We start from the raw sequence: 57,671 nt of genomic DNA, 5'->3' as shown, positions 1-57,671 counted from the left end.
GCTGCGGCATCGGCAGCTTCGGCATCTTCGCCTGGGAGGATTGGGCGGGCTGCTTATACTGGCTCGGTCGGGTGGAGGCGGTGGTGTCGGCGGGGCCGATCAGTTGCAGCTCGTCGGCGGCAAGCTCCTGGCCGGGCGCCAGATTGGTGACGATCTTGTATTTCTTCGGCGGCTGCGTCGTCGCCTGCTCCACCGGCTTCGGCGCCACCTTCTTCGGGGCCACAGGCTTCGGTTTTTCCACGGCCGTGTCCGGCTTCTTGGCGACTTCCTGTTTGATCACCGGCTTCGGCTTCGGCGCAACCGGCGGCTTGGCCGCCTGTTCGATCGGTTTTGTGGCGGGAGCGGCTGCAACCGGCGGGGCTGCGGCGGGCGGCAGGGCCGCCGGGCTGTCGACCGTCGTCAGCATCAGCGTCTTGCTGCTGATCTTGGTGCCGAGGCTGCGGGCCTCTTCCAGGCTGCGGGACACGGCATCCATGCCGCCGTCGATCGAGCGGAACATGCCGCTGCCGCTGCCGCCGAGATCGGCGAAGATGGTCAGCGGCTTGGAGGAATAGAAGACCTTGATCTGCTCCTGGCCCACCGGGCCGGAGACCTGCAGCCGGGCGCCGCTGGCCGGATCCGGCACCTGCACGCGCTTGCCGGGGCCGACGAGGGCATCGGTCTGATATTTGTTCGGGAAAAGTTTGACGACGGAGCCGTTCGGCGAGACGTTGATCACCGTGACGTAGCTGTTCTCGGTCGACTGGATGAACAGGCCGACGACTTCGCCGATGGCGTATTTGGCCTCGGCGCGATCGAAGGTGATGCTGACGGGTCCGGTCTGGGCCGGCGCTTCGGTCAGTGTGCGTTCGTTCTGCGCCTCGACGGCGGGAACCACCGCAAAGAACGAGAGAAAGGTGGCTGCGGCTAGGATGGCTTTGCGGTTCGACATGGGAAAACCTCCTCTTCGAACAATCTCACACTGTGTTGAAGATGAGAATAGCACTGACCGGCGAAATTGGGATGGCTTTGCCTGTCTTGCTTGAGGGAGGGTTACAAATTATTTGGAACCGGCAAGAAACCGTCCCGGAAAAGACGTGCGCAAGACTCGGGATCGGCATTACCCGCCGTTCGATGTCGTCTTTTTGACTTTGGAATGGAGCTTAGTTCTTGGGTTTCTGCCCGGCTGATTTCAAAATCGAGATCAGGTCGCTCATGCCCTCGGGCGAGGAATTGTAGAGCCAGAGAATATCCGGATTGTCGACCGTGAATTCCTTACCAAGGCCCGATCCCATGTCGCGGCCGGGCGAAGTTGCATCGGGCAGCTTGTCTTTCCCCGGCGTCAGCCCCTTGGCTTGTTCGTGTTCGGCGATGATCGCAGTCGCCGCGGCAAAGGCCTTTTCGTCATGCTGGCGGAGCGCCGCCAGCGAGGGGTTGCGGGCCGCCAGCGCGTCTTCCATCGGGCCGGCATGAGCAAGCTGAGACACCTGCAGCGCCAGCAGCAGGCTGATCGACAGGGGTATGAGCCGGGATTTCGTCATCGTCGTCACATCCGTCCTATGGGGCGCCATTCGCGCGACATGCTTACCGACAATAGGGAGAGGCCGGAAGGATGGCAACGGCGCTCGATGCCCATCGATTGGGAGGGGTGAAAACGGCTGGCCGCGCAGCGCCCGACATCGGGTCGCGGCACTTGCTCAGAGGATCTTCAGTTGCTGCAGGCTAAGGCGGAGATCGCGCAGCATCTCGCCGAAGATCTCCTCGATCTTGCCCGTCGACCAGACGACCATGGTGCCATAGGGCGAGCGCTTGCGCTGCATGAAGCCCGCCGTCTCGAAATCGATCAGCGTCTTGCGGCAGGTCTCGCTCGACATCACCGCCACGAGGAAGCGGGCGAGATTGGACTGGTCGATGGCGCCTGATTTCTCCGCCCAGTTCTGGATCAGCCGAGGCTTGGTGTCGGCGGTGAACATCGAGGCGAGTGCCCGATCCTGCGACAGCCCGAGGCGCTGCAGCTTGGCCGGGTCGCGGGTCAGCGACACCACGTAATCATTGTGCAGATCGGCGAAGCGCTCGATATCCTCGGCCGCGCTGATGCCGAACACCTTCATCGAATAGAGGAACTCGGCCATCAGATAGGTCGGCTCGGAGCGCAGCTGCGCCAGATGCTTGTCGTCGGCGCTTTGCGAGGCGGCGCAGACGCGATCGGAGAAGCCGATCCTTGCGGCGCGCACCTGCTCCAGCAGGCTGATGTCGAGCGCCAGTTCGTCACCGTTCCATTCCAGCATAAGCATTCCCTGCCCGCAAATCTTGGAGACCATGATCTTGTACTATTCCAGGCGCAGATCTCCAAATCGTTTGGAAAGCAACGGCTTGCTGACAAGGCGCATCTATCTTACCATTTCCAAGACTTGACGGTCATAGAGGGCCGAGCCGGCCTGACATCGTCCTGTTCGGGGGTCGAGGACATGCGTAGTCTTGGGTCGCATATTCTGATTGCCGCGGCACTTGCGGTCGCTTCGCCGGTTTTTGCCAAGGACACGACGATTATCGAGCTTCGTAGCGGCGATGGCGGCCGCTCGGTCGGCATTATTTCCGCCAGCGAGGAAGTCGAGGCATCGGGACCTGCGGCGATCACCGTCGGCGACGACGGCACCATCTATATTCTCGACCAGAACAACGGCCGCGTGCTCGCCATCGACGCCGAGCGCTCGCAGGCCGAGCCCCAAATCCTGCCTCTGCCGGAAAATGCGACCCCGGAAGATCTCGCCGTCGTCCACAACGAACTCTACCTCTGGTCTGATGGTGTCGTGCCGCTCGAGCGTGCCACGGAAGCCGATGGAAGGTCGCAGACGCTGCGCGCCGTCGACGGCGGCGATGCCGACGATTACACCCGCTCGGTCTTCGCCTCGATGGGCTCGGTGCCGCCGGGGCCGCTGAACAGCATCGTCGACGAGATCGGCCGCAGCACCAGCCGGCCGGCGGCCCGCCCGCCGGTCGTTCAATATGTGCCGAGCCGCGGGCTCGGCGATATCGTCGCCGAGGTTTCGGCTGTAAATGACAAGGCCGAGATCCTGCTGCGGCGCAGCAGCTCGGAGGAGAATTTCCTGTCGCTGCAGCTCGCCGCCGAGGGCCGCATCGGCACCGTCGAACTTCTCGACATCGACACCACGGGCCGGCCCTATGCGCTGGTCGAGCTGGTGCCCGCCGATCAGCCGGAGCGCACCGGCATGCTGGTGGCGCGCTTCACGCCGAACGGAGCGGTGGACCGGGTCTACGACCTGCCGATCGACCCCGGCACGGTCTTTTCCCGGCGTTTCGTGGCGATCGGCCCGCGCGGCGACGTGCTCTATCTCAAATCGCAGGAAAGCCGGGCGCAGGTGCTGCGGCTCGACGGCCGCGACCCCGGCCGAAAGCTCGCCGTCGCGCGGCCCGCAAAACCGCTCAATGCCGGCAAGCCCGGCAAGGCGCCGAAACTGGCGATCGTGCCGAAGTCGCGCAGCGACGTCATCGAGCGGGCGATCGGCTTCGAAACGCTGAACTGGCTGGTGACGTCATCAGCCTATGGCAAGGACCCCGGCCCCGGCTGCATCAACATGAACCGGCTGCGCCGGCCGATCTACCTGATCGGCAAGCGCGGCCAGACGGTGAAGGGCGTTCCCTATTGCTGGGGCTGCAAGACCCGGCTCGAGGATTTCATGGACGGCGTCGAAAAGGGCCAGACCGCCGGCAATGTCTGCACCAAGAGCGCGCCGCAAACCAACATCCTCGGCGTCGACTGCTCCGGCTTCGTCAGCGACGCCTGGGGCCTGAAGATGCATGTCTCGACACGCGCCATCCCTGATATCACCAAACGCGTCTCCGACCCCTGGTCGATGCGGCCGGGCGACGCGCTGAACAAGCCGGGTTCGCATGTGCTCTTGTTCATGCGCTTCACCGACGACCGCAAGGTCGAGGTGATGGAGGCCTCGCCCAACGCCTGCAAGGGCCGCGTCTGCCGCAACACCTATTCACTCGGCAGCCTGCTGATGCGCGGCTATCAGCCGGTGCGTTTCAAGGGGCTGGATGGGTGAAGGCGGAAGCGTCAGTCTGTTGCATAGGTTCGTACCGCCAAGTTGCCCCCTCACCCTAACCTCTCCCCGCTCGCGGGGAGAGGGGACGTGTCACACGAGGCGCTTGCAGGGGACCGAGAGGGTGCGGCATATCCCCTTCTCCCCGCGTGCGGGGAGAAGGTGCCGGCAGGCGGATGAGGGGCTGACCTCGCCAATCTCCTGGGCCTGGATGTCGCGTGATGCTGAATTCCCGCTTGTTTTGAAATCCAGAGACTTCCTATCCAAGGAGTCTCATCGAGTCAGCCGTCCATCGCTTTGATCATACTGTCGACAGTGCGATGCCTTTCGAAGATATGGATTGTGACCGTGGGCGGTCGCTTGCAGCGTTCACAGAGAGTGCTACCGCCATTTCGCTGGCTGCCGGTGTAGCCAGTGAAATACGTTCGCTTATGGATACCATATCGATGTCGAGCGCGGAGTAGTTCACCATATAATACCCAGACGCAGTCTGCATAACCGCATCAGGCCTGATCAAAAGCAGATCCTGAGCCACCGTACCGACAAAAAGTGGGCCGCCCCATATATAGCGAAATACATAGACTGGAATTCCCGAGGGCGACGTACCGATGCGACGAATTTGCGTTTTCAAGCGGCGGTCTGAATTCCAGCCGCCGCCTGTGTTGCCGCCGCCTGTGTTGCCGCCGCCGTTGCTGCTAGAGCTGCTACTGCTGGAACCGCCGCCCATACCGCCGCCAGAGCTGGAATTCCCGCCAGATCCGTTGTCAGAGCGAGCAAAAGCTGGTTGACTGCTCGTTGCCGCTACCTTTTTGACGGTCGGCGTTCGTTTTGTCGTTGGCTGGTTATTGACCGTCGGCTCTTCGCTGGCGAACAGTGTCCTCGCGCCGGGGTCGAAGATGCAACTCTGCAGGATTGCGCCTGAGCCCGCGATGAAAGTCGAGCACATGAGCACACGGATGATTAGCTTGCTGTTCATGTAGGGCGCCCCCAGACCGCCATTTAGAAGAGATCATACCTCGGATTTCGCTTTACCCATGTCGCCTTGGCGAGCTTAACAAGTCTGTCGTCGATCGACTTGGACTTGGAAATTGCCTTCAGTTCTTGGGCACTTAGCTCGGTGGCAAAGCTTGCCTCCGCTTTCTTTTTCGCGGCGCTAGGCAGTGTCTTGAGTTCCGCTAGCGCTTGATTCTTCGGATCGCCTGTCGTCGTCATGTTGACAGCGGTAGCAAGCGCAAAATAACGCGCCGCAATTGTCATGCTCTCCGGATCTGCGACCTCGTCCCTCGCCAGTCGGGCGCGGTCTAACGCCCCCCAGTAGTCACCGCGCTCCGCACCCATCTCCAGCCACTTCACCGCGGCCGACTTGTCGGCTGCAACCCCGATGCCATCCCTGTACATGCGTCCGAGGTTGGTCGGGGCATAGGGCTGACCGCCCTCTGCCGCCCGAGTGAAAAGCTCAAGTGCTTTCGGGAGATCTTCCGGCGCGCCTTTTCCAAAACGGTAGACGAGCGCAAGATTGTTCATCGAATAGATATCATTGCGTGCGAGGCCCGCCTCATAGAAGCGGATTCCGCGTTCCGGATCGGCGGGGACATTGACTCCATTGAGAAAGATGTAACCAAGCTCGTTCATCGCGAAGGTATGCCCGAGGTCTGCCGATTGCAGCATGAGCTTGAGACCCTGCTGGGTGTCAGCCTTCACACCTCGACCGTAATAAAGGCTTTTGCCGTACGTGTATAAGGCATAGGGGTCGTTCTTCTTGGCCCCTGCTTGGACAATTTCATTCGCTTTTGCGGGATTAGCTGGCACGGAGGCGCCGACGATATACAGGCTGGAAAGTTGGTCGATCGCCCGGATATGCCCGGCATCCATCGCCTTCTTGATCGTCGCAAAGGCCGTCTTGGTGTCGCGATTGGCAAGTTGGGCGCGGCCGAGCTGGTAGACGAAGCGCGCCACCTCGGGATAGGCCTTTATTGCTTCGGTGCAGGCCGGCAGCGCCACGTTCGGGTCGATCTCGTTCGGGAGCTTGCCTGCGGTGACGCCCTGCAGGTCGAGGGGGGCGGCGGCGGATGTGTCGCAGGCGTCGAGCGTCGGCTTGAAGGTGACGGTCGCCGGCGCCAGGTCGTCATTGGCGGCTTGCAGCGTCAGGGCGAAAGGCTGGTTTTCGGTGCCGATCTGCGGCTCGTAGGAAAGGCCCGGAAGATCGGCGGCTTCAAGCACATGGCCGAGCCCGATCACCCGGTCTCCGGCGCGCAGCGTGCCCTTGTCGGGCAGGGCCGCGACCTTGAAGGTCATTTCGGCGGCCGATGCCGGAACGATTGGCAGGCTGGCCGCGACGGGGCCGACGCCGATCGTCGTGCCGACATCGCGCGGCAGCGTTTTCAGATAGGCATCGGCATCGGCAAGCCGCACTTGCTTTTGCTGTTCGAGCTGGGCGAGCTTGGCACCGGCATCCGCCGAGACGGTGATGGCGACGACGCCCTGTGTCGCCTGACCATAGGGATCGCTGACGGTATAACCGATCAGGCCGACGGTGCCGGCGGTGACACCCGATGAATCATAGGTGAGCGCCGTCAGCGCCGCGGCCGGCATCTTGGCGCCCCGCTCGACCGGCTTGCCGTCGAAGCTGAGCTTGCCGGCCTGGGGAAGCTGGTTGAGGGTGACGAGCAGCGCCGAGCCGGTCTCGTCATGCGGCGGGGCGATCGTCAGCTTTGTGGCGGCAGCCCCTTCCGGCACGCTCAACTGCTGCATCGCCTCGACGCTCGGCGGCGGCGGCGCCGGAATGAAATAGAAGCTGTCCATCAGCGAGGAGTTTTCCCAGGGGACCTGCTTGCCGTTGGTCATGGCGATCACGTCGCGGCGCACATCAGTCAGCACCTGGCGGATTTCCTTGTTGGGTTCGCTGGCGCGTTTGATGAAGGATTCGGAATAGGGGCTGAGCGCACCGGTACCATCGAGCGCCACCTGGCCCGGTTCGGTGGAAAAGGCGATCAGGCTGCCGAGATCGCTGTCGATGCGGGCAAGGCCGCGGGTGGCGCCGACCGGCTCCAGTTTTTCCGCCATCCAGAATTTCTGGGCGTTGAAGGGATTGTTGCGGCAGGCATCGAGGAAGATCAGCTGCACCCGCGAATTCTGCTTGAGATGGTTGAGGATGAGGTCGAGGGGCATGGTCTGCGTCTCGACGTCATAGGGCGTCTCCAATGTCGCATCGACCGGCACCAGGAAATTCTGCCCGCCCACCTGGATGCCGTGGCCCGAATAATAGATCAGGCCGGCCTCGGCATTGCTGGTCGAACGCAGGAACCGGCGCACCGTATCCTCGAGCCCGATGCGGTCGACATTGACGCCGATCGTCACGTCGAAACCCGCCGCGCGCAGCGTCGTCGCCACCTCTTCGACATCATTGGCGGGATTGGGAAGCGAGGGCAGCGTCTTATAGACCGAGTTGCCGATGACCAGCGCGACGCGGCGGCCGTTTTCACCTTCCGTGACGGCGGCATATGCGGTGGCCGTCGACAGCAGTATTGCTGCGATGGTCAGCAGATAGGCGCAGAGTCTCCGGATGTGATGAAACTTCGGCATGGCTCGATCGCAAACATTCTATTGTTTAAGTTCAATAAAATTTGCTGGCCTGCTGGTGCTGGGCCCCCTCCGCATTCACCGTTTGAAAATATTCCTCACTGCTAAAAAAAGCAAGCTTCGCCCGCCTCCAAGTGAATTGGAGCAGTCCCGTCAGATTGGAAGCCCGTCGGCTGCGGGAAAGACTGTCGGCGTCAGGAAATCATCCTGCGGCCGGCAGCCGATACGTCGGCCCTGGCGAAGTTTTCTTAAGCAGGAAACGTATAGTTGCTAATCGATGCCGGTTTCATCTCGATCGAGAAGCCCGGCAGGGTGGGCGGCATGTAGGCGGCGTTCTCGATCCGGCAGGGGTCGAGGAAGTGTTCGTGCAGATGATCGACATATTCGATGACGCGGCCTTCCTTGGTGCCCGACACCGCGACGTAGTCGATCATCGACAGATGCTGCACATATTCGCAGAGGCCGACCCCGCCGGCATGCGGCCAGACCGGCAGGCCGAACTTGGCGGCGATCAGCAGCACGGAGAGAACCTCGTTCAGCCCGCCCATGCGGCAGGAATCGATCTGCACGATGTCGATCGCGCCCTCGGCGATGAACTGCTTGAACATGATGCGGTTCTGGCACATCTCGCCCGTCGCGACCTTCACCGGCGCGATCGCCTGGCGGATCTTACGGTGGCCGGCGACGTCGTCGGGGCTTGTCGGTTCCTCGATGAAGAAGGGCTTTGCCGGGGCAAGCGCCTTGACCCAGTCGATCGCCTGGCCGACGTCCCAGACCTGGTTGGCGTCGATCATCAGATAACGGTCGGGGCCGATCACCTCGCGGGCGATGCGGAGGCGGCGGATATCGTCTTCCAGGTCGCGGCCGACCTTCATCTTGATATGGTTGAAGCCGGCATCGATCGCCTCCTTGCAGAGGCGGCGCAGTTTCTCGTCCTCATAACCGAGCCATCCGGCCGAGGTGGTGTAGCAGGCATAACCTTCCTTTTCGAGGATGGCGATGCGTTCGGCCTTGCCCGTTTCAGCGCGCTTGAGGATCTCGACTGCCTCCTCACGGGTCAGCACGTCGGTGAGATAGCGGTAGTCGACGATATCGGCAATCTCTTCAGGCGACATATCGGCGACCAGCCGCCAGACCGGCTTTCCCGCCTGTTTGGCGAGCAAATCCCAGACGGCGTTGACGACGGCGCCGGTCGCCAGATGGATGGCGCCCTTTTCCGGGCCGATCCAGCGCAGCTGGCTGTCGCTGGTCAGATGCCGCCAGAATTTGCCGGGATGGGCGAGCACCTCGGCAAGCTCGGTGCCGACGACGAGATGGCGCATCGCCTCGATCGCCATGCAGCAGATGTCGTTGCCGCGGCCGATGGTGAAGGTCAGGCCGTGGCCGGCAAGGCCGGGCGCATCGGTATCCAGAATGACATAGGCGGCCGAATAATCCGGATCGGGGTTCATCGCATCCGATCCATCCAGGCTTTGCGAGGTGGGAAAGCGGAGATCGAAGACACGAAGGTCGGTGATGCGGGTCATGGTAGTTCTCCCAATTGCAAGAGCCGGATGGCCGGCAGGGCTGCCGGCCGGCTTCCTTGGCTGAAGTCAGATCGTCCAGCCGCCGTCGATGGCGATCGCCTGGCCGGAGGTATAGGTGGCGCCGGCGAGATAGACGGCGAGATCGGCGATCTCTTCCGGCGAGCCGAGCCGGCCCATCGGCTGGCGGGCGATGAAGGCGGCGCGGGCCGCGTCATAATCGCCCTGGGCGCGCATGCGGTCCTGCAGCGACGGGCTTTCCACCGTGCCGGGGCAGATGGCGTTGCAGCGGATGCCGTCAGCGACATAATCGGCGGCGACGGATTTGGTCAGTCCGATGACGGCCGCCTTGGTGACGCCATAGGCGAAGCGGTTCGGAACGCCCTTGATGCTGGAGGCGACCGAGGCCATGTTGATGATCGACCCGTCCTTGCGCTCCAGCATGCCGGGCAGCACGGCGCGGATGGTGCGGATCATCGCCTTGACGTTGAGGTCGAGGGCAAATTCGAAATCGGCATCCTTCATCTCCAGGATCGAGCCGGCATGAACGAAGCCGGCGCAGTTGAACAGCACGTCGACAGCGCCGATCTCGGCGACGAGAGCCTTGACCGCATCCTCTTCGAGCACATTCAGCTGATGGGTGGAAACGCCGGTTTCCGCTGCAAGCGTTGCCAGCGCGCCGGTATTGATGTCGGTCGCGTGGACCTTGGCGCCGACCGCGGCAAAGGCGATCGCCGTCGCCCGGCCAATGCCCTGGCCGGCGGCGGTGATAAGAACGGTCTTGCCGGAAAGTCTGTTTGTCATGTCACGGGCCTCTTCTGGAATTGTCTGTGCCGAACGATCGAATGCAGTTCATGTCTTAATGCAGTTCATGTCTTGGCGAAGGCTCGGGCATTCACCCGCTTCTAGTTTGCGCGCTGGGACCGCCCTCCGGCAAGATGGCGCTGGCAGCCGGCCGGGTTTCCGCGTGCTATATCTCACCCAACGTAAACTGCATCTTCAGTGATGATTTGTCTGTTTATAGACAAACAGACGATCCGCCAAGGGGCAAGCGCAAACTTTTCCTTTTCGGGCCGCCGTTCTGCGTATATGCAGAATGATATTCACAGGAGGAAGGAATGGAGACCGATGAGTCAGACCGCTACCGCGCTCCTGCGCTCGACAAGGGCCTCGATATCCTGGAATTGCTCGCCGGCGTCGACAGCGGCCTCACCCAGGCCGAGATCGCCAAGCGGCTCGACCGCAGCCCCAACGAATTCTACCGCATGCTCGACCGCCTGGTGCGCCGCGGTTACGTCACCCGGCTCGATGGCGACCGCTATTCGCTGACGCTGAAGCTCTTCGGTCTGGCGCAACTGCACACGCCGGTGCGCCGGCTCGCGTCTTACGCCACGCCGCTGATGCGCGATCTCGCCCAGCGCTCGCGCCAGGCCAATCACCTTGCCGTCTTCGATCGCGGCGCGGCTGTCGTCATCGCCCAGCAGGAGGCGCCGGACTATTGGGGATTCTCGATCCGCATCGGCGCCCATATCAGCCTGTTCGATACCGGTTCCGGGCACGTGCTGCTCGCCTTCCGCAGCCCGGAGGAGCGGGAGATGATGATCTCGGAACATGTGCGCAGCCGGGCGGAAATAGAACTCGGGCCCGATTTCTACGATCGTCTCGACCAGATCCGCGAGCGCGGCTACGAGATGATGGCAAGCGCCCAGACATCCGGCGTCTATAATCTTTCCGCGCCCGTCCTCGGCCCGGACGGGCGCTGCATCGCCGCCCTCACCTGCCCCTTCATCGCGCTCGTCAATGCGCCGACGGCACCCGATATCAGCCAGGCGATCATGCTGGTGCAAAAGACCGCCAACCAGCTTTCGCAGCTGGCCGGTGCGGATGCCGCCAATCCTGGCTGACGGCCGCTGCGAGAGCGGCCCCTCATCCGCCTGCCGGCACCGACCGGGGTCGAGCCACGGGTCTCGACCCGTCCTTCGGACCCCCGCTCGCGGGGCGAAGGGGATATGTCGCGACCTCTCCATTCCTCACCAGCGTCTCGCATGGCAAGTCCCCTCTCCCCGTCCTTACGGGGAGAGGGTTAGGTGAGGCCACGGGCCGGGAATTTCTATTTGAACAATCCATTCACCGGGGATAGCTTGCGGCACGGCCTGCCTTTGAGGAGAAAAAGCGTGCTCATCGACACCCATCTGCACATTATCGATCGCTCGGCACTGCCCTATCCCTGGCTTTCACAGGTGCCTGATCTCGATCATGATTTTCTCTATGAGACCTACGCGGCCGAGGCGCGGCGCTGCGGCATTACCACGGCGCTGCATATGGAGGTCGACGTCGATCCCGCCGCGATGCAGGGCGAGACCGACCACATCGCCGGCCTCGCGGGGAAGGAAGGCAGTCTGATTGCCGGCGCCATCGTCTCCTGCCGACCGGAAGAGGAAGGCTTTGTCGCCTATCTCGAGCGGCAAAAAGCCGATCCCTTCGTCAAGGGGTTCCGCCGCGTGCTGCATGTCGTGCCCGACGACGTGTCGGAAGGCGCCCTGTTTCGCGAAAACATCCGCCGCATCGGCGGCAGCGGCCTGACCTTCGATCTCTGCACATTGCCGCACCAGTCGGGCCGCGTCACAGTCCTCGTCGATCTCGCGCCGGATGTGCAGTTCGTGCTCGATCATTGCGGCGTGCCAGATATTCGCTCCGATGCGTTCGAGCCGTGGAAGGCCGGTTTGTCGGAGATCGCCCGGCGGCCGAATGTCGTCTGCAAGGTCTCCGGCGTGGTTGCTTATGCCGACGCCATGACATGGACGGCGCAGACGCTGCGGCCCTATATCGAGCATGTGATTGCGAGTTTCGGCTGGGATCGTGTCGTCTGGGGCAGCGACTGGCCGGTCTGCACGCTCGGCGGCGGCCTGTCCACCTGGGTCGCGGCAACCCATGCCGTGCTGTCCGGCAGCAGTGAGGCGGAGCGGGCGAAGCTGCTTTTCGCCAATGCACAGCGCCTTTGGTCGCTTTGACGTCACGAAATCACGTGATGTGCTGTGCCTTGTAAAAGTGCTACTTTGGCATGTCTTTTGCTTCTGTAAGGATGAAGCGACGCAATGTTTCGGTTTGGGACGACTTACCGCCGAGCAATTGCTAGCTTTAACCAACTCAGGTAAAAGTTGTCAGACACGGATTTGGCGAATACTTGTAATCCGGTGTCCTCAGGAGGGAAAAAATGAAAGAAGAACCGCATTCCGTCGACGTTCACGTCGGAAAGACCATCCGTATCCAGCGTCTGCTGAGAAAAGTTTCTCAGACGGAACTAGGCGACCGGGTTGGCGTAACGTTCCAGCAGATCCAGAAATACGAAAAGGGTTCCAATCGCGTTTCCGCCAGCATGCTGGTTGAAATCGCCGGCGCGCTGAAGGTCGATGTCAGGACGTTTTTCGACGATCTGTCGTCCCCCGATACGGCCAACGACAACCCGGCTCCCAGCGAGGAATTCATTATCTCGCGCGAAGGCGTGCTTCTCAATGCGGCGTTCTTTTCGATCAAGAACGAAGCTCTTCGCAAGAAGATCCTGAAACTCGTCCAGGCGATAGCCCACACCGAACAGGTGGAAGGCGAAGCGGCCGAATAAACCAGGTCTCCTTCACGCGAATCCAACGGGCCGCATGAGGATATAGCGATCGGGATCAATTCCATCGGGCTCGATGGGGGTTGACCGAGATTGATGTCCATTGATCCGGATTAATGGCGATCGATCAGGATCAGATTCTCGCTGGCGTCCTTCATTGCGATCTTGGCTTTGCTGCCGAGCAGTTTCTCGAGATTGACGTCTAGCTCCCTGTCGGGATCTATGCCGTCCCAATCGATCACGACCTGCAGCAGCGCCATGTTCGTCAGGTGCATCAGATTACGCAGCTGAAGCTTTTCAGCCTCCTCCTTGGCTGCCGACAGCAGCCGGAAGATCCTTGAGTATTCGCTGCCGGTACCTTCGTTGCGTTGTTCAAACATCGTTCCCGCCTCTTTGGCCGTGAAACCCTACGATTCCATCACCACTGCATCTTTCCGCCGGGACCGTTATTCAAGCGTTACAGCAACCGCATTGCGCGTGACTTCGGCGTGCAAGAGCTCCCAATGCGAGGTCGCGGCGAAGCGCCAGTCACGGTTGACGGGCAGGAATTCGTCCCGGCGCAGCCAATCCAGCACCAGCCGGGCGTCGCTGCGCTTGCGCTCGACGCGATGCTGACGGACAGCGGCGAGGATCTGGTCGCGGCGCGGCTTTCGGAAGTGGCACTCGTCGGCGACCTTGGCATAGGTGCGTTCGGAAAAATGCAGGAAACGGCCGGCAAGCAGCAGTTTCTTGCGCTCGCCTGACGAGATCTCGCCATTGGCAAAGAGCGCATCGACGGTCGGCTCGAAATCGACCCATGGCACCGAAAGCGGCAGCCAGCCGAGCGCCTGCGGCGCGTGCACCAGCGCGACGGCCTCGTCGTCGAGCAGCCGCCCGGCCTCGTAATCTTCGAAGATCGAGCCGAGCCCGACCATGCCGAAGGGCGCGCATTCGGCCGCCCGCAGCGCGCCCATGCTGGCGCCGCCGGCAACGGCGACATCATGTTCGAGCGCGAACAGAATTTCCTTGTGCCAGACCGAGGGCAGATCGCCGAAATAACCGTCGACGAGGCCGATGGCGGTGACGCCGTCGTGAACGGCCTTCAGGATGTCGCCGCAGGCGGCCGGCGGCCGGAAATCGATGCGGGGGGACATGGCGCGCGCAGCAGTGAGATCGCTGCCAAGGCTCGGGCCGACGAACAGCACCTTCATGACTGGGCTCCTCTCATGGTGTTGACCGCCCGCATGCCGAGCTGGATGTACTGGCCTGATATATCGACCTCCAGGCCCGGGACGATTACCCTGACGACGGAGACGGGCAGTACCCGATGCGCAAACGGCACGACGACGATCTGCTCGATACCGGTTGCCGCCAGCCGGCCGGCGATATGAGCGATGGTGTCCTGGATCGTCGCAGCGCGGGGATGACGGGTCTGGAAGGCGCGCATCCGGCCGTCGCCCTCGCAGAGCTCGACCACCTGCTGCATCGCCTCGCTGCGGTCGAGCCGCTGATAGATGCGCGGAGAGAAGTCGTCGCGGCTGCCGGCAATCGCGGTCAGCCGGCTCTGCGCCGCCTCGGTGATGGCGCGCAGCGCGGCCCGCACGGGGTCGGGGTGGCAGCCGCAGCCGCCGCAGACATGGGCCCAGCGCGCATCGACGCGGTCGGTAAGATTGCCGGGCAGAATGACGGCAAGAAAAGCCGGGACGCCGATATCGGTGGTCATGTCGAGCAGCAGCAGCCGCATGCCGGCGCGGGCGATCCGATCGGTCATGATGTCGATAACCGCATCGCCGAAGGAGGCGGGGTCGATGCGGCTTTCCTTCAGCCGCTGCGGCGATTTCAGCTGGGTCAGGGCCCAGGCGTCGCGCTCCACCAGCTCGCAAAGCCCATGCAGGACCGCTTCGGACGGCGTGTTGCCGGAGGCGAGCCCATCGCTCGACTGCTCGAAACCCGGCGGCCTTTCGCCGCGGTGATCGAGGCCGACGAGCCACCAGGGCACGAAGACGCTGCTGCCGGAAAGAATGTCGAGCCCGGAGCACCAGGGAAGGAGGCCTTTGCCGATCTCGTCGGGCGCGCAGCGTGCGACATTGTCGAGATCGATCATGGCGGCATGTTCCGCCCGCATGCTCTCCACCGTCGCCAGCGTCAGGTCGGCGGGTGGGATTTCGGCGATCCTCGTCTCGATCGCTTCCATGGCGGCCGAGGTCATGGCGGCATCATTGTCGATACCCTTGCCCTGAAAGACCGAGAGCGTATGGCTGTTCGGCCGCGTCGCGAAAGCGACGGGGATGTTGAGGACGTCGAGCGCGGTCAGCAGGCCGACGCGCGTAATGCCGAACTCGCGCAGATGCGGCCTGATGGCCGCAAGTGTCTGCGCCGGCGTGACCGCGCGGTCATGATATTCGCTGACGCCGGCCGATGAACGTTCGAGGTCACCGGCGAGCGTCTCCAGAGCATTTCCGTTTTCCGTCTGGTCACGGAAATGCTCCGTCTCTTTGTTTTCATGCAATCCCGCCCGCAAAACCGCTTCACATTTTTGCTGGAATTGCCCTAAATCGGCAAAAGCGGACATACCGGTCTCGTCCTTAACGGAACCTCAGTGCATGCGTCAGGCTTTCGAGCGCATTGGCGGAAACGTTGAGTTCGTCCTGTTTCATCGCTGCTCTGGCAGCGGCAGAGAAGCGCAGGGACTGTGTCTGAACTGCGGTGCTTTCAGCATTCGTCTTCATGTTCCATCTCCGATTGGTTTGGCAGCGCGCTGCCGTTAACCATCGAAGGGAAACATTGCCTGCGTCATTTAAGCGTTACAGGCTTCGTTAAAAGGCGGTGTAATCAGGGGAGACCGGCCAGTTGCAGGCCCTTTATCAGCGGTTCGGTAAAGGCGGGATCGCGATCGGGGACGAAATGACGGATGTCCTCGCTGCGGAAATCGGGGAAGTTTTCCAGAACCGTTTTGGCGTAGCTATGGGCCTTGCCCCTATCGCCCGACATGGCATGTGAGGCGGCGAGCAGACGGGCGGTCGCCTGTTTCGTCTTCACCGGTTCCAGCGCCTCGATCGCCTTTTCATACTCTTCGCGCATGAAGTGGATGCCGCCGAGGTTCCAGTAATAATAGTCCGGCGGCAGCGGATTGAGCTTGAAGGCGGCACGGCTGAGCTCCAGCGCCCGGTCGAAATCGCCGTCATGAGAAAGTGCGTCGGAGAAATCGGCGAGGATATCGGCGTCGTTCGGATTGAGATCCTGGGCCTGCTGGAAATATTCCAGGCTTTCGTCGAAGCGGCGGCGATAAAGCGCGACGAAGCCGAGCTCGCGATAGGCCCGGCCGCTGTTCGGGTCGGACTGCTGCGCCTGCCGGGCGGCGCCGTTCGCCTCATCGAGCAGGTCGGTGTCGCGCATGCCGCGGATCAGCCATTCCATGCCGAGCGCCCGCGACACGCCGGCATGAGCGGCGGAGAAATGCTCATAACGATTGAGCGAGGATTTGAACCATTTGCGCGCCTGGCGCAGGTGCTGCAGATCGGTCTGGGCGATCAGCCGCTTGCCTTCCAGGTAAAGGCGATAGGCTGAGGCCGGCGCTTCGCCGATCGGCATCGCCAGCTCGTGGCGCTCGATCGTGTCGGCGAGCGAAGACACGATCCGCCGCGTCAGATGCGCGAAGGATTCGCTGATCTTCTGCATCACCAGCGGCAGTTCCAGCGCCCAGATCACCTCCGATGTCGTCGTCCGCGTCAGCCGGCAGGTGGCAAAGACGTCCTCGTCGCGGCCCTGGATGGTGACATAGACCGCATAGTCGAAGCTGAGGTCGAGCGGGCCGGGCACGGCACGCGCCGGATCGATCGAGCGGCTGAGGATTTCGAGGCTGGTATGCGCCGCGATCACCTTGAAGCCGCGCTGCTGGCTGAGGCCGATGGTGACGTCTTCGAGAAGCGCCCTGCCGATACGCTCCATCAGCGGATCGGTGAAGATGCTTTCCGGCGGCAGGATGATGATGCGCGGCTGGCCGAGCAGACCGGCGAACATGGCTGATGCAGACGGGCGCTCCGGCACGGCTGCCTGTGCTGCCGGGATCAGGCCGAGTTCGCGGGCGAGCGCCGTGGTGCTTTCCTCCGGCTCGGTATCGAACTCGTCCTTCAGCTGGCTTTTGCATTTCAGATAGGCCTGGCGGGCCGCAGCCGGATCGTTCATCCTGACATGGGTGCGCATCAGGGCGCGATAGGCCGTCTCGCTGGCGGGGTCGAGTTCAAGCAGGCGCCTGGCAAGCGCGACCTGCTCGTCATCCGACCGGTCTTCCGATGTTTCGATCAGCCGGGTTAGATGGGCCGAGCGCCATTCGTCGATGCGCTGGCGTTCAAAGGTCAGCCAGTCCTCGGCGCCCTGCGTCGGCGATTTGGCGCCTTCCAGCAGTTCGCCGTTCAGCATATCGCTGTCTTCGGGGGCAAGCGGCCCTTTCTGTTTCAGGATGTGAACGTCGACCTCCCAGCCGTCCGCAAGCCCGATATGCGTTCGGGTCGCGGCAAGCAGCGGCGGAAGGTCGGCGGGAATGCTCTGCTCGATGCGCGACAGCAGCTGGCGCAGGCTGCCGGCCCGTTTTTCCGGCAGTTCCGACTGCCAGAGCTGCCGCCTGACGGTTTCGCGGTCGAGTTCGAGATTGGCTTCGGCGGCGAGCATGGCGAGGAGAAAATAAGACTTCTCCGGCAAAGGGAGTTCCCTCCCCGTTGCCAGCAGCCTCGGTCTTCCGAGCAGGCACAGCCTGTTCTTCGACATCAGTCCGGATCTCCGTTGCATCCCGGTTCTCACCCCTGAAAGCCATGGCGCGCAAACGTAGCGGTCGCGAAAACATGTTAGAGCTATAAGAGCGCCGCGCATAGCGGTTTTTGCTATAAAGAGAAGAAGTTTCAGCGAATATTTGCATTTTCGCGTGTCGCTCGCCGAGAAGATGCTTCGCGAACACTTGCCGATTAAGGTGCTGTGGACCTTCTCCGGCGGGGAGTTGTTTGAGCCGCGACTGGCCTTTATAGCCGGCAGAGTAGAACAGGATGATTTTAGGCCGGATCGGAGTAAAATCTGAATCCTGTTCTAAATTAAATAGTTAGAGCATCTGCGCAACCCGTTTCGAGCTTGTTTCCGTCGCGTTCGCCTCGACGAAATCGAGCCCGATATCCAGGACCGGGGCGCTATGCGTCAGCCAGCCGACGGAAATGAGGTCGACGCCGGAAGCGGCGATTGCGGCGGCCGTTGCCGGCGTCACCCGGCCGGAGGCCTCGGTGATCGCCCGGCCGGCGACGATGGCGACGGCTTGGCGCAGCTGATCCGGCGTCATATTGTCGAGCAGAACGGCATCGACGCCGGTCGCCATCGCTTCGCGCAGCTGATCAAGCGTGTCCACTTCGACCTCGATCTTCACCAGATGACCGATGCCGGCGCGTGCCCGGCGGATCGCTTCAGTGACGCCGCCTGAAATGGCGACGTGATTGTCCTTGATCAGCACCGCGTCGTGGAGCGCAAAACGGTGGTTCATGCCGCCGCCGGCCCGCACCGCATATTTTTCCAGTGCCCTCAGCCCCGGCGTCGTCTTGCGGGTGCAGGCAACGGAGGCTTTGGTGCCGCTGATGGCGGCGGCAATCTCTGCCGTGACGGTGGCGATGCCGGAGAGATGGCCGAGGAAATTCAGCGCGGTGCGCTCAGCCGTCAGCAGGCCGCGTGATGGACCTTCGATGGTGGCGATCACGTCGCCCGGCTTGACCGCGTCGCCGTCCTGGCGATGGCGGCGCATGGCGATCTCCGGATCGACGAGGGCGAAGGCGAGTTCGGCCGCATCGAGACCGGCGATGACGCCCGGCTGGCGGGCGGCCATGACGACCGTCGAGCGGTGGTCGTGGGGGATGACCGAGGCCGAGGTGATATCGCCGGCAAGGCCGAGATCCTCGAGCAGGGCTGCGCGGACCAAAGGTTCGACGATCAGGCGCGGAAGCGGGACGAGGTGCATCTCAAGCACTCCTGGCAAGGACATAGGGGGCGCGGGCGATTTCCAGCGCTTGGGAAAGGTGCATGCGGCACCGGTCGGCAGCCGCGAGCTTCAGCGGAAAATCAGTGCGGGCATGGGCACCGCGCGATTCCAGCCGCAGGCTGGCAGAGACGGCGATCAGCAAGGCGACAATGGCGGGATCGGCGGCAGGGCCGTCGCCTTCGGCAATCGGCAGCAATGCGGCGATCGCGTCCTCAAGGGCGCCGGCATTGCGCAGCACGCCGAGATGGCGCGAGACGATCGGCCGGACGAGCGATGCATCGGCGGGTGCCGGCAGTCTATCGGCAAAGATGGTGCCGACAGCGCGCGCCGGCATGGCTGCGATGTCGCGCGCCGCCCGCATGCCCATCACCGCCGCCTCCAGCAGCGAATTGCTGGCCAGCCGGTTGGCGCCATGCAGGCCGGTCGAACCCGCCTCGCCGGCAATCCAGAGCCCGGCAACCGAGCTGCGGCCATTCGCATCGGTGGCGACGCCACCCATGTGATAGTGAACGGCCGGGCGCACCGGAATGAGATTTTTCGCCGGATCGATGCCGACCTCGCCGCAAAGGGCTGCGATGACGGGAAAGCGGGTGGCAAAGCGGCCGCCGAGCGCATCGCGGGCATCGAGGAAGACCCGGCCGCCGCGGGCGATTTCGGCGCTGATGGCGCGCGCCACCACGTCGCGCGGCGCAAGCTCGGCGCCCGGGACGCGGGCCATGAAGCGGTCGCCGCGTTCGTTGACGAGCAAGGCTCCTTCGCCGCGCACCGCCTCGCTGACCAGCGCCAAGGGCCTGCGGCGGGAATCGAGCGCCGTCGGATGGAACTGGACGAATTCCATGTCGGTGAGATCGGCGCCCGCCCTTGCCGCGAGCGCGATGCCCTGGCCGAAATTACCCATCGGATTGGTGGTCGCGTCGTAAAGCCCGCCGATGCCGCCGGTGGCGAGCACCAGTTCCGATGTCGGCAGGATGGTGGCGCCGTTGGCGGTCGCGCAGAGCAGGCCGGCGACCTTCTCCCCGTCCATCAAAATCCGCCGCGCCTCGAAACCTTCGAGCACTGATATGGCCGGCGTCTGCTGCACTGCCCGCACCAGCGCGGCGATGATCGCGGCCCCGGAGCCGTCGCCTCCGGCATGGACGATGCGGCGGCGGCTATGGGCGGCTTCCAGCCCGAGCGAGAGCCCGCCCTTATCATTGCGGTCGAAACGCACGCCGGCTTGCTCCAGCGCGGCGATCGCCGCCGGCGCTTCGGCAATGATGCCGGCGGCAACCGTGGGATCGCAGAGCCCGTCACCGGCGGCAAGCGTGTCGGCAAGGTGCAGTTCGGCGCTGTCGTCGGCGCCCATGCTGGCGGCGATGCCGCCCTGCGCCCAGGCGCTCGACGTCTCCGTGCCAAGGGCGGCGCGGGTGACGATGACGGAGGGTTTGGGCGCCAGCGTCAGCGCGGTCATCAGCCCGGCAAGGCCGCTGCCGACGATCACCGTGCGGCCGGCGAGATTGTGGAGAATCTCGGTCATATCGCCAGCATCCTTTCGACGGCGCGGCGCGCGGCCACGGCAATCGCCGGATCGACCGTCACCTCGTGGCGGTTTTCCTCGAGCGCCGAACGGATATTGGCAAGGGTGATCCGCTTCATATGCGGGCAGAGATTGCAGGGGCGAATGAATTCGACATCGGGATGGTGCACGGCGACATTGTCGCTCATCGAGCATTCGGTGAGCAGCACGACGCGCGCCGGCTTCCGGCTGCCGACATAATCCGACATGACGGCGGTCGAGCCGGCGAAGTCGGCTTCGGCCACCACCTCGGGCGGGCATTCGGGATGGGCGAGCACCGTCACGCCGGGATGGTTTTCGCGCAGCTGGCGCACGTCGTCGGCAGTGAACAGTTCATGCACCTCGCAATGGCCGTGCCAGGCGATGATCTCGACATCGGTCTCGCGGGCGACGTTGCGCGCCAGATATTCGTCCGGGATCATCAGCACTTTGGGTACACCGAGCGATTCCACCACCTGCTTGGCATTGCCCGAGGTGCAGCAGATGTCGGAGGCGGCCTTCACCGCGGCCGAGGTGTTGACATAGGTGATGATGGGGACGCCGGGATGGGCCTGGCGCAACAGGGCGATATCTTCAGGCGTGATCGAATCCGCCAGCGAACAGCCGGCGCCGAGATCCGGGATCAGCACGGTTTTCTCGGGATTCAGCAGCTTGGCGGTCTCGGCCATGAAATGCACGCCGGCCAGCACGATGACATCGGCATCGACCTCGATCGCCTTGCGGGCAAGCGCCAGGCTGTCGCCGACGATATCGGCGACGCCGTGGAAGATTTCCGGCGTCTGGTAATTATGCGCAAGAATGACGGCGTTGCGGCGGCGCTTGAGCTCGAGGATGGCGTCGACATCGCTCTCGAACGACATCCATTCGGCTTTGGGGATGACGCGGCTGACGCGCTCATAGAGCGAGGATGCGGAAACAGGGTGATTCATGACCGGCTCCTTATTATGCTCTATTTGAGCATATCATGGGCAAATAGATATTCTCACCATGAGCATATGTCAATTGCGGGAGAGCGGTAATTTCGTTCCGGCGAGTGCCCGTTCCTCGAGCACCGTATGGCGGAAGCGGAAGAGCTTGGCCGGCCGGCCGCCGGTTTCGCTTTCCGTGCAGCCGGTTTCCTCGACCAGTTCCTGCTGTTCGATCAAGCGGCGGAAATTCTGCTTGTGCAGCGTCAGCCCCGCCAAGGCCTCGATGGTGCGCTGCAGCCGCAAGAGCGTGAAACTCTCCGGCATCAGCTCGAAGACGACGGGGCGGTACTTGATCTTGGCGCGCAGCCTGGCGATGCCGGTCGCCAGAATCCGGCGGTGATCGGCAAACATCACCCGGCCGAGATTGGCTTCGGCGGCACATCCGGCTTCGGCGACCAGCCCGGCTTCATAAAGCAGTTCGTAGCGCTGCAGCGCCAGATCCTCGTTCCAGCCGCCGCCGTCGAGGCCGAAGGTGAAATCGGCGCGGCGATGACGCAGCTCGCGCCGGGCCGGATCGGCATCGGCCCAGCCTCTGAGGCGCGCCACGATCTCGTCGAGCACGGCCGGCCGGCCGTGCCGGTGGTCTTCCCAGGGAAAATAGTCGTACCAGCCGTGCCATCCCGGCCGGCCGGCGCCCGCTTGTTCGTTGACGAGGCCGAGATAGCTGATCGAGATCGTCCGGCCGCCGGGAATATCATTGTTCCGGTCGCGGTCGGCGAAGGTGTAGAGCTGCTCGAGATAGCCGACCGGGTGTTCCGTCTGCTCCTGCACCCATTCGCGCAGGCCCGATTGCAGGGTGCGATGCCCCATTTCGAAGGGACCTGACGGCAGCGCATTGCCGGAACGGATCGTCATCACACGCGGCTCATCCCCCGTCACCGCGACGAGCACCGCAATCAATTCCGCATGCGCAAAGCCGATCGTCACAGGGGACCGAATACTCCGTTCCGAATGGGTCATTCCTGACACAGGCGGGGACGGAAGCCAATGGAGCGGAAGCCACTTCGCGGGCCTTCCACATCTCTCTTGTCTCTTGTGAAGATGCCTTTCGCTCGCGCTCAAGGCGTTCGTCGCGGGCGCTCCTCACCCCCTCATCTGCCCTAACGGGCATCTTCTCCCCGCTGGGGAGAAGGGGAGCAAGCCGCACGGTCATCATTCCCACATCCAAGCTTTCAAGAGGGGGGAGAGGCCGCCACACCCCTTCTCCCCAGCGGGGAGAAGATGCCGGCAGGCAGATGAGGGGGTGAGCGAAGCGAATGCACTGAGCGTAAGCGAAGGCAAAGAACAGGCGGGCACTTGCTCTCAACCATTCCCCGTCTCGCTCGCCAGCCGATCCAGGAAAGCCTTCAATTCCGCCTCGTCGATGCCAACCAGATGGCGCTTTTGCGGATAGGCGCCGGTGCGGACATCCTCGGCGAATTCGGTGAAGGCGGCGATGCGTTCGCGCTGCAGCCGGTCGTGTTCGGCGGCGAAGTTGCGGTAGACCTTGGCGTGGCGCGGATAATGGTCACGATTGGCGCCGAGTACGTCGTCGGCGAAGAGATATTGGGCATCGCAGCCGCTGCCGGCGCCCATGGAGATCATCAGCATCGAGGTGTTGCTGCTGATGGCGGCGGCGACATCGCCCGGCACGACTTCGATTTCGGCGGCGAAGGCGCCGGCCTCTTCCAGCGCCTTGGTCTGCCGCCAGATTTCGGCCGCACTGGCCGCGGTCTTGCCGACGGCACGGAAGCCGCCGGTCCAGGTCGCCTTCGACGGGATCAGTCCGAGATGGCCGCAGACCGGGATGCCCTCATCACGCATGCGCCGGATCGTCTGCAGGCTGGCGGCGCAATAGACCGCGTCGCCGCCGGCCTTCAGTGCCGCAAAGGCGGCGCGGAGATAATCTTCCGCCGAGACATGATCGCCATATTCGAGGCCGGGGATGGCAAAGGGCGTCGGCGCGATTTCGCGAAAGACCGGGCCGAGCAGCGAGGGCGGCACCGAGACGATGTCGATCCCTGCCTTTTCGGCCGCTTCGGCCTCCTCCAGCGAGGTGACGCGCAGCATGGTGAGCTGGCGCTTGCCTTTTACCGCCAGCAGGTCGGCAACGGTGGCGCGCTTATGTTTCTTCATTGTCAATTCCTGTGAGTACAACGGGTGAATATATCGGGCGGCTCAGGCGGCCAGCAGAGATTTCAGTTTGACGTCATTGGCTCGCAGCGCCGCCGGATCCGGATGCGCACCTGCTGCGATCAGCATTTCGGCGAGGCGGATGTCGCGCGCCACCGCGTTGCCCGGTCCGATGCCGCTCGCGGCGATCAATCGTCCGTCGGCATCGAGATGGAACAGAATGAAGGCGCCGGCCCCGAGGTCGCGGCGCTGATGCGTGGCCGCCCCTTCGGCAAGGCCTGCTATCTGCAGCGTCATGTCGTATTGATCCGACCAGAACCACGGCACGGCGGAAACGGCTTGGTCGAGACCGAGCATGTTGGCCGCGGCCAATGTGCCCTGCTCCTGGGCGTTGCGCCAGGATTCGAGCCGCACCCGCCGGCCGCCATAAATCGCCAGCGGAAAGGAGCAGCAGTCGCCGGCGGCAAAAACATCTGGCGCCGAGGTCTGGAGATAGCGGTCGACGGCGATGCCGTTTTCGATCGTCAGGCCCGCCCTTTCGGCGATCTCGACATTCGGCCGGGCGCCGATGCCGACAAGGGCGAGATCGGCTTCGATCCGCTCGCCGCTCGACAATCGGATCACGGCTTTTCCGCCTTCCTCGCCGAGCCTCTCGATCGAGACGCCGCAGCGGATATCGACACCCTCGGTGCGGTGGCGTTCGGTCAGCAGATGCGCGATCTCTTCCGGCACGCCGCGCTTCAGCACGCGTTCCAGCCCTTCGATGACGGTGACCTCGGCGCCGAGCAGACGGGCGGTCGCCGCCAGTTCCAGGCCGATGAAGCCGCCGCCGATGATGGCGATATGCTTCCCCGGCTTCATCACATCGCGCAGTGCCGCGGCGTCATGATGTGTCCTCAGTGCGCGAATATGGGCGCTACCTTCAGGCGCGCCGGGAAACCAACGCGCGGCAGCGCCCGTTGCCAGCAGAAGCTTGTCGTAGGAAAGCGTCGCCCCGTCGGAAAAGGTGACGGTCCTGGATGCAGTGTCGAAATCCCTGGCTTCCAGGCCGGTCAGCAGCCGGACGCCGCTGTCGGCGTATTTTTCCGACGCAGCGATGAATTTCGGATCGCCTGCATTGGCACCCCCCTTCGAAAGCGGCGGCCGTTCATAGGGATGAAGGGGCTCGGCACCGACAAGCGTTATGTCGCCGTCAAAACCTTTTTCCCGCAGGGCGAAAGCGGCGCGTGCACCGCATTCGCCCGCCCCCAGGATAACGAAATGGGCCATGACAGCCTCCTCAGATCGCGATGAAGACGGCGCCGCCTTCGACCTTCACGGGATAGGTCTTGAGATTGACGCAGACCGGTGCGCCTTTGGCTTCGCCTGTCTTGTAGTTGAAGCGGCCGTTATGTTTCGGGCATTCGATGATCTCATCCATAACAAGCCCGTCGGCGAGATGGATATGTTCATGCGTGCAGAGCCCGTCGGTGGCGTAGAATTCGTCGTCGGGGCTGCGGTAGACCGCAAAGGTGCGCCCGCCATGATCGAAGCGGATGACATCCTCTTCGTCGATCTCATCCTTGCCGCAGACTTCGATCCAATTTCCGCTCATCTTATCCTCCCCCGATCGTGATTATTGCGCGGCCGGAGCCAGCTCGTTGTGGAACTCTTCGCGATAGGGCCGCGCGGTGGCCGGCAGCTCGCGTTTCAGGAAATAATCCTCGTTGCGCAGCTGCCGCAGGAAGGCCGGGATCATCTCGCGATAGCCCGAGAGGATCGACGGATTCGGCGCCGGCAGGTCGTGTTTGATCATCGCGTGCAGCCTCGGAAGCGCGTGGTAGGGCACCATCGGGAACATGTGATGTTCGACGTGGTAGTTCATGTTCCAGTAAATGAAGCGGCTGATCGGGTTCATATAAACCGTACGGCTGTTCAGCCGGTGGTCGATGACGTTGTCGGCAAGGCCGCCATGCTGCAGCAATCCGGTCAGCACATGGTGCCAGGCGCCGTAGAGGCGGGGCAGGCCGATCAACATCAGCGGCAGGATCGAACCCATGACGAGCGCGGTGGCGATCGTCGCCAGATAGATCGCCAGCCAGATGCGGGCGATGCGGATCGCTTTCGGCTGCTCTATCTCCGGAATGAAGGTCTTCTCAGCCGCGCTGACGACGCCGAAGGCATTGCGCGACATGTCGACGATCGCATGCCAGACATCGAGGATGCCGAAGAAATTGAGGACCAGCCGGACGAGATCGGGCGGCCGCATGACGGCGATCTCGGGATCGCGGCCGACGATAACAGTATCGGTGTGGTGGCGTGTGTGGCTCCAGCGCCAGGTCACCGGATTGCGCATGATCATGAAGCAGGCGATCTGGTAGACGGCGTCGTTCATCCAGCGCGTCTTGAAGGCGGTGCCGTGGCCGCATTCGTGCCAGCGGCTGTCGGAGGCCGAGCCATAGAGCACGCCATAGGCAAGGAAGAAGGGCAGCGCGACCCACGAGCCCCAGAAATAGACGCCGAGCCCAGCCAGGACCAGCATGCTGCCGAGCCAGATAACCGTGTCACGGATACCAGGGGCATCCGAACGCTGCATCAGCGCCTTCATTTCCTTGCGCGGAATTTCCGTGTGGTACCATTGCGCTGCCGCCAGCCCCGTCTCGACAGCGGTGCGGCCGCTTTCGCCGAGCAGGTCGTAGTCCCGTTTCTTTGCCTGGATCGTCATCATCCGCCTCCCGTTATGCCATGCTTGGGAGGATAGGTTGACTTTGTAAGGCGCTCAATGCAGGCTTGATATAATCTATCAAAAGCCATCAGAAATGGCTTGCATTCATGATCGAATCTATCAGGAACGCCGATGCGCCGTCCGACCATCTCCGATCTCGCCCGTGCCTCGGGCGTCAGTGTTGCCACCGTCGACCGGGTGCTCAACGGTCGCCACCGCGTGCGCGAGGAAACCGCGCGGCGGGTTTATGACGCGGCCCAGTCGATCGGCTACCATGCCGTCGGCCTCATCCGGCAACGCGTCTTCGAGGATCTGCCGCAATACAAGCTGGCGTTCCTGCTGCAAAAGCCGATGCAGCCCTTCTATCAGGCTTTTGCTCGCGAGATCGAAGTGGCGGCGCGCGCCGTGACCACCGCCCGTGTCCAGATCCAGATCGACTATCCCTCCGCTTCGACACCGGCGGCGATCGTCGAGAAGCTCAGGGCCCTCGGCGCCCGCAATCAGGCCATCGCTCTCGTCGCTCCAGACTATCCTGCGGTGACGGCGGCAATTGAAGAACTGAGGGAAAGAGACATTCCCGTCTTTTCGCTGCTTTCCGACTTCGCCTCAGGGGTGCGCAATGCCTATATTGGCGTCAACAATCGCAAGGTCGGCCGCACCGCCGCCTGGGTGATTGCCAAGACTGCCCGTGTGCCGGGCAAGGTCGCCTGCTTCGTCGGCAGCCACCGTTTTCACGGACATGAGCTGCGTGAGATCGGTTTTCGTTCCTATTTTCGTGAAAACGCGCCGGAATTCGACGTCATCGATACATTGATCAACCTGGATACTCCCGAGATCACCCATGAGGCGACGCTGACGCTGCTGCAAAAGCATCCCGATCTCGTCGGCCTTTATGTCTGCGGCGGCGGTATGGAGGGCGCGATCTCGGCGATCCGTGAGGAAAGTCTCGCCGGCAGGATCGTCCTCGTGGTCAACGAGCTGACGCCCGACAGCAAAGCCGGGCTTGCCGACGATATCGTCGCCATGGCGATCGGCACCCCCCTGCCCGCACTGTGCAAAGAGCTGATAGGACTGATGACGAGTGCGATCGAAAACAGCGAAACGGCTGTTCCCGGCCAGTTCTTCCTGCCCTTCGATATCCATATTTCGGAGAACATCTGAGAAATGATGAAATTCTATCATTTAGGCTGAAATTCTTTCAGCAATGAAAGCGACCAGCAGCGATGGCCGATGGATTGCCACGGGAATTTCGATAGAGATTCGCGGGCCCATTCACGAGGAACCGCTCCGCTTATGCCGCGGAGATGAGGAGGATATATCCGTCATGACTTCCATCCGCTTTGCGCTCAACCATATGGCCGCGCCGTCGCTCGCCATTGATGATTTCTTTGCGCTGACAAAGTCGCTCGGCATCGACGCGGTCGAGATTCGCAACGACCTTTCCGGCAACGCCATTCTCGACGGCACCAAACCGGAGGCAATCAAGCAGGCTGCCGACCGCCACGGGCTGACGATCATCTCGATCAACGCGCTGCAGCGTTTCAACGAGTGGAATACCGCTAGGGCCGCTGAAGCGCAGGAACTGATCGATTATGCCAGCGCCTGCGGCGCAAAGGCGCTGGTCCTCGTTCCGAAGAACGACGGCACCGGCTGCGCCGATGGCGAACGGCAGGCCAATCTGGGCCAGTCCTTGAGGGCGTTGAAGCCGATGCTCGATAAAGCCGGGATTATCGGCCTCGTCGAGCCGCTCGGCTTCGAGATCTGCTCGCTGCGCTCGAAGACCGAGGCGGCCGAGGCAATCAAGGAACTCGGCGCGCAATCGACCTTCAAGCTCGTCCACGACACCTTCCACCATCACCTTGCCGGCGAAGCCGCGACCTTCCCGGAGCTTGCCGGCCTCGTGCACATTTCCGGCGTCAGCGACCCCTCTGTTTCCGTTGCCGATATGCGCGATTCCCACCGCGTGCTCGTCGATGGCGACGACCGGCTCGACAATGCCGGGCAGATCAAGGCGCTGCTGCAGGCGGGCTATAACGGCCCCTTCTCCTTCGAGCCATTCGCAGCCGAAGTGCATGCGGTCAAGGACCCGGCCGGCGCGCTTCGCGCCAGCATGGAGTATTTGTCCGCGCGGGTTTGAGACAAAGTCCTCCGTCATGCTCGGCCTTGTGCCGAGCATCTAACCACTGCAATTGCTCTGACAGGAAAACTTTTGTTTTCAGGTGCTTAATTGGAGTTGGGCAGATCCTCGGCACAAGGCCGAGGATGACGTCGCGGGGTTTTTCAATGCTTGTCCACAACGGAGGGCGAGCACGCTCATCGTTTGATCTTCGAGGGCCGCGGCACCAGCGCGGCCAATCTTTGAAATTATTCCCGGCCTCGGAACCGGCGCTGATAGGCGGGGTCGTAGAGTGAGCTCTCGCGAAAATCCTCTGCCGCAAGCGACGGGCCGACGAAGATGATCGCCGTGCGTTCGATCGGTTCGGCCGCAACCTTTGCCTCGATATTTGAGAGCGTGCCGCGCAGGACGCGCTCGTCCGGCCAGGAGGCCTTGACGACGACCGCGACCGGGCAGTCGGCGCCGTAAAGCGGCGTCAATTCCTCCACCACCTGCTTCAGCGCATGGATTGCCAGATGGATCGCCAGTGTGGCGCCCGTCGCGCCGAATTTCGCCAGCGTCTCATCGTTCGGCATCGGCGAAGCGCGGCCGGAAACGCGGGTGAGCACCAGACTCTGGGCGACGGCCGGGATCGTCAGCTCGCGCCCGAGCGCCGAGGCGGCGGCGGCAAAGGCCGGAACACCTGGCGTCATCGTATAGGCAATGCCGTGTTTTTCAAGCCGGCGCACCTGCTCGGCGACCGCGCTCCAGACCGAGAGATCGCCGGAATGCAGCCTTGCGACGTCCTGGCCGGCGGCAGCGGCGCTCAGATATTCCGCCTCGATCTCGTCGAGCGACATCGGTGCGGTATCGATGATCCGCGCATCCGCCGGGCAATATTGCAGCAGTTCGGGGGAAACGATCGAACCGGCATAGAGACAGACCGGGCACCGGGCGATGAGATCGCGGCCACGCACCGTGATCAGATCCGCAGCCCCCGGCCCCGCGCCGATGAAATGCACCGTCATTGCGTCATCCTTTCGTCCAGCACCACTGCGTCACCGGCATGGCCGGCCGCCAGCCGCTCATGCCGCCGACAGGCCCCGCGCGCGATATTTCGATCCGTGTCAGCGAGCCGCCGCGTTTTGCGTGTTCTGAGAGCAGCACGGCTTCCATCTCCAGGGTCACGGCATTGGCGACGAGCCGCCCTCCCCGCTTCAGCGCGGCGATCGCTGCATCGATGACGCCGGGCTCGCTGCCGCCGCCACCGAGGAAGATTGCATCCGGCTCCGGCAGGCCCGCCAGCGCGCCGGGTGCTTCACCTTCGACAACGGCGAGATGTGGCACGCCGAAGGCGGATGCGTTGCGCGCGACGCGCGCGGCCCGCTCCGGCGACTGCTCGATGGCGATTGCCTTCAGCGATGGATTGGCCAGCATCCATTCGATGCCGATCGATCCCGAGCCCGCACCGATATCCCAGAGCAGTTCACCATGGCGCGGCGCGAGCGCGGACAGCGTCATCGCCCGGATTTCGCGTTTGGTGATCTGTCCGTCATGCTCGAACAGCGCGTCTTCGAGCCCGGCGGCGAAAGGCAGAATGCGCGCCCCCTCCCCTGCCGCGATTTGCAGGGCGCAGACGTTGAGGAAATCGATATCGGTGAGGTCGAAATCCGCGGCCAGGGCATGTCTTCGCCGTTCGCGTGGGCCGCCCAGCGCCTCAAGCACGGTAAGCTGCGACTGACCGAAACCATCGGCGGCAAGCAGGGCAGCCAGCCCACCCGGGCCCTTCTCGTCCGAAGTCAGCGCGATGATGCGCCGCCCGGGGTGCAGATGCGGCCGAATCAGGTCGATCGGTCTGCCATGCAGCGAAATCGCCGCGACGTCCTGCAGCGGCCAGCCGAGACGCGAGGCGGCGAGGCTGAAGGCCGATGGCGCCGGGATGGTGCGCATTTCTTCCGCCGCCACATGGCGGGAAAGCGTTGCACCGACGCCGTAGAGAAACGGGTCGCCGGAGGCGAGCACGACGACGGGCGTGCCGCGCCTCTGGAGAATGGCATCGACCGAATGCGCGAGCGGGCTCTGCCAGGAAAACCTTTCGCCTGATATCAGCGACGCGGCAAGCGCATGGTGCCGTGTTCCCCCGAAGACGGCAGGCGCGGTGGCGATCAGCCGCCTCGCCTCTTCGCCAAGCCCTTCTGGACCATCTTCGCCGATGCCGATAATAGTCAGCCAGCGCGGGCCGGAAGCAGGAGAGAGATCAGACATGGGAAGACCTCGCATTCTGATCCTCGGCGGTACCGGCGAAGCGCGCCTGCTCGCCGAGGCGCTGGCGGCGCGGGCAAATGGCGATGTTCTTCTGTCGCTGGCCGGCCGCACCGAAAAACCGGCTGTGCAGCCGGTTCCGGTTCGCATCGGCGGTTTCGGTGGCGCTGCGGCGTTGGCCGATTTTCTGACGGCCGGCGGATATGATCTGCTGATCGACGCCACCCATCCCTTCGCCGAGCGCATTTCCGCCAATGCCGCCTTTGCCGCCGAGACCACCGGTATCGCCGCCATCGCGCTGCGCCGTCCCGAATGGCAGCGCCTGCCGGGCGATCATTGGCGGGAGGTGCGGAGCATTCCGGCCGCCATCGAGGCGCTCGGCCCCTCCCCTCGCCGGGTCTTGCTGGCGACGGGCCGGCAGGGCGCCCATCATGCGGAGGCGGCGCCGCAGCATTTCTATCTCATCCGCAGCGTCGATCCCGTCGAGCCGGCGCTTGCCAATGTCGACTATGTGATTGATCGGGGCCCCTTCACGCTGGAAGGTGAATCTGCCTTGCTGAAGCAGCGCCGGATCGACGTCATCATTGCCAAGAACAGCGGTGGCGCTGCCACCTATGCGAAGATCGAGGCGGCCCGCCTGCTCAGCATCGAGGTGATGATGGTCACGCGCGCGCCGGCGTCCACGGTCAAGACGGTCGACACTGTCGAGGCGGCGCTGGCAGCGATCAAGCACTTCTTCCCCCTGCCATGAAACGTGGGGTATAGACGAGGTCCGGCCGGCCGGGCCGCGCGACGATCCGGGTTTCGGCCGAGCCGATAATGACGCAGGTCGCCATATCGGCCACCGAGGCATCCGCCTGCGACAGCGGCTGCACTGCGATGCGTTCGTCTGGCCGTCCGGCCGCCCGGCCGAAAATGACCGGTGTCGTTACCGGCAGATGGTCGCGCAACAGCTTGAAGGCTTCACCAAGTTGCCAGGGCCGCGCCCGGCTGATCGGGTTATAGAGAGCGATGACGAAACCTGCTCTGGCCGCCAATTCGAGGCGGTTTTCTATTATATTCCAAGGCTTTAGATTGTCGGAGAGCGAGATGGCGCAGAAGTCGTGGCCAAGCGGAGCCCCGGCTCTTGCCGCCACCGCCAGCATCGCGGTGATGCCGGGCAGGATGGTGAGATCGACGGCCCGCCAGGCTGCCGGCCCGTTCTCGATCGCCTCGCAGACGGCGGCCGCCATGGCGAAGACGCCGGGATCGCCGCCGGAGACGACGCAGACCTTGGCGCCATCCGCTGCCATCGAAAGGGCCGCCCCTGCCCTGTCGAGTTCTTCGCGATTGTCCGAGGCATGCCGTAGCTGATCGTGGCGAAGCTGCAGCCGGTCGAGATAGGGGCCGTAGCCGAAGAAATCCGTTGCCGCATCGACGGCGGCGAGCGCTTCCGGCGTCATCTGCTCGGGATTGCCGGGACCGGTGCCGATCACGAAAAGCCGGCCGCTCATCGGCTGTTCTCCCAGCCAGGCACAAGGACCAGCGAAAAATACGGCGCCTCGCCGTCAGCTCTGTCGGCAAGCTTTACCATCGCCGCATTCGCCATGGTGCCGCGCTCGACATAGACGGCTTCCGCAAGCCGGCCGGCCGCCGCCAAGGCCCGGCGGATCTTCGGCAGATTGCGGCCGACCTTCATAATGACGGCGGCCTGCGTATCGGCAAGGCGGCGCGTCAGCTCGGCCTCGGCCATCGTACCGGGCAGTACGGAAAGCACGTCGTCACCCTGGACGATCGGCATGCCCGCCAGCGACCAGCAGCCGGACATGGCGCTGATGCCAGGGATCACCTCCGTCGGGTAGCGCTGGGAAAGCCTGACATGCAGGTGCATATAGGAACCGTAGAACAGCGGATCGCCTTCGCTGAGCACGGCGACGGTCAGCCCGGCATCGAGATGGCCGGCGACGGCTTTCGCAGACCGGTCGTAAAATTCAGTGATCAGGCTCTGGTAACGCTCGTCGTTCTTATCGATCTCGGTAGTGACGGGATAATAGAGCGGCAGCAGCGTCACGCCGGATTTCAGCAGTGGCTCGACGATCGCCTTGCCGTTGCCGCCCCTGCCCTGCTTGGCGAAATAGGCGATGACGTCGGCGCCTTGGATGGCGCGGACGGCTTTGAGGGTCAGAAGCTCCGGATCGCCGGGACCGGTGCCGACGCCGATGAGACGGCCTGTTGTCGTCATAGGCCCGGCCTCGCCAGCGCATTGATGGCGGCCGCCGTCATGGCGCTGCCGCCGAGCCGGCCGCGCACGATGGCAAAGGGTACGCCATAGGAATTCTCCGCCAGCGCGTCCTTCGATTCCGCCGCGCCGACGAAGCCAACGGGCATGCCGAGGATGGCTGCGGGTTTCGGGGCGCCGTCGCGCAGGAGTTCGAGCAGATGGAAGAGCGCGGTCGGCGCATTGCCGATCGCGACAACGCTTCCGCCGAGCCGATCGAGCCAGAGATGCATGGCCGCAGCCGAGCGGGTATTGCCGATCTCGCGCGCCAGTTCCGGCGTGGCGGGATCGCGCAGCGTGCAGATCACCTCGTTCAGCGCCGGCAGCCGTGCCCGGGTCACGCCCTGGGATACCATTTCCGCGTCGCAGAAGATCGGCGCCCCGGCTCTCAGCGCGTCGCGCGCGGCGCTGACGACATCGGCGGAGAACACAAAATGCTCCGCCGCCTCGACCAGCCCGCAGGCATGGATCATGCGCACGGCGATCTCGGCCTGATCTTCGGTGAAGCGCGAAAGATCGGCTTCGGCGCGGATGATCGCAAAGGAACGCTCGTAGATCGCGTCGCCGCTGCGGATATAATCGTAGTCTGGCATTCTTATTCCTGTCGCAGCGCCTTCGAAACGCCGATTGCGCCAAGCCGTGTAAGGCAGGCGGCAGCCGATTCGCCAGCGCCTCTGTTGTCTTCGATGGACCGGGCGAGCCTCTCTATAGCGAAATCGATCCGACCGCCAGCGATCCGTTCGTCCGGTCGATCCGCGGCACTCCCGTTGAGGATGAGGTCATAACCTTCAGCAGTGCCTGTCAGCGTCAGCGCCGGCCGGGCATGCGCGCAGCCCTTGGCGCAGCCGGAGAGATGCAGCGTCAGCGAACCGTCGAAGAGCGCGGGTGCGGCGGCCAGGATGCGGCGCGCCAAGCCGCGTGTCTCGTAGAAGGCGGACCCGCAGGCGCCGGCGCCGGCGCAGGCGGCGATATGCTCGGCTTTCTCGCCGAATTGGGCGTTGAAGCCGTATTGGGCCGCCGCGGCTTGCACGGCCGGTGCCGTATCCGCCGCAAGCCCGAGCAGGAAGAAACCGCGGCCGGGCGCGAGCCGGATCTCCGCTGCGCCATGGGCCATGGCCAGATCGAGCAGGGCGATCAGATCGGCCGCGCGCATCTGACCGAATTCCGGCCGGACGCCGAGCACGGTTTTGCCGTCCGCCAATCTGCGCAGGCCTGCCAGCGGTATCTTCCTCGCGCCGGACGAAATGGATCGGAGCTCGCTCAAGGCGGGAAAACGCGCCCGCAAAAGCGCTGGATCGATATCCCGTGCCCGGCTGCCCGGCCCGAGCATTGTCAGCAGGCTTAAAACCTCGCCCACGGCCGAGACCGCCACTTCGGTAGGACCGATCGCGACCGGTGTTGCGGTCGCACCATCGCCATTGAGCGCCACAAGCCAAGTCGCCTGCGATTGCGCGACGAAACGGATATCGGCGGTAAGCGCCGACAGGCCGAAGGTTCCGCCGCCGTCGGCGACGATCGACAGTTTCGGTGCCAGTTGAGGCGAGGCAAGCAGATCCTGAAGCGTGCTGCGCAGGGACAGTTCCATTGCGGCGGGATCGCTCAGTTCTTCCGGGTCGAGGCCGTGCAGCGGCGAGATCTCGATCGCCGGTCCGTCCGGCACGGTGATGCCGGCGGCGTCGATATCGGCGGCGAGCCGTCCGACGGTCTCGGCCCGCAGCCCGCGGATCTGCAGATTGCCGCGGGCGGTGATCTCGAGAATGCCGTTTCCGTGCGCCGCGGCTGTGCACGCCAATGCTCTAAACTGCGGCAGCGTCAGCGCACCGCCGGCCGGCCGCAGCCGCACCAGCAGACCGTCGCCGGTCGCCATCGGTGCGGCGAGGGCGGGGCAGGCGCCGCGCGCGCGCATCTTCGCCGCCGTGCGACCATGGCCGTCCGTCGGGCCTTTCCTGTCGATCGCCTTGGCGGTCTCGATGCCCATTCTTAATCCTCTGTCCGTTTCTTACATGATCGCGGCCGGCGCGGCAAAAACATGATGGAAACGGTCGACCCGGCTATTCCGCGAAATCCCGTCCCTTGCGCAGGAGGTAGATGTCCATGATCCAGCCATGCCGTTGCCTGGCGTCGGCCCTCAGCGCCACGATGTCGGCGGCGATATCGCCGAGCCGCCCGGATCTGACGATCTCGTCTTCGGTGCCGAGATAGGCGCCCCAGAAGATCTCGGCGTCGGGATCGTCGATCTTCGCAAAGGCCTGCTCACCGTCGAGCATGACAATCGTCGTCGCGGCCTGGAGACCGTCCCGCGCCAGCCTGCGCCCGGTGGTGATCTCGATCGGCTTGCCGACGAGGTTGACCGGGACTTTGTGACTGGCGGCCAGGGCCTGGATGCTGGTGATGCCGGGAATGACGCTGTAGTCGAAATCGACGCCGGCGTCCTGCCGCACACGTTCGATGATGCGGATCGTGCTGTCGTAGAGACTGGGATCGCCCCAGACGAGAAAGGCGCCACGGCCGTCATCGGGCAGGCCGGAGATCAGCTCCTTATAGATAAGGGCGATCTCGGAATGCCAGGCGTCGACGCTTTGCGTGTAGCTTCTGTCTGCCGTCTGCCGTTGCGGCACCGCGAATTCTGAAATTCGGATCCCTGGCCGGGTGATGTATCGTTCGCAGATGTCTCGGCGGATCTCGGCGAGCTCTTCCTTGCCCGTCCCTTTGACCGGCAGGAAGATCACCTCGGCTGAATTCATCGCGTTGATTGCCTGTATGGTGAGGTGCTCCGGGTTGCCCGTGCCGATGCCGATGATATGGATGTGCTTCAAGCCGATGCTCCCATGAGTCCCGGCGGTCTTGCCGAAAAAGCCGGTTCGCCGCAAGGGTGATGATGAAGAGTTGGCCGCGGCCAACCGCGCCGGAATGGGCTCCTGGCCCCCAATGTTGCCGGAAATCCCGAATCGTGTCACTTTCGATACGCTTTTTGACGCTATGTTGACAGAAAAGCGCATCGAAAAGGATTGGGTGTTTTGGACAACATTAGCGTATCGACGACAGATGTGCGGATCGAGCGGCATGCGAACCAGCTTTCGCGGCAATTGAAGCTTCTCCGCGACAAGTTGTTTCCGCCGCTCGCGCAAAAGACGCTACGGACATTTTCTTCAGGCGAGGCCGCCCAGATGATCGGCGTGTCCGACGGCTATCTTCGTCAGCTTTCCCTCGATGGCAAGGGGCCGCAGCCGGAGCTTTCCCAGAATGGCCGGCGCTCCTATACGCTCGGCCAGATCAATGAATTGCGCCAATATATGGCGAAGCTGAAGCCGAAGGACGCGCTATCCTATCTTCCCTGGCGGCGCCCCGGCGAGAAGCTGCAGACGGTTGCCGTCACCAATTTCAAAGGCGGCTCGGCCAAGACGACGACGACGCTTTATCTGGCGCAGTATCTGGCGCTGGCGGGTTATCGGGTGCTCGCCATCGATCTCGATCCGCAGGCCTCGCTTTCCTCCATGCTGGGCGTCCAGCCCGAATTCGATCTTTCAGATGGCGATACGCTTTATGGCGCCATTCGCTACGATGCCGGCCGCAAGCCGCTGAAGGATATCGTCCGCAAGACCTATTTCGACGGGCTCGATCTGGTGCCCGGCAATCTCGAACTGATGGAGTTCGAGCATGAAACGCCGCGGGCGCTCAACGACCGGCAAAAACCGGCCGAGCTGTTCTTTCGCCGCGTCGGCGTGGCCATCGCCGAGGTCGAGGCCGAATATGACGTCGTGGTGATCGACTGCCCGCCGCAGCTCGGTTATCTCACCCTTGGCGCCGTCTGCGCGGCAACCTCGCTGCTCATCACCATCCATCCGCAGATGGTCGATGTCGCCTCCATGTCGCAATTTCTGCTGATGACCTCGGATCTGCTTTCCGTGGTGCGCAAGGCCGGCGGCGATCTGCAGCACGATTTCATCAAATATGTCGTCACCCGTCACGAACCCTTCGACGCGCCGCAGTCACAGATCGTTGCGCTGTTGCGCAGTCTGTTCGGCGACGACGTGTTGACGGCGACCATTCTCAAATCGACGGCGATCGCCGATGCCGGCCTGACCAAGCAGACGCTGTTCGAAATCGAGAAGGGGCAGGTGCGCCGCTCGACTTACGATCGGGCGCTGGAATCGGTCAATGCCGCCAACAGCGAGGTTCTCGCCGGCATTCACAAAGCCTGGGGCCGGACATGAGCAGACGCGACCGCCTGAAAGGTCTTTTCGACGATACGGCGCAGGAGTTGGCCGCGGCCAACTACGAAGAATCGTCTTCGCGCGGCGCGGCCGGGCCGGTCCGGACGATGGCTCTGACCCTCGGGCGCATGGAGGAAGAGAGCAGGGCGATGCAGGAAGCCTTGCTCTCAGGCGAACGCATCGTCGAACTCGATCCCGATCTGATCGATTCCTCCTTCGTCCGCGACCGCCTCGCCGACCAGCCGCTCGATATCGACGACGAACTGGTGCAGTCGATTGCCGAGAACGGCCAGGAAGTGCCGGTTCTCGTTCGTCGCCATCCCGATGATGAGGCCCGCTACCAGATCGCCTACGGCCATCGCCGCCTGCAGGCGGTCAAGCTGCTTGGCCGCAAGGTGCAGGCCATCGTGCGTCAGCTCGACGATACTGATGTGGTCATTGCCCAGGGCATCGAAAATTCGGCCCGCCGCAACCTTTCCTACATCGAGCGCGCCGTCTTTGCCCTCAACCTCGAGCTCAAGGGTTTTGAGCGTCCGATCATCATGAAGGCGCTGTCGACCGATAAGACCGAGCTGTCGAAGCTGCTCTCCGTCGCCAGGGCCATCCCGGCCGAGATCGTCAGGTCTGTGGGGGCTGCCCCCGGCATCGGCCGCCGCAAATGGATGGCGCTTGCCCAGGACTGGAACGGGATGACGGCGGCGCGGCTTGCCAAACTCGTCGGCTCGGAAAACTTCATGGCCGAGGAGAGCGATCGCCGCTTTGAGCTTCTGGTTGCCGAGCTCGCCAGGAAAGAGGCGAAGCCCGAAGCCACGGAATATGACTGGAAGCCGAAGAGCGGCGGCAAGATCGCCGGCCGAATCAAGAGCGCCGGCAATTCCTTCACGATCGCGTTGAAAACCGGCGATGCGCCGGATTTCGGCGCTTACATTTCGCGCCGTCTCGATGAGCTTTACGAAGCCTATCGGGCCGGCAGGTTGCAAGCAGGAGAGTAGGCCGCAAAAGAAAAAAGCCTCCGAACGTTGCCGTCGCGGAAGCCTTTCTCATATCTGGACAATCTGAGAATCGCACTTCCTCGAATCACTGTCAAGCATCTTCGGCATCCTTTTGGGTGGTAGATTTCTTTTGCCTTGAAAAAAGGTGAGGGACATGGAGCCTCAATACGTATCGACGCCCTTTGGGCGGCGATCGATGACGCTTGGCATGCTGGCAAGCCAGGAAAGCGCAAGCAAGGTCGAACCGGACGCATCGGTCGATAAGTGGAAGATCTTTCGTTCGCTCTGCGAAGCAAAGGACATGGTCGGCGTATCCGATCGTGCGCTGGCGGTTCTCAACGCGCTGTTGACCTTCTATCCGAAGAACGAGATTGCCGAGGCCAACGGCTTCGTGGTCTTTCCCTCGAACGAGCAGCTGTCGCTGCGCACGCACGGGATGGCCGGAACGACGCTGCGGCGGAACCTGGCGATGCTGGTGGAAGCCGGGCTGATCATCCGGCGTGACAGCCCGAACGGGAAGCGGTTCGCTCGCCGTAACGGCGAGGGCGGGCTTGGCGAGGCCTTCGGCTTCAGCCTGGCGCCGCTGCTGGCGCGTGCCGGCGAGATCGAGGCACAGGCGGCTCAGGTGCTCGCCAACAAGCTCGAATGGAAGCGCCTGCGGGAGCGGCTGACGCTCTGCCGACGCGACATCAGCAAACTAATCGAGATCGCCCTGGAAGAGGAAATTGCCGGCGAATGGATCGAGATGCAGATGCATTTCAACCTGCTTACAGCAAGCCTGCCGCGCCGCCCGTCGGCCGCGGAGATCGAACATCTGCTAGCCGATCTCGAAGCCTTCCGTGAAATGATTGTCAAGACGCTGGAATTGAAGACGAAAGCAGAAAAATCAGACGCCAATGACAGCCAAAACGGTCGGCACATACATAATTCAAACCCACACCACATATCTGAACTTGAACCAAGCTTCGAACCGAAGCAGGGCGCAAAGCCGGAGGAAGAACCGCGGCCGTGGCGGGAGCCGCCGAAATCCTTCCCCCTTGCCATGGTGCTGCAAGCCTGCCCCGAGGTCGTCGCTTATGGACCGGGGGGCGGGATTGGCAGCTGGCGGGATCTGATGGCCGCGGCCGTCATGGTCCGTTCGATGCTGGGCGTCAGCCCGAGCGCCTATCAGCTGGCCTGCGATGTCATGGGGCCGGAAAACGCCGCCACGGTGATCGCCTGCATCCTGGAAAGGGGCGGACATATCAACTCGGCCGGCGGCTATCTGCGTGATCTGACACGGCGGGCCGAGCGCGGCGAGTTCTCGCTTGGGCCGATGCTGATGGCGCTGATGCGGGCCAATGGACCGGCAGCGAGGAAAACCGGATGAAGGGCCATGAAAAAGTTTCGCGCCAGCTGCGACCGCTACAAATTGAGCGGCGGCCCGCTCCGGCGTCGCGACCGCTTCCTTCCCCAGCCATTTGTTGAAATGCGCCGTTAACCATGTCATAGATGGCGGAAGAAAACATCTGTTTTGCTTCCATTTGTGAAAAACCGTAAAGCTTAACAATGCGCTACGATATCGACGCTGCGATGCTTCAAACTCTGCTTCCATCCTTTGCCGCAGCAGAGGATGCGCTGGCCCGGCTGGACGAACGGGTGGTGCGTTCGCCGGTCGGTGAGGGCTTTGCCGAACGCAGTCATTTCTTCGATGCTGCCGGCGCGCTGTGGGTGGCCGGCGAACTGGTGCATGTCGAGGATCTGGTTTTGCACGATGCGCATATGGATAGCCGGGCGCCGAGCCACGAGCTGACGATCGCCCATTCCGTGCTGCGGGCCCGCCGGCGCATCTGGACCGGCGAACCGGCCTGGGCGCTCGGAGCCGCGGGGCTGGCAACGCTGACGGCGACGCTCGGGGAAGGGGAGGGGACGGCGCCGGAGGTCAAGAGCCCTGCGGTTCCGCTCGAGACCGACGACGAGGGCGGGGATGAGGACGGGCCGCTCGCTGCCGAGATGGCCGAGATCGACGCGCTTCTTGCCCGTTCGCAGAAACTGCTCGACATCCATACGGGCAAGGTGCCGGCAAGCGAGGCGCCTGTCTCTGCCCCGTCACGGCGCAATGACGATCCTCTGGGTTTGCTGGGTGACGACGAATGGGACGAGGAGCAGCGGCTTGCCGAGTGGCGCGGCCTCTTGCCATTGGCCGACAGCTTGCCGCCGGTTCTCGGCGCGATCATCCTTTTCGAAGCCTGGGAAAGGATCGAGCCATTGCGGCGTCAGCATTGGCTCGGCGGTCTTCTGGTCGCCGGACACCTGCGCGCTCGCGGCAAGGTCGCCTCGCATCTCTTTTCTTTTTACGGTGGGCTGAAGCTGGTGCGTCATGAACGTCGCCGCGCCCGCGATCGGGCGACGCGGCTGCAGGCCTTCCTGGAGGCGATGCATCTGGGAGCTGCCGCCGGCCTCAAGGAGCTCGACCGGCTGTCGCTTGCCCGCACGCAGATGGAGCTGCGCTTTCGCGGCCGCCGTTCCAACAGCAGCCTGCCGGATCTTGCCGATTTCATCCTGTCGCGGCCGATGGTCTCGGCGGCGATGATCGCCCGCCATCTGCGCATTACCCCACGCGGCGCGCTGAACCTCGTCAACGAGATCGGCATTCGTGAAATCACCGGCCGCGGCCGCTACCGCGCCTGGGGCATCATCTGAAACGAAAACGGCCGGGTCGTTGACCCGGCCACTCTGGCTCTTTGTTTATCCATGTATTTAAAGTGAACACCCGATCTGCCATCCTGTAACAGACAGCAGACCGGGTGCTCTTGCGCTTCCTTTGCCCCCGGAAGCGCGATCCTTATTCCCGCTCGCCCGTGAAGTTGAGCAGAAGCTGGAAGATGTTGACGAAGTTCAGGTAGAGCGAGAGTGCGCCGAAGACGGCGAGCTTCTGGTTCGATTCCTGATCGTAGTTTTCCGAATACTGTTCCTTGATGTTCTGCGTGTCGTAAGCGGTGAGGCCGACGAAGACGACGATGCCGATCACCGAGACGGCGAACTGCAGCGCGGACGAACCCAGGAAGATGTTGACGATGCTGGCGATGACAACGCCGATGAGGCCCATCATCAGGAACGAGCCCATGCGCGAGAGGTCACGCTTCGTCACATAGCCGTAGAGGCTGGTGGCGCCGAACATCGTGGCGGTGATGAAGAAGGTCCGCGCAATGCTCATCCCGGTGAAGACCAGGAAGACGGAGGCGAGCGACAGGCCCATCACGGCGCAGAAGGCCCAGAAGGTGATCTGCGCGGTGCTGGCCGACATCGTCTGGATGCGGAACGAGAAGAAGAAGACGAAGGCGAGCGGCGCCAGCATCACCACCCACTTCAGCGGCGAGCTGAAAATCGGCACGTAGAGAGCCGGCGTCGAGCCGACGACGAAGGCGATGAGGCCGGTGATAACCAGGCCGAGCGCCATGTAATTGTAGACGCGCAGCATATGCTGGCGCAGGCCCTCGTCGAAGACGGCCTGGGAGCCGGCCACGGCGCCATAGCGGGAATTGATCGGGTTCATGCTGATCTCCTCGGTTTGAACTAATAGAGCGAGCGGGCGAGCCGTTCGGCCGCCTGATCGAGATTGAGGCCGCTTTCGTCGGCGATCAGCGCATAGGCGACCTCGCCGATCTGCCAATAGGCGGCTTCTGCCTTCTCAAGCGCGAGATGGCTGACCGGCTTGACCTCGAAGGCGCCCGGGCGGACGGCGAACAGCGACAGCCGCTTTCCATCCGACTGCTCGATCGCCATTTCGACGCTGGGGCCGAATTCGGACGGGAAGATCTGCACGTCGGCGACCTTCCAATCCTGAGGCAGTTCCGGCATCACGATGGCGGTGGCGGCACGAATATCGTCGGCGCTGTAGGTGGCCGGCGTCTGCGGCGGCATCGATTGACGCAGCGCGGCGGTCTGGTAGGCGCGGACGGCATCCTCGACATAGGCGGGTGCCGGCACCGATGCCGATACCTCGGTTGCCGAGAAAGCGCCAAAGGAATTATGCGCCACCCAGCCGGCGGTCACCAGAATACCGACAGCGGCAATGCGCTGCATGGAATGGAAAATGCGGCCATAGGAAAGGCCCCGTTCCAGCCGGCGGGCGGCATCGCGGGTCTCGGGACGGCCGAAGGCGCTTTCGCCGGCAAGCGCCAGGCGCAACTCGCCCTTCATGCTGAGGTCGGCCATGACCTTGGCGGCAATCGCTGGATGGCCGGAAAGATAGGATTCCACCTGGATGCGGCGGGCGACATCGAGTTCCCCATCCACATAGGCGTCGAGATCGGCATCGAGGATCGGATCAATTGCCTTCATTGCCATCCCCTCCAATCAGTCTCAGATGCGAAATGCGCGGCGTCTTCTCCTCGAATTCGCGCAATTGCGCGCGGGCGCGGGAGATGCGCGACATCAGCGTGCCCACAGGAATGCCGAGCGCATTGGCGGCTTCCTGGTAGGAAAGGCCTTCGATCGCCACGAGATGCAGCGCCTCGCGCTGCTCCTCCGGCAGATCGAAAAAGGCGCCGCGCACTTGCTGCAGCCGCACGGCATGTTCCTGGCCGGCCGGCAACGACTGTTCGGCCTCGAGAGCCGCCTCGTCATGGCGGCGCGTCAGCGATCGGTTCTGCCGCAGACGGTCGATATGGGCGTTGTGCAGGATGGAGAGCAGCCAGGTGCGCAGATTGCTGCCGCTACGGAAGCTCTTTTTCTTCTCGAGCGCCCGCACCAGCGCGTCATGCACCAGATCCTCAGCCTCATCCGAATTGCGCACCAGCGAGCGAGCATAGCGCCTGAGCGCTGCAAGCTGTCCGATGACGTCGAAGGGGCGGTCTTTGCGTTCCATGATTGAGTATACGCAAGCCGGGCGGATTTTATTCCCGGCAACGGCAAAAAAATCATGCGGGCCGACGTCGTCATCGCCGCAGCGTAAATCCGCGATTGTTTATGACAATTACATGACAGATCATGACGCCGCTGATTTGAAGGGGAAAAGCAAGAATGAAGGAAAAGAAGCGGGTCTACGAAGCTCTCGTAGACGGCGCCATGGAAGGGCTGACGGATCAGGCGCTCTATGATTTCGTCAAGGCGCGTTGTCCAAACGCCACCAGCAAGAAGATCGTCCGGGCCTCGCTTCTCGCTCTCATCGATCCTCATCTCCGGGACCGCAATATTCTCGACGTGATCTACGCCCTTGCGATCAAGCATCGGCTGGATGACGGCGAAGACGGGCGGGCTGCCTCCGCGCAGGCGGCTAACCAGAACATGCCGCAGCTTTCCTGACGCCGCCGCCTGCGGCTTCCGACATTCTCAGCCGCCGTCCGAAAGCCCTTCGAGGATTGGGCAGTCCGGCCTGTCGTTGCCGTGACAGGCATGCACCAGATGCTCCAGCGTGCGCCGCAGGTCCGAGAGATCTCGGATCTTCCGGTCGATCTCGGCAAGCTTGGCCTCGGCGATCTCCTTGACGTCGGCGCTCGCGCGGGCCTTGTCCTCGTAGAGCGCCAGCAATTGCCGGCACTCCTCGACCGAAAAGCCGAGACCGCGCGAGCGCTGCAGGAAGCGCAGCTTGTGAACATCGGTTGCGGCATAGTCGCGATAGCCGTTGCCGCCCCTTTCGGGACGGATGAGGCCGATATCCTCGTAGTAGCGGATGGTCTTCGAAGGCAGGCCGGAACGTTCCGATGCTTCGCCGATATTCATCGTCACCTCCTATAATTTTGCAAAGCGCAGTCTCAGCGCATTTGCAATCACCGAGACGGACGAGAGGCTCATCGCCGCTGCCGCGATCATCGGCGACAGCAGCAGCCCGAAGATCGGATAGAGCACGCCGGCTGCGACCGGCACGCCGAGCGCATTATAGCCGAAGGCGAAGCCGAGATTCTGGCGGATGTTGCGCATCGTCGCCTCCGCCAGCCGCCGCGCCCTGACTATGCCGGTGAGATCGCCCTTCACCAGAGTGATGCCGGCGCTTTCCATCGCCACGTCGGCGCCTGTGCCCATGGCGATGCCGACATCGGCGGCGGCGAGCGCCGGTGCGTCATTGACGCCGTCTCCGGCCATGGCGATGACGGCACCCTTGGCGCGCAGTTCGTCGATCAGTGCGCTTTTGCCCTCCGGCAGCATGTCGGCGCGAACCTCGTCGATCCCCAGGCTTTTTGCCACCGCCCGCGCCGTCCGCTCATTGTCGCCCGTCGCCATGATGATCTTGAGACCGCTATCGTGCAGCGCCTTGATGGCAGCTTCCGTCGTCGGCTTGATCCGGTCGGCAACGGCGACGAGGCCGGCAAGCGCGCCGTCGACCACCACAAACATCACCGTTTTGCCCTCGCCGCGCAGGGCTTCGGTCCTCTCGGCCAGCGCCGAAGGATCGACGCCGAGATCGGCTAGCATCGCCGCATTGCCGAGCGCCACCATCGTGCCACCCGCAAGACCCTGAACACCCTTGCCGGTCTTTGCCTCGAAACCGGTGACCTCGACAAACGCGACATCGCGCTCTTCGGCGCCGGAAACGATCGCTTCGGCCAGCGGATGTTCGGAGCCGCGCTCCAGGCTTGCCGCCAGCGACAGCAGCCGGTTTTCCTCGGTTCCACCGAAGGCGACGACGTCGGTAAGCTTCGGCTTTCCCTCGGTCAGCGTGCCTGTTTTGTCGACGATCAGCGTATCGACCTTGGAAAAGCGCTCCAGCGCTTCGGCGTCCTTGATCAGCACACCTTCGCCAGCCCCGCGCCCCGTCGCGATCATGATCGACATCGGCGTCGCAAGCCCGAGCGCGCAGGGGCAGGCGATGATCAGAACGGCGACGGCGGCAAGCAGCGCATTGGCGAGGCTCGGTTCCGGCCCGACCGCTGCCCAGACGATAAAGGCAAGGATGGCCGCGGCGACGACCGCCGGCACGAAGAAGGCCGACACCCGGTCGACCGCACCCTGGATCGGCGCCCGCGAACGCTGCGCCTTGGCGACCATGTCGACGATGCGCGACAACACCGTGTCGGCGCCGACCTTCTCTGCCGACATGACGAGCGAGCCGTTCTTGTTGATCGTGCCGCCGGTCAGTCCGTCGCCTTTCGATTTCTCCACCGGCAGAGGCTCGCCTGTAATCATCGATTCATCGACGGTCGACTGGCCCTCTAGGACGGAGCCGTCCACTGGAACCCGCTCGCCGGGGCGCACGCGCAGCCGGTCGCCGGTCTGGATCTCGTCTACCGGCACATCTAGCTCGCTGCCATCGGCATCGATGCGCCGCGCCGTCTTCGGCGCGAGATCGAGCAGAGCACGGATCGCCGAGCCGGTGCGTTCGCGGGCCTTCAATTCCAGCACCTGGCCGACGAAAACGAGGGCGACGATGACGGCGGCCGCCTCGAAATAGACCGGCACACCAGCGCCGTGGCCGCGGAAACTCATCGGGAAGATGCCGGGCGCCAGCGTGGCGACGAGACTGTAGAGATAAGCGGTGCCGACGCCGAGACCGATCAGCGTCCACATGTTCGGGCTGCGGTTGACGAGGGAGGCCCAAGCGCGGCGGAAAAACGGCAGGGCCGCCCACAGCACGACAGGCGTTGCCAACAGCAGTTCGATATAGGTCGCCTGTGGCTCGCCGATCATCTCCCGCAGAGGCAGGCCAAGCATCGGTCCCATGCCGAGGGCGAGCAGAGGCAGGGCCAGGATGGCGCTGACCCAAAGCCGTCTGGTGAAATCGACAAGTTCCGGGTTGGGGCCTTCATCGGCCGGCGGAATACCCATCGGCTCCAGCGCCATGCCGCATTTCGGGCAGTCGCCAGGCCGGTCGCTGATGACCTCCGGATGCATCGGGCAGGTATAGAGCGTACCCTTCGGCGCCGGCTTTGCGGCCGGGCGTTGGCCGTCGCGATAGGCCGAAGGCTCGGCTTCGAATTTCGTCTGGCAGCCGGCCGAGCAGAAGTAGAATTTCTCGCCCTCGACCTTCAAGAAATGTTTTGCCGTCGCGCGATCGACGGCCATGCCGCAGACAGGGTCCTTCGCCGTCAGATAATCCTGCGGCGCGGCGGCAAATTTCGTCCGGCAGCCCTCGGAGCAGAAATGATAGAGACGGCCGGCGTGATCGAGCGATGGCTTGCCGACCTCCGGATCAACGGTCATGCCGCAGACCGGATCGCGGGTTATGACGCCGGCACTCTTTTCCGGGCCATGGCCGCAACAGCTGTGATCGCCATTATGGGCGTGGCCGTGATGATGATCGTGTTTGATATTCATGACTATCTCCGATGCCCTAAGGGCAGTTGGAGAGGTTTATCCACCTTCCAGCAACTGGAAGGTCAAGCGCTAATTTTGGCGAGGCCGATTTTTCGAAGGCAACCGCGCTGTTGCCCGATCCTCAGATCGGGCTGATCAGCCCGACAGGCTGGCTGCCGAGCAGGGCGGCGACCGCAATGCCGCCGCCGGGTTCGATCGTCTTGCCGGTCACGAGATCCGCCTTCAGCCCGTGAAGAGGGGAGGGGACGGCGATCGCCGTGTCCTCCCAGAATTCCGGGCCGGCAAAGAGCACGCCGGGGTCGAGCCAGCCGAACATTAGCCGGGGCGCGGCGACGATGGCAAAATTATCCCTGTGCACCCGGGCAAACGCCAACACGTGTTCGCGCCGGCTGCCCGTCACCTTCAGCGGCAGATAGTCGCCTTTGGCAAAGAGCGCCGGTTGCCGCTGGCGCAGCTGCAGGCCGATCGCGATGATGCGCTGTTTCAATGCCGCCGCCTGCAGCCTGGCGATCGGCCCGGCTTCGGCGAGCCAGGCCGCCAGCCGCGCATGATCGACCGGCCGGCGGTTGTCGGGATCGACGAGGCTGAAATCGAAACCCTCGGAGCCTTGATAGATGTCGGGAATGCCGGGCGCCGTCAGCTTGAGCAGCGCCTGCGACAGGCTGTTGAGGTAACCCGCGGCGATGAAAGGCTCCAGCACCCTTTCGAAATCCTCCAGGAAGGCGTCATTTTCAGGCGAGACCAGCGCCGCCGCATAGGTCTTCACCGCGTCTTCATAGGCGGCATCCTGCTCGATCCAGCCGGTGTGGAGTTTCGCCTCGCGCACCGCCTTGACGGCATAATCGGTCAGGCGCTCGCGAAGGTCTTGCGTCTGCCCCTTATCGAAATCCTCCGGCCAGGCGCCGGCCAGTGCCTGATACAGCATCCATTCGACATTCGGCTCCGGTGCCGCACCATCCGGCAGCTCCGTCAGCCATGGCCGGTTCAGCTCACGCCAGCGCGCCACCGCCTGCACGAAAACATCCGCACCCTCGCTCAGGGCATAGAGCCTGGCGCGCGCATCCTCGCCACGTTTGGTGTCGTGGGTGGCACTGGCCGAAAGCCCATGTGGCTGCAGCCGCGCCCGTTCGGCCATGCGGCGATGGAATCCCTCCGGGCCATCCGGCGTCTTGCCGGGTTCGCCACCGACTTCGTTTGCGGCAAGTAGCCTGTTATAGCGGTAGAACAGCGTATCCTCAGTCGCCTTCGCCATCACAGGCCCGCTCAATTGCTGGAAGCGGATCCGAAATTCGTGGGCCGCATGCCCGTCGACCTTGCCTTCGAGAAGCCGCAGCACATGGTCGAGGGCGCGCCGGTCATCGAGCCGGGCCATGGCTTGCAATGCGGTCGCGGCAAGGACGGCTGAATCCTGCCAGGCGAGCGGCCCGCCATCGCCATAGGTACGATAGACGGGAAAGGCGATCAGCAGTTCGGCAAGCGCCGCGGCGATCTCGTTCTTATCGATGTCGGGAAAGATGCCCGCCGCGATCGACACCAGCCTGCCGGTTTCGCCGGCGAAATTACGCTCGACCATCAGCCGCTTGGCGAGCCGCCGGCCCTCGTCGAGATCGCCGATCTCGCCGGCGAGGCTGCGATAGGCATCGTCCAATCTGCGCAGGCCGCCGCCATCGATAAAGAGTTCGCTGAGCGCCGCAGTGAACTCATATCCCGTGGTGCCCGAAACCGGCCAGCTCTCCGGCAGCACTTCGCCGGGTCCGAGGATCTTTTCCACGACGATATAGGTGTCCGGCCCAACCGCATCCCTCAGCCGGTCGAGATAGGCCTTGGGTTCGGCAAGCCCGTCGACATGGTCGATGCGCAGGCCCTGCACCTTGCCGTGGCGCACCAGCTCGATTGTCAGCCGGTGCATGTCCTCGAACACGGAGGGATTTTCGACGCGGGTTCCCACAAGGCCGGTGACCTCGAAGAAGCGGCGATAGCTCAGATGCCGCGCCGCCTCCTTCCAATGGGTGAGCCGCCAATGCTGTCCCTCATGCAGGCTGTTGAGGAAATCGCGATCGGCCGAGATATCCTCGAGCTTTTGCCGGAGCACGGCGCGATCACCGCCTTCGAAGAGGATGTCGCGCATGGCGCGGGCGAAGTCCTCGCCTGACGTGACGGCTGCGGCCTCCGCCATTCTCGTCGCCACCGGATCGTCGAGCCGGTTTGCGATCGCGCCGTAACTGCGGGGATTGAGCGGCAGCAGCGTTTCGAAATAGCCGAAGGCGAAATTGCCATGGGTTTCGTCGAGCACGATCCGCAGCTCGCCGGCAGCAAGCGCGCGATCGAAATCCTGGCCGAGCTGCGGCAGGGTCAGCGGCTCGCTCCAGTCGATGTCGAAGTGGCCGGCATAGGCGCTTTGCCGGCCGAACGTCAGGACGTCTCGCCACCAGCCGTTTTGCGGCGAAGCGGCCATGTGGTTCGGCACGATGTCCAAGATCAGTCCCATGCCCGCGGCGGCAAGGCTTTCCGTCAGCCGCTCGAACCCCGCCCGGCCGCCGAGCGCCGGGTCGATGTCGTTGGCATCGGTGACGTCATAGCCGTGAGTCGAACCGCTGACTGCGGTGAAGATCGGCGAGGCATAGAGATGGCTGATGCCGAGCCTCTTGAGATAGGGAATGAGGCCGCAGGCGCGATCGAAATTCATGCCGTTGCGGAATTGTATCCGGTAGGTCGCGGTCGGAAGTGTCATGAGGCCGTCTGACGTTGGAGGGAGCCTCTACCCAACGGTTGTATCAGGGGTTTGGTTCCCTTACAGCGCCGCGTGTCTTGTGAGACGCGCAAAGGACCCTGTAACATTTTTGAATCTACGCATCGTGCTTTCCGAAAAGCGATTCCGATTTTCGGGCCGATGCTAGTCGATGAAAACGCCCACGCTTGCGGCGCGTCCGGCCGAGTCGATGACGGTCAGTTTCGAGTAGCCGCCGCCATCCGGAAGCCACTGCTGCGTACGCCGGCGCGAGAGATCGGGCAGTGGCTTGCCGTTGGCAAGCCAGCGGAATGGCGCGCGGCCGCCCTGCAGCTTCAGCATCAGCGGCGACAGATCGCCGGCGCCGGCGCCGAGATCGATATGGGCGCCCTCGGGCGGATAGACGATCTGGGGCGCGGGCTCGCGGCCGAAGGCGACGAGCAGGCCGCTGGCGTTCAGCGCGAAACGCCGCTGGCTGATCGGCAGCTCGGACTGGGCGATGCGCACGGCGCCGGCGGGCGGGCGGGGCAGCGGCGTCGTCGCGATGCCGGATTTGGCGAAGCCTTCGAACAGGATGGGGGCGGCGGTACCATAGCCGGTCAAACCAGGCACGGCGCTGTTATCCGGCCGCCCGACCCAGACACCGAGCACATAACGCCCGTCATAGCCGACCGACCAGGCGTCGCGATAGCCGTAGCTCGTGCCGGTCTTGTAGGCGATGCCGCGCTGCGGCGCGCCGGCGGGAGGGATGACGCCGGAGAGAATATCGGCGACGTTCCAGACCGCCACCGGCTCCAAAAGCGGTTCACCGTCGAGCTTGCCCGGTGTGCCGGTGATGCCATCGCCGAGCCTTGCCGGCTGACCGCGATTGGCGAGTGCGGTATAGAGCTGCACCAGATCCTTGAGCGTGAGCCCGACGCCGCCAAGACCGATCGCCAGTCCCGGCGTCTCGTTCGGCGGCAAAGCCGGGCGCACTTCGGCGCGGCGGAAGCGCACCAGCAGCCGCGACGGTCCGACGGCGTCGAGCAGTTTGACGGCCGGCACATTCAAGGAGAGCTGCAAGGCTTCGCGCACGGAGACGTCGCCCTGATAGCTCATGTCGAAATTGCGCGGCCGGTAGCCGAAGAAATCGGCCGGCCGGTCCTCGATGATCGTCTCCTGAGAAACGAGGCCCTGTTCGAAGGCGAGCCCGTAGATAAAGGGCTTCAGCGTCGAGCCGGGCGAGCGGTTGACGCGGGTCATATCGATCCAGCCGGAGCGGCTGGCGTCGAAATAATCGGCCGATCCGACCTCGCCGACGATGGCGCCGGTCTGGGCATCGGCCATCACCATGGCGAGCGAAAGCTTCGGCCCGAGTTTCATCGCCGCGGCCCGGGCGACGGCCTCCAGCCCCTGCTGCACCTGCTTTTTCAGTGTTGTCTGGTGCTTCAGGACATCCGGCTGCTTGCGCAGCGCGGCGTCGGCGACATGGGCGGCGAGCGCCGGCAATTGCATGCGTCGCATCGGGACAGCGACAGCCTCCGCCCGCTCGGCTTCGCCCTCGCCGACGGCCTCGGCCACAGCGGCCCGGTCGAGCACGCGCTTGCGCGCCTCTTTCGCCGCCTGGAGATTGCGGTCCGGCCGGCGCCGTTCCGGCAATTGCGGCAGAGCGACGAGCAGGGCGGCTTCGGCGACGGTCAGGCGGCGCGGCTCCTTGCCGAAATAGGCAAGGCTTGCGGCCCGCACGCCTTCCAGATTGCCGCCATAGGGGGCGTGGGTGAGATAGAGGTCGAGGATCTGCTCCTTCGACAGCCGCCGCTCGATCTGCACGGCGCGCGCCAGCTGCAGCAGTTTTGCCGAAAGCGAGCGGCCCGCGCGCGGCTCGATCAGCCGCGCCACCTGCATCGACAGCGTCGAGGCGCCGGAGACGATGCGGCCGTTGCGGATGAATTGCGTGGCGGCCCGCCCGAGCGCCCAGGCATCGACGCCGCCGTGATCGTAGAAACGCTGATCCTCATAGGCGATCAGCATGCGCAGGAATTGCGGATCGACGTCGGCAACTCCAGTCTTCAGCCGCCAGCGGCCTTCCGAGGTTGCAAAGGCGCGCAGCAATTGCCCATCGGCATCGAGCACCTCGGCGGACACCACATCCGCTTTGTCGAGCGGCGGCGGGAAAGCCTTGTCGGCGGCGTCGAGCGCAAAAAGAGCCGCGCCGGCAAGAAGAATGCCGGCGGCGGACCCGATCGCAAACTTGCGCCACAGCCTCATTGTTGTGCCGCTACGACCTCCATCTTGCCGGTCGCCGTGCGGGCCGAAAGCTCCGGACGGTACATGTCCTCGACGCTTGCGGCCGGATGGTCGTAGGTGCCGGGAGTGACGGCGCGCACGACATAGGCGACATTGAATTCGCGGTTGTCGCCCGCCGCGCGGTTGAAGGCGGCGACGAAACGATCGTAGCGGAATTCGGTATGGGCGGTGGAGATCTCGCCGATCCAGTCGAAATTCGTCATCTGGGCGCTGTCGACGAGGTTCGGATTGTCGATCTCGAAGCCGGCCGGCAGCAGGTCGGTAATGACGATGCGCGACGGCCAGTCATTGCTTTCGCGCACATGGATGACGACGACGTAGCGTTCGTTCTGCTTGGCCTCACTGACATTCGCCTCTTCGCCGTCGAGCGTGTAATAGCTGCGCTCGATGAGGAAGCCGTCGCCGCCGGCCGGCAGCGGCACGGTCGGAGCGGCAACGGTGGTGACAATGGCCGAGACCGTGTCGTTCGTCTGGTTGGTCAGCGTCAGCGGATGGTCGGCGAGCGCATCGCCGGTCATGCGGGCCATATAGGCGCCGGTATGGGCCGCGCCGTTGACGTCGACCTTCAACCCGTCATCGCCGCCCTGAATGGCGCGTGCGGCAAGCAGCATCCAGGCTTCTTCCTGGGTGCTCTTGTATTTGCTGCGGCCCCATTCCTTGGCGACGGCCTTGGCGAGATCCGGGACGACGGGCGGCACCGGCCGGCTTTCGGCGGCGAGCGCGAGGATCGCCGCGCCGTCGCGCAGGATCGTGCCGTAATCGGTACGGGACAGGTTCACGCGCGATACCATCGATTGCTGCGACATCTGTAGCGCGTCGAGGAAGATGTTCTTCGAACGCTGGGCATCGCCGTAGAGCGCCAGTGCTGCGGCGATATGCGCCTTGGCAAGCGGCGTCGGGAAGTCGTTGATCATCGTATCGGCATAATAACGCAGGTCGCTGATCGCCGCCTTCTTGTTGCGGGCAAGGACGTAGATGGCATAGGCGATCTGGTCGCCCTGGCCCTTGATGTCGGTGGTGTAGGAGAGGGTGTTCTGCAGGTTTTCGAGCGCCTGCACGAAGGCCCTTTCCGGCACGTCATATTTCATTTCGCGAGCCCGCGTCAGGAAATCGGTGACGTAGGAATCCAGCCAGACGTCGCCCGAATCCGGTCCCCAGAGGCCGAAGCTGCCGGCCGAGGCCTGGTAGGAGAGCACGCGGTAGATCGCATCCTGCACACGCTTATGCACATCGTCGTCGTTTGCGATGCCGGCCCGCTTCGCCACTTCGGCGAGGTAGAGCAGCGGCAGCGCCCGGCTGGTGGTCTGCTCGGCGCAGCCGAAGGGATAACGGTCGAGCGTCATCAGCAGTGCCGGAATATCGAAGGCGGCCGAACGGGTGACGTTGACGCTGATGGCAGCACCCGGCAGCACGCTGTCGGCGAGCAGGTTCTTGTCGACGGTAAGCTTTGCCCCGGGCTTCAGCGCCAGCACCCTGCGTTCGGTGATCGGCAGGGATGACGGGCGCACCGGCACGTCGACGGTCTGGTCGAGCGACAGGCCGGAAGCATCCGAGAGGTTGATCGAGACGCTGCCGGCGCCCGGCTGTTTGCCGATGAGCGACAGCGTCAGCTCGGATTTCGCCCCGGCTTCGAGGCGGATCGTCTGCGCAGCGGAGGCCTGTTCGATGCCGACCGCATCGTTTCCGGTCAGCTGCAGCTTGTAATCGCCGGCCGGCGCATCGGTGTTGGCGATGTCGAGGCGCAGATTGGCCTTGTCGCCGGGGGCGAGGAATTTCGGCAGGCTGGCGGTCACGACGACCGGATCGCGGATGATGACATCCTTGACGCCGTGGCCGACACCGGATTTCGACCATGCCACAGCCATGACGCGGGCCGTGCCGTTGAATTGCGGAATATCGAAGGAGACATTGGCCTTGCCTTCGGCGTCGAGCTTCACCGGACCGGAGAAGAAGGCGACGAGCTTCTGTGTCGGCGGGCTCGACTGCAGCGCAATGGCGCCGCCGTCGCCGCCGGTCCTGAGCTTGCCGGTCGCACCCAGCGAGCCGTCGATCAGGCGGCCGTAAAGGTCGCGGATTTCAAGGCCGAGCTGGCGCTGGCCGAAATACCAATCCTCAGGGTTCGGTGGTTCGTAGCGCGTCAGGTTGAGAATGCCGACATCGACGGCGGCAACCGTGACATAGGCATCCTCATTGGCGCCGGCACCGGCCACCTGCAGACCGATATTCAACGGCCCGCGCGGCAGCATTTTTTCCGGCGTGTCGAGCTTGACCTGCAGCGCCCGCTGCTCGGGATCGACCTTCAGCCACTTGATGCCGATCGAGCGCATCGGCATGTGGCTGTCCTGGGCGTCGCCGGGACGGAAGAGCGTGGCGGTGACATAAGCGCCGGCGCCCCAGTCCGCGGTGACGGGGATGTAGAGCTCGCCGCCGGTCTCGCCGATCGTGGCGTTCTGCACCGCGACCAGCTTTTCGGTTCCGGCCGTCACCATCAGCTCGCCGCCATAACGCGAGGTGACTTTCAGCTTGGCGGTGTCGCCGACCTTGTAGCTGTCCTTGTCGAGGGCGATTTCCAGCCCGTCCGGTGTTTCGGTCGAGGTCGAGGTCACGAACCAGCCGGCGTCGAATTCGACGCTGGAAGTCGGGCCGTCGGCATCCGGGCTTCCCACCTCGAGGCGATAGCGGCCCCAGGTGACAGGCACGGAGATTTTGCCGCCGTCGGTGGTCGCGTCGACGCTGCCGTTGGCAATCTGCTCGGCGGTATAGACCGGCTCGTATTTCCACGCCGTTCCCTCGCGATACCACTGGTATTGGCGGTTGAGGCTGTAGAATTTCCAGCGCAGGCCCTTGGTCTCCTGCTTCTCGCCGTCGGCGTTGACGCCGATCACCGTGAAATTGGCGATCGAATTCTCGGGCAGCTCGTCGGAAAACTCCGGCTTGATGCCGATCGAAGCGCGCTCATTCTTCACCGGAAGGGTCAGCGAGCGCTCGATGGCGCGGCCGCCGGCTTCCTGCATGCTGATATAGACGGTGGCGTTGAGCAGCTGCGTCGTTGCCGGCAGCTCGCCGATGGTGAGATCGGTCGAGGCTTGCCCGTTTTCGTCGAGTTCCGGGAGGCCTTCGATCGGCAGGCGCGAATCCTCGCTCGCCTCCTCGTCGGCCAGCCCGAAGAGGAAGCCCTTATAGGCGGCGCTCTCGCGCGTCGGCTTGACGACGACATTGCCCTCGAGCGTCAGGCCGGCGGCCGGGGCGCCATAGAGATACTTGCCGGAAACATTGATCGTCGCCGGCATATCCGCGCCGATTTCCTTGGCGTCGGTCTTGATTTCCATGTCGGTGCGATCCGGCACGAAATCGTCGACCAGGAAACTCTTGCTGGCGATCGCGCTGCCCTTGGGATCGGTATAGATGTTCATCGTCCAGGTGCCGCGCATGGCGTTTTCCTGGGTCGGGAAATCGACGCTGTAACCGCCGAGATTGCTGGTCTGGCTGACGATCCGCCGGTCCTCGACTCCGTCGGGGCGGCTGAAGATGAAGGTGAGCGGCAGGTTCTCGATGGCGTTGCCGTCGGTGTCGCGGGCTAGCGACTGCGCATGCACCGTCTCGCCGGCCCGGTAGATGCCGCGTTCGGTGAAAGTCAGAACGTCGATCGCGCCGGGTGCGGCACGGCCGGTGACACCGCGGTCGGAGAGGTCGAAGCCGGCGCGGGTCATGTCGAGGAAGACATAATCCGACGTGCCGTTCTTGGCGGCGATGACGGCCGGCGTCAGCGCCGCCGTGCCGCGAATAAGCCCGGCGGTGAAGGTGGCGCGGCCGTCTTCGTCTGTCGTCGCGGTGCCGAGCACTTCATTGTTCTTGGCAAGCAGCTGCAGCTCGACGCCTGCTATCGGCTTGGCCGAGGCGAGCGAGCGGGTGAAGACGTTGAGCCCGTCGGTGCCGGCATAGGTGGTGATGCCGATATCGGAGACGAGGAACCATTGCGTCGCCTGCGAATCCCACTCCTGCGCCGGGCCGTTCGGCGCCGTTGCCGTCATGACGTAGATGCCGGGTTTGCGCTCCGGCAGCGCCTCGTCGACCGGGAAGCTGGTGACGATGTCCTTGTTGAGTTCGTTGGCGATGTCGATCGAGCCCTGCCAGACGAGCTCGCCGTTCTGATCCTGGATGTTCTGGGCGCTGTAGCCGTCGAGCTGGCTGAGGAACTGCGAATTGGTCAACAGCGGCGCGATGGCGCGATCGCCGATGCGGTAGAGTTTGAGATTGGCAGAAGCCAGGTTGACCGAGACGATCGGGATGCCGCGGCGCGCCGTCGAGGGCAGCACGAAGCTGTCGCCGGTGAAGCGCACCATCTGGCTGCGGTCCTTGATATAGACGTCGATGCTGACGGGCGCTTCGAGCGTCTCGTCGACGGATGACGGCAGGCCGGTGCGGAAGGCGATCTTGTAGGTCTCGCCATGCGTCAGACCCTCGACGCAGATCTGCTTGTCCTTGGTTTCCAGCGCCTTGGGGGCGGCGCCGTTCAGCGTCACGAAGGGCGTATAATCGGTGGTCTTGACGAGCGCTTCGGAGAAGGTGACGCAGGCGCGCGGCGTGGCGCTGTCGGCATCGACGGTGTGTTCGGTGATGCGGAAACCCTGCGTCGATTTCAGTTGCAGGTAGGCCGCCTGCACGTCGTCGGAGGCAACCAGCGCCAGGCTCGCCTTGTAGGCATAGAGGGCCGGGCGGTAATTGGCGTTTCGGTCCAGGGCGTCGGCGAGCACGGCGAGCGCCTCCGCGCGCTTGGCCTTGGTGCGCGTCAGCTCGTAGCCGTTCAGCGCGTCGAGCACGGCCTGGCCGCTCGTGCCGGTCTGAGCGCTGCCGAGCGAAGCGGCGGCGCGGGCGGTTTCGAGCCAGAGATCGGCGTCATCGGGTGTGATCGACAGCGCGCCGTGGAAGGCGATCAGCGCGTCGCTCAGATTGTTGGCGGTCATGTCGAGACGAGCATTGGCGGTCAGACTGTCGACGCCTTGGCCCTGCTGGCCGTCGGTCAGCGCGAGATTATCCTTGAAGTCGTGGGCCTGCTGGATGAGGTCGTTGGACAGGAAGGTCAGGCGCGGCGCGGCGCCGAGATCCGGCTCCTTCTGCGCTGATGTCTCGACGATCTTGCCGGCGATGGCGCCGGGGAAGGCGTTCATCGTCTTGAAATCGGATTTCAGGAAACACCATTTCACCTTGGGATTGTAGGTGAAGGCCTTGCAGCTCTTGTCGCCGATACAGGAGGTCTTGCACTGATCGAGCGAGACGTTCTGCTCGGTGCGGAGATCGAAGCCGAAGAAATCGGCGTCCTTGATCGTCTGAATATCGCGCTTGGTTTCCGCAGCGGCTGCGGGAAAACTGACGGCGATCATGGAAAAAAATGCGATTGTCGCGAAAGCGAAGAACGAGCGCACGAACATAAGTTCCCCCCAAGGATACAGGCGATGCAGGCTCTGACCGGCGGGCACTCTCGTCACTCTACGCGAGATTGTCAACTCGACTCGCGCGCTGTTTCGTCTTCGCACAGAAGCTTTCGTCCGGCTGTCACATCGGCGTGAGTGACCAGCTTGTGATTTGCGGCTTTTGCAAGGATGCGCAAGGATTTGGGCAATCGCTGGAGGTCGCGCCCATGTTCACGTCTTGCCGCCGCAGGAGCCTCGCCGCACTGCTGGCCGCCACTATTTTCTCAATCTGCGCGGGTGCCGCCGGCGCGGCCGAAGATGCCGTCGTCATCCCGCCGCCGGATGTCGACGAAGCGGGCGGGTCCGGCACCGAGACCGCCATTTTCGCCGGCGGCTGTTTCTGGGGCGTCCAGGGCGTCTTCCAGCACGTGAAGGGCGTCAAGAGCGCCGTCTCCGGTTATGCCGGCGGTGAGGCCAAAACGGCGCAGTACGAAACCGTCAGCACCGGTGCGACAGGGCATGCCGAATCCGTCGAGGTGAAATTCGATCCCAAAGAGGTCAGTTACGGCAGGCTGCTGCAGATCTTCTTTTCGGTGGCCCACAACCCGACGCAGCTGAATTTCCAGGGGCCGGATCAGGGCACGCAATATCGTTCGGCACTGTTCGTCACCGGTCCGGCGCAGCGCAAAATCGCCGAGCGCTATATCGGCCAGCTCGACAAGGCGCATGTCTTCGCCCAGCCGATCGTCACCAGGGTGTCCGACGCCGCCGGCTTCTATCCGGCCGAGGCCTATCATCAGGATTTTCTGACGCTCAACCCGACCTATCCCTATATCGTCTACAACGACCTGCCGAAAATCGAGAATCTGAAATCGCTCTTCCCCGCGGACTATCGCAGCCAGCCTGTGCTCGTCAGGAAAGACTCTAAGGGATGATTGCCCGTCAGGGCATGATGTCGATGGGCGTATGATCGGGAACGCGGGCCCAGATATCGCGCATCTCGGCGTTGGTGACGGCAATGCAGCCGTCTGTCCAATCCCACAGCCGATGGGCTTGCTGGAACAGGCCCCAGCCGTTGGGAAGCCCGTGGATCATGATATTG

At 63.6% G+C, this 57,671-nt stretch carries 49 protein-coding genes (2 of these 49 running past the window's edge); 13 read left to right on the top strand and 36 right to left on the bottom strand.

The features are described 5' to 3' along the window. The 3 genes from ATY75_RS33375 to ATY75_RS33365 all read right to left on the bottom strand — a co-directional run. Positions 1–931: the start of a DUF4384 domain-containing protein gene (locus ATY75_RS33375; RefSeq protein ID WP_088940760.1), read on the bottom strand. 995 nt of this gene lie to the left of the window's left edge; the window shows 931 of its 1,926 coding nt (coding positions 1–931); the start codon lies at positions 929–931; its stop codon lies off the left edge, out of view. A 211-nt stretch (positions 932–1,142) separates the two neighbouring features. Then, positions 1,143–1,520, bottom strand: coding sequence for a hypothetical protein (locus tag ATY75_RS33370; protein ID WP_088940759.1), 378 nt, complete (start codon positions 1,518–1,520; stop codon positions 1,143–1,145). Positions 1,521–1,676: 156 nt separating this feature from the next. Further along, positions 1,677–2,267: a hypothetical protein gene (locus tag ATY75_RS33365; RefSeq protein WP_064843853.1), complete on the bottom strand. Its 591-nt coding sequence runs from the start codon at positions 2,265–2,267 to the stop codon at positions 1,677–1,679. A 180-nt stretch (positions 2,268–2,447) separates the two neighbouring features. Between ATY75_RS33365 and ATY75_RS33360 the strand changes: the two genes are divergently transcribed. Next, positions 2,448–4,052: a hypothetical protein gene (locus tag ATY75_RS33360; RefSeq protein ID WP_088940758.1), complete on the top strand. Its 1,605-nt coding sequence runs from the start codon at positions 2,448–2,450 to the stop codon at positions 4,050–4,052. Between the two features lie 298 nt (positions 4,053–4,350). On the opposite strand, the gene ATY75_RS34875 is transcribed toward ATY75_RS33360, so the two are convergent. The 4 genes from ATY75_RS34875 to ATY75_RS33330 all read right to left on the bottom strand — a co-directional run bounded on the left by ATY75_RS34875 (position 4,351) and on the right by ATY75_RS33330 (position 9,955). Continuing rightward, positions 4,351–5,025 carry a tail fiber domain-containing protein gene (locus ATY75_RS34875; protein WP_190241474.1) on the bottom strand — a complete coding sequence of 225 codons (675 nt, stop codon included), beginning with the start codon at positions 5,023–5,025 and terminating at the stop codon, positions 4,351–4,353. A gap of 23 nt (positions 5,026–5,048) precedes the next feature. Continuing rightward, the gene (locus ATY75_RS33340; RefSeq protein ID WP_088940754.1) at positions 5,049–7,631 is read right to left on the bottom strand and encodes a caspase family protein; all 2,583 of its coding nucleotides are present in this window, start codon (positions 7,629–7,631) and stop codon (positions 5,049–5,051) included. Between the two features lie 245 nt (positions 7,632–7,876). Then, on the bottom strand, positions 7,877–9,154 hold the full coding sequence (locus tag ATY75_RS33335) for an L-fuconate dehydratase (RefSeq protein WP_088940753.1): 1,278 nt from the start codon (positions 9,152–9,154) through the stop codon (positions 7,877–7,879). 66 nt (positions 9,155–9,220) lie between these two features. Beyond that, entirely contained in the window at positions 9,221–9,955 is a 735-nt protein-coding gene (locus ATY75_RS33330) for an SDR family oxidoreductase (protein WP_064843774.1), read from the bottom strand. A 314-nt stretch (positions 9,956–10,269) separates the two neighbouring features. Here ATY75_RS33330 and ATY75_RS33325 point away from each other — a divergent pair, with 314 nt between their 5' ends. The 3 genes from ATY75_RS33325 (at position 10,270) to ATY75_RS33315 (ending at position 12,770) form a co-directional block, all read left to right on the top strand. Next, positions 10,270–11,055 carry an IclR family transcriptional regulator gene (locus ATY75_RS33325; RefSeq protein WP_088940752.1) on the top strand — a complete coding sequence of 262 codons (786 nt, stop codon included), beginning with the start codon at positions 10,270–10,272 and terminating at the stop codon, positions 11,053–11,055. A gap of 270 nt (positions 11,056–11,325) precedes the next feature. Continuing rightward, positions 11,326–12,162, top strand: coding sequence for an amidohydrolase (locus ATY75_RS33320; protein WP_088940751.1), 837 nt, complete (start codon positions 11,326–11,328; stop codon positions 12,160–12,162). 203 nt (positions 12,163–12,365) lie between these two features. Then, a complete protein-coding gene (locus ATY75_RS33315) occupies positions 12,366–12,770 on the top strand; it encodes a helix-turn-helix transcriptional regulator (protein ID WP_064843780.1) in 405 nt (134 codons plus the stop codon). 110 nt (positions 12,771–12,880) lie between these two features. Here ATY75_RS33315 and ATY75_RS33310 read toward each other — a convergent pair whose 3' ends face one another. The 13 genes from ATY75_RS33310 to ATY75_RS33255 form a co-directional block, all read right to left on the bottom strand. After that, entirely contained in the window at positions 12,881–13,147 is a 267-nt protein-coding gene (locus ATY75_RS33310; RefSeq protein WP_064843782.1) for a hypothetical protein, read from the bottom strand. A gap of 66 nt (positions 13,148–13,213) precedes the next feature. Next, entirely contained in the window at positions 13,214–13,957 is a 744-nt protein-coding gene (locus ATY75_RS33305) for a TfuA-like protein (RefSeq protein WP_088940750.1), read from the bottom strand. Then, on the bottom strand, positions 13,954–15,318 hold the full coding sequence (locus tag ATY75_RS33300; RefSeq protein WP_245317678.1) for a YcaO-like family protein: 1,365 nt from the start codon (positions 15,316–15,318) through the stop codon (positions 13,954–13,956). The genes ATY75_RS33305 and ATY75_RS33300 overlap by 4 nt, the downstream gene beginning before the upstream one ends. A gap of 13 nt (positions 15,319–15,331) precedes the next feature. Beyond that, positions 15,332–15,475: a hypothetical protein gene (locus ATY75_RS34870; RefSeq protein ID WP_167347838.1), complete on the bottom strand. Its 144-nt coding sequence runs from the start codon at positions 15,473–15,475 to the stop codon at positions 15,332–15,334. A gap of 103 nt (positions 15,476–15,578) precedes the next feature. After that, positions 15,579–17,531, bottom strand: coding sequence for a BTAD domain-containing putative transcriptional regulator (locus ATY75_RS33295; protein WP_088940749.1), 1,953 nt, complete (start codon positions 17,529–17,531; stop codon positions 15,579–15,581). A gap of 304 nt (positions 17,532–17,835) precedes the next feature. Then, on the bottom strand, positions 17,836–18,756 hold the full coding sequence (gene nadC, locus ATY75_RS33290) for a carboxylating nicotinate-nucleotide diphosphorylase (protein WP_190241473.1): 921 nt from the start codon (positions 18,754–18,756) through the stop codon (positions 17,836–17,838). After that, a complete protein-coding gene (locus ATY75_RS33285) occupies positions 18,734–20,269 on the bottom strand; it encodes an L-aspartate oxidase (protein WP_088940747.1) in 1,536 nt (511 codons plus the stop codon). The genes nadC and ATY75_RS33285 overlap by 23 nt, the downstream gene beginning before the upstream one ends. Further along, a complete protein-coding gene (gene nadA / locus ATY75_RS33280) occupies positions 20,266–21,237 on the bottom strand; it encodes a quinolinate synthase NadA (protein WP_088940746.1) in 972 nt (323 codons plus the stop codon). Before nadA ends, ATY75_RS33285 begins: the two co-directional genes overlap by 4 nt. A 69-nt stretch (positions 21,238–21,306) precedes the next feature. Continuing rightward, positions 21,307–22,236 (bottom strand): hypothetical protein, encoded by a 930-nt coding sequence (locus ATY75_RS33275; RefSeq protein WP_190241472.1) that lies wholly within the window; start codon positions 22,234–22,236, stop codon positions 21,307–21,309. Between the two features lie 342 nt (positions 22,237–22,578). Continuing rightward, a complete protein-coding gene (locus tag ATY75_RS33270) occupies positions 22,579–23,391 on the bottom strand; it encodes a 3-methyl-2-oxobutanoate hydroxymethyltransferase (protein ID WP_065092823.1) in 813 nt (270 codons plus the stop codon). 42 nt (positions 23,392–23,433) lie between these two features. Next, complete coding sequence (locus ATY75_RS33265; RefSeq protein WP_088940744.1) at positions 23,434–24,657, bottom strand: FAD-dependent oxidoreductase; 1,224 nt, start codon at positions 24,655–24,657, stop codon at positions 23,434–23,436. Positions 24,658–24,667: 10 nt separating this feature from the next. Then, positions 24,668–24,982 carry a MocE family 2Fe-2S type ferredoxin gene (locus ATY75_RS33260; RefSeq protein WP_088940743.1) on the bottom strand — a complete coding sequence of 105 codons (315 nt, stop codon included), beginning with the start codon at positions 24,980–24,982 and terminating at the stop codon, positions 24,668–24,670. A gap of 21 nt (positions 24,983–25,003) precedes the next feature. Further along, on the bottom strand, positions 25,004–26,092 hold the full coding sequence (locus ATY75_RS33255) for a fatty acid desaturase family protein (protein WP_088940817.1): 1,089 nt from the start codon (positions 26,090–26,092) through the stop codon (positions 25,004–25,006). A gap of 132 nt (positions 26,093–26,224) precedes the next feature. Here ATY75_RS33255 and ATY75_RS33250 point away from each other — a divergent pair, with 132 nt between their 5' ends. Together ATY75_RS33250 and ATY75_RS33245 are read left to right on the top strand one after the other, a co-directional pair. After that, on the top strand, positions 26,225–27,253 hold the full coding sequence (locus tag ATY75_RS33250; protein WP_088940742.1) for a LacI family DNA-binding transcriptional regulator: 1,029 nt from the start codon (positions 26,225–26,227) through the stop codon (positions 27,251–27,253). 163 nt (positions 27,254–27,416) lie between these two features. Further along, entirely contained in the window at positions 27,417–28,229 is an 813-nt protein-coding gene (locus ATY75_RS33245; protein ID WP_088940741.1) for a TIM barrel protein, read from the top strand. Between the two features lie 227 nt (positions 28,230–28,456). Here ATY75_RS33245 and cobM read toward each other — a convergent pair whose 3' ends face one another. Then, positions 28,457–29,215 (bottom strand): precorrin-4 C(11)-methyltransferase, encoded by a 759-nt coding sequence (gene cobM / locus ATY75_RS33240; protein ID WP_088940740.1) that lies wholly within the window; start codon positions 29,213–29,215, stop codon positions 28,457–28,459. A 4-nt stretch (positions 29,216–29,219) separates the two neighbouring features. Then, positions 29,220–30,452, bottom strand: coding sequence for a precorrin-6y C5,15-methyltransferase (decarboxylating) subunit CbiE (gene cbiE, locus ATY75_RS33235; RefSeq protein ID WP_088940739.1), 1,233 nt, complete (start codon positions 30,450–30,452; stop codon positions 29,220–29,222). Here cbiE and ATY75_RS33230 point away from each other — a divergent pair. Further along, positions 30,451–31,200 (top strand): cobalt-precorrin-6A reductase, encoded by a 750-nt coding sequence (locus ATY75_RS33230; protein ID WP_088940738.1) that lies wholly within the window; start codon positions 30,451–30,453, stop codon positions 31,198–31,200. The genes cbiE and ATY75_RS33230 overlap by 2 nt on opposite strands. On the opposite strand, the gene ATY75_RS33225 is transcribed toward ATY75_RS33230, so the two are convergent. The 5 genes from ATY75_RS33225 to cobF all read right to left on the bottom strand — a co-directional run bounded on the left by ATY75_RS33225 (position 31,175) and on the right by cobF (position 35,522). Further along, complete coding sequence (locus ATY75_RS33225) at positions 31,175–31,942, bottom strand: precorrin-3B C(17)-methyltransferase (protein ID WP_088940737.1); 768 nt, start codon at positions 31,940–31,942, stop codon at positions 31,175–31,177. The two genes, ATY75_RS33230 and ATY75_RS33225, sit on opposite strands and share 26 nt — an antisense overlap. Further along, on the bottom strand, positions 31,939–32,670 hold the full coding sequence (locus ATY75_RS33220; protein WP_088940736.1) for a precorrin-2 C(20)-methyltransferase: 732 nt from the start codon (positions 32,668–32,670) through the stop codon (positions 31,939–31,941). The genes ATY75_RS33225 and ATY75_RS33220 overlap by 4 nt, the downstream gene beginning before the upstream one ends. Beyond that, positions 32,667–33,299, bottom strand: coding sequence for a precorrin-8X methylmutase (locus ATY75_RS33215; RefSeq protein WP_088940735.1), 633 nt, complete (start codon positions 33,297–33,299; stop codon positions 32,667–32,669). The genes ATY75_RS33220 and ATY75_RS33215 overlap by 4 nt, the downstream gene beginning before the upstream one ends. Positions 33,300–33,301: 2 nt before the next feature. Further along, positions 33,302–34,684, bottom strand: coding sequence for a precorrin-3B synthase (gene cobG / locus ATY75_RS33210; RefSeq protein WP_088940734.1), 1,383 nt, complete (start codon positions 34,682–34,684; stop codon positions 33,302–33,304). 73 nt (positions 34,685–34,757) lie between these two features. After that, positions 34,758–35,522: a precorrin-6A synthase (deacetylating) gene (cobF, locus tag ATY75_RS33205; RefSeq protein ID WP_088940733.1), complete on the bottom strand. Its 765-nt coding sequence runs from the start codon at positions 35,520–35,522 to the stop codon at positions 34,758–34,760. Positions 35,523–35,723: 201 nt separating this feature from the next. Here cobF and repA point away from each other — a divergent pair, with 201 nt between their 5' ends. From repA to ATY75_RS33185, 4 genes are all read left to right on the top strand, one after another. Continuing rightward, positions 35,724–36,920, top strand: coding sequence for a plasmid partitioning protein RepA (gene repA / locus ATY75_RS33200; protein WP_088940732.1), 1,197 nt, complete (start codon positions 35,724–35,726; stop codon positions 36,918–36,920). Further along, a complete protein-coding gene (repB, locus tag ATY75_RS33195) occupies positions 36,917–37,912 on the top strand; it encodes a plasmid partitioning protein RepB (protein ID WP_088940731.1) in 996 nt (331 codons plus the stop codon). Before repA ends, repB begins: the two co-directional genes overlap by 4 nt. Positions 37,913–38,066: 154 nt before the next feature. Then, on the top strand, positions 38,067–39,281 hold the full coding sequence (gene repC / locus ATY75_RS33190) for a plasmid replication protein RepC (protein ID WP_088940730.1): 1,215 nt from the start codon (positions 38,067–38,069) through the stop codon (positions 39,279–39,281). Positions 39,282–39,460: 179 nt separating this feature from the next. Beyond that, positions 39,461–40,594, top strand: a complete 1,134-nt coding sequence (locus tag ATY75_RS33185) for an RHE_PE00001 family protein (RefSeq protein WP_088940729.1) — start codon at positions 39,461–39,463, stop codon at positions 40,592–40,594. Positions 40,595–40,736: 142 nt separating this feature from the next. Here the strand turns inward: ATY75_RS33185 and ATY75_RS33180 are convergent, their stop codons facing one another. The 3 genes from ATY75_RS33180 to ATY75_RS33170 are packed head-to-tail and all read right to left on the bottom strand — an operon-like array spanning position 40,737 to position 42,761. Continuing rightward, complete coding sequence (locus ATY75_RS33180) at positions 40,737–41,447, bottom strand: Bax inhibitor-1/YccA family protein (protein WP_088940728.1); 711 nt, start codon at positions 41,445–41,447, stop codon at positions 40,737–40,739. Between the two features lie 20 nt (positions 41,448–41,467). Next, the gene (locus tag ATY75_RS33175) at positions 41,468–42,235 is read right to left on the bottom strand and encodes an anti-sigma factor (RefSeq protein ID WP_088940727.1); all 768 of its coding nucleotides are present in this window, start codon (positions 42,233–42,235) and stop codon (positions 41,468–41,470) included. Further along, positions 42,222–42,761, bottom strand: coding sequence for a sigma-70 family RNA polymerase sigma factor (locus tag ATY75_RS33170; protein WP_088940726.1), 540 nt, complete (start codon positions 42,759–42,761; stop codon positions 42,222–42,224). Before ATY75_RS33170 ends, ATY75_RS33175 begins: the two co-directional genes overlap by 14 nt. A gap of 155 nt (positions 42,762–42,916) precedes the next feature. On the opposite strand from ATY75_RS33170, the gene ATY75_RS33165 reads away from it, so the two are divergent. Then, positions 42,917–43,198, top strand: a complete 282-nt coding sequence (locus ATY75_RS33165) for a hypothetical protein (protein WP_088940725.1) — start codon at positions 42,917–42,919, stop codon at positions 43,196–43,198. 27 nt (positions 43,199–43,225) lie between these two features. Here the strand turns inward: ATY75_RS33165 and cueR are convergent, their stop codons facing one another. The 5 genes from cueR to ATY75_RS33140 all read right to left on the bottom strand — a co-directional run bounded on the left by cueR (position 43,226) and on the right by ATY75_RS33140 (position 56,587). Next, entirely contained in the window at positions 43,226–43,615 is a 390-nt protein-coding gene (gene cueR, locus ATY75_RS33160; protein ID WP_064842891.1) for a Cu(I)-responsive transcriptional regulator, read from the bottom strand. Between the two features lie 9 nt (positions 43,616–43,624). Next, positions 43,625–46,144 carry a heavy metal translocating P-type ATPase gene (locus ATY75_RS33155; protein WP_088940724.1) on the bottom strand — a complete coding sequence of 840 codons (2,520 nt, stop codon included), beginning with the start codon at positions 46,142–46,144 and terminating at the stop codon, positions 43,625–43,627. Positions 46,145–46,265: 121 nt separating this feature from the next. Continuing rightward, positions 46,266–48,875, bottom strand: coding sequence for a malto-oligosyltrehalose synthase (treY, locus tag ATY75_RS33150; protein WP_088940723.1), 2,610 nt, complete (start codon positions 48,873–48,875; stop codon positions 46,266–46,268). Between the two features lie 162 nt (positions 48,876–49,037). Beyond that, positions 49,038–51,119, bottom strand: coding sequence for a penicillin-binding protein 1C (pbpC, locus tag ATY75_RS33145; RefSeq protein ID WP_088940722.1), 2,082 nt, complete (start codon positions 51,117–51,119; stop codon positions 49,038–49,040). Then, positions 51,116–56,587 (bottom strand): alpha-2-macroglobulin family protein, encoded by a 5,472-nt coding sequence (locus ATY75_RS33140; protein ID WP_088940721.1) that lies wholly within the window; start codon positions 56,585–56,587, stop codon positions 51,116–51,118. Before ATY75_RS33140 ends, pbpC begins: the two co-directional genes overlap by 4 nt. Positions 56,588–56,796: 209 nt before the next feature. On the opposite strand from ATY75_RS33140, the gene msrA reads away from it, so the two are divergent. Next, a complete protein-coding gene (msrA, locus tag ATY75_RS33135) occupies positions 56,797–57,504 on the top strand; it encodes a peptide-methionine (S)-S-oxide reductase MsrA (RefSeq protein ID WP_088940720.1) in 708 nt (235 codons plus the stop codon). A 7-nt stretch (positions 57,505–57,511) separates the two neighbouring features. On the opposite strand, the gene ATY75_RS33130 is transcribed toward msrA, so the two are convergent. Next, positions 57,512–57,671, bottom strand: partial view of a L,D-transpeptidase family protein gene (locus ATY75_RS33130; protein ID WP_088940719.1) — the final stretch only. 380 nt of this gene lie beyond the right edge of the window; 160 of the gene's 540 nt are visible here — the last part of the coding sequence; its start codon lies off the right edge, out of view — the gene reads right to left on this strand; it ends in the stop codon at positions 57,512–57,514.

Origin of the sequence: Rhizobium sp. N122 (genome assembly GCF_002211295.1) — a bacterium.
Taxonomy (GTDB): Bacteria; Pseudomonadota; Alphaproteobacteria; order Rhizobiales; family Rhizobiaceae; genus Rhizobium.
The sequence above is the reverse complement of the archived record's forward strand: the minus strand, read 5'-3'. Positions and strand labels throughout refer to the sequence as shown.

Coding starts and splice junctions, on each gene's coding strand:
- ATY75_RS33285 (WP_088940747.1), bottom strand. CDS start 20,269: ATGACCGAGATTCTCCACAATCTCGCCGGCCGCACGGTGATCGTCGGC.
- ATY75_RS33340 (WP_088940754.1), bottom strand. CDS start 7,631: ATGCCGAAGTTTCATCACATCCGGAGACTCTGCGCCTATCTGCTGACC.
- ATY75_RS33335 (WP_088940753.1), bottom strand. CDS start 9,154: ATGACCCGCATCACCGACCTTCGTGTCTTCGATCTCCGCTTTCCCACC.
- ATY75_RS33370 (WP_088940759.1), bottom strand. CDS start 1,520: ATGACGAAATCCCGGCTCATACCCCTGTCGATCAGCCTGCTGCTGGCG.
- ATY75_RS33245 (WP_088940741.1), top strand. CDS start 27,417: ATGACTTCCATCCGCTTTGCGCTCAACCATATGGCCGCGCCGTCGCTC.
- pbpC (WP_088940722.1), bottom strand. CDS start 51,119: ATGAGGCTGTGGCGCAAGTTTGCGATCGGGTCCGCCGCCGGCATTCTT.
- ATY75_RS33270 (WP_065092823.1), bottom strand. CDS start 23,391: ATGAAGAAACATAAGCGCGCCACCGTTGCCGACCTGCTGGCGGTAAAA.
- ATY75_RS33140 (WP_088940721.1), bottom strand. CDS start 56,587: ATGTTCGTGCGCTCGTTCTTCGCTTTCGCGACAATCGCATTTTTTTCC.
- cueR (WP_064842891.1), bottom strand. CDS start 43,615: ATGAATATCGGCGAAGCATCGGAACGTTCCGGCCTGCCTTCGAAGACC.
- ATY75_RS33175 (WP_088940727.1), bottom strand. CDS start 42,235: ATGAAGGCAATTGATCCGATCCTCGATGCCGATCTCGACGCCTATGTG.
- ATY75_RS33300 (WP_245317678.1), bottom strand. CDS start 15,318: ATGTCCGCTTTTGCCGATTTAGGGCAATTCCAGCAAAAATGTGAAGCG.
- cobG (WP_088940734.1), bottom strand. CDS start 34,684: ATGGGCATCGAGACCGCCAAGGCGATCGACAGGAAAGGCCCGACGGAC.
- ATY75_RS33215 (WP_088940735.1), bottom strand. CDS start 33,299: ATGCCAGACTACGATTATATCCGCAGCGGCGACGCGATCTACGAGCGT.
- ATY75_RS33310 (WP_064843782.1), bottom strand. CDS start 13,147: ATGTTTGAACAACGCAACGAAGGTACCGGCAGCGAATACTCAAGGATC.
- nadA (WP_088940746.1), bottom strand. CDS start 21,237: ATGAATCACCCTGTTTCCGCATCCTCGCTCTATGAGCGCGTCAGCCGC.
- ATY75_RS33230 (WP_088940738.1), top strand. CDS start 30,451: ATGGGAAGACCTCGCATTCTGATCCTCGGCGGTACCGGCGAAGCGCGC.
- ATY75_RS33220 (WP_088940736.1), bottom strand. CDS start 32,670: ATGACGACAACAGGCCGTCTCATCGGCGTCGGCACCGGTCCCGGCGAT.
- ATY75_RS33185 (WP_088940729.1), top strand. CDS start 39,461: ATGCGCTACGATATCGACGCTGCGATGCTTCAAACTCTGCTTCCATCC.
- ATY75_RS33315 (WP_064843780.1), top strand. CDS start 12,366: ATGAAAGAAGAACCGCATTCCGTCGACGTTCACGTCGGAAAGACCATC.
- ATY75_RS33360 (WP_088940758.1), top strand. CDS start 2,448: ATGCGTAGTCTTGGGTCGCATATTCTGATTGCCGCGGCACTTGCGGTC.
- ATY75_RS33250 (WP_088940742.1), top strand. CDS start 26,225: ATGCGCCGTCCGACCATCTCCGATCTCGCCCGTGCCTCGGGCGTCAGT.
- repB (WP_088940731.1), top strand. CDS start 36,917: ATGAGCAGACGCGACCGCCTGAAAGGTCTTTTCGACGATACGGCGCAG.
- cbiE (WP_088940739.1), bottom strand. CDS start 30,452: ATGTCTGATCTCTCTCCTGCTTCCGGCCCGCGCTGGCTGACTATTATC.
- ATY75_RS33260 (WP_088940743.1), bottom strand. CDS start 24,982: ATGAGCGGAAATTGGATCGAAGTCTGCGGCAAGGATGAGATCGACGAA.
- ATY75_RS33255 (WP_088940817.1), bottom strand. CDS start 26,092: ATGACGATCCAGGCAAAGAAACGGGACTACGACCTGCTCGGCGAAAGC.
- ATY75_RS33265 (WP_088940744.1), bottom strand. CDS start 24,657: ATGGCCCATTTCGTTATCCTGGGGGCGGGCGAATGCGGTGCACGCGCC.
- ATY75_RS34870 (WP_167347838.1), bottom strand. CDS start 15,475: ATGAAGACGAATGCTGAAAGCACCGCAGTTCAGACACAGTCCCTGCGC.
- ATY75_RS33295 (WP_088940749.1), bottom strand. CDS start 17,531: ATGCAACGGAGATCCGGACTGATGTCGAAGAACAGGCTGTGCCTGCTC.
- repC (WP_088940730.1), top strand. CDS start 38,067: ATGGAGCCTCAATACGTATCGACGCCCTTTGGGCGGCGATCGATGACG.
- ATY75_RS33155 (WP_088940724.1), bottom strand. CDS start 46,144: ATGAATATCAAACACGATCATCATCACGGCCACGCCCATAATGGCGAT.
- msrA (WP_088940720.1), top strand. CDS start 56,797: ATGTTCACGTCTTGCCGCCGCAGGAGCCTCGCCGCACTGCTGGCCGCC.
- cobM (WP_088940740.1), bottom strand. CDS start 29,215: ATGACGGTGCATTTCATCGGCGCGGGGCCGGGGGCTGCGGATCTGATC.
- nadC (WP_190241473.1), bottom strand. CDS start 18,756: ATGTCCTTGCCAGGAGTGCTTGAGATGCACCTCGTCCCGCTTCCGCGC.
- ATY75_RS33165 (WP_088940725.1), top strand. CDS start 42,917: ATGAAGGAAAAGAAGCGGGTCTACGAAGCTCTCGTAGACGGCGCCATG.
- ATY75_RS33170 (WP_088940726.1), bottom strand. CDS start 42,761: ATGGAACGCAAAGACCGCCCCTTCGACGTCATCGGACAGCTTGCAGCG.
- ATY75_RS33365 (WP_064843853.1), bottom strand. CDS start 2,267: ATGCTGGAATGGAACGGTGACGAACTGGCGCTCGACATCAGCCTGCTG.
- ATY75_RS33180 (WP_088940728.1), bottom strand. CDS start 41,447: ATGAACCCGATCAATTCCCGCTATGGCGCCGTGGCCGGCTCCCAGGCC.
- treY (WP_088940723.1), bottom strand. CDS start 48,875: ATGACACTTCCGACCGCGACCTACCGGATACAATTCCGCAACGGCATG.
- ATY75_RS33305 (WP_088940750.1), bottom strand. CDS start 13,957: ATGAAGGTGCTGTTCGTCGGCCCGAGCCTTGGCAGCGATCTCACTGCT.
- ATY75_RS33330 (WP_064843774.1), bottom strand. CDS start 9,955: ATGACAAACAGACTTTCCGGCAAGACCGTTCTTATCACCGCCGCCGGC.
- ATY75_RS33225 (WP_088940737.1), bottom strand. CDS start 31,942: ATGAGCGGCCGGCTTTTCGTGATCGGCACCGGTCCCGGCAATCCCGAG.
- ATY75_RS33275 (WP_190241472.1), bottom strand. CDS start 22,236: ATGACCCATTCGGAACGGAGTATTCGGTCCCCTGTGACGATCGGCTTT.
- ATY75_RS33325 (WP_088940752.1), top strand. CDS start 10,270: ATGGAGACCGATGAGTCAGACCGCTACCGCGCTCCTGCGCTCGACAAG.
- ATY75_RS34875 (WP_190241474.1), bottom strand. CDS start 5,025: ATGAACAGCAAGCTAATCATCCGTGTGCTCATGTGCTCGACTTTCATC.